At 69.7% G+C, this 54,743-nt stretch carries 54 protein-coding genes and 4 pseudogenes (2 of these 58 only partly in view); 25 read left to right on the top strand and 33 right to left on the bottom strand.

Annotated elements, in window-relative coordinates; all coding sequences use genetic code 11:
- Positions 1–783: the 3' portion of a porphobilinogen synthase gene (gene hemB, locus ACZ48Z_RS05435; RefSeq protein ID WP_468734437.1), read on the top strand. The gene continues 210 nt to the left of window position 1, outside the view; 783 of the gene's 993 nt are visible here — the last part of the coding sequence; its start codon lies beyond the left edge, outside the window; its stop codon occupies positions 781–783.
- 298 nt (positions 784–1,081) lie between these two features.
- Positions 1,082–1,438, top strand: a complete 357-nt coding sequence (locus ACZ48Z_RS05430) for a DUF805 domain-containing protein (RefSeq protein ID WP_468734436.1) — start codon at positions 1,082–1,084, stop codon at positions 1,436–1,438.
- A 30-nt stretch (positions 1,439–1,468) separates the two neighbouring features.
- Here ACZ48Z_RS05430 and ACZ48Z_RS05425 read toward each other — a convergent pair whose 3' ends face one another.
- Positions 1,469–1,642, bottom strand: a complete 174-nt coding sequence (locus tag ACZ48Z_RS05425; RefSeq protein WP_468734435.1) for a hypothetical protein — start codon at positions 1,640–1,642, stop codon at positions 1,469–1,471.
- Between the two features lie 232 nt (positions 1,643–1,874).
- On the opposite strand from ACZ48Z_RS05425, the gene ACZ48Z_RS05420 reads away from it, so the two are divergent.
- Together ACZ48Z_RS05420 and ACZ48Z_RS05415 are read left to right on the top strand one after the other, a co-directional pair.
- Complete coding sequence (locus tag ACZ48Z_RS05420; RefSeq protein ID WP_468734434.1) at positions 1,875–2,777, top strand: SAM-dependent methyltransferase; 903 nt, start codon at positions 1,875–1,877, stop codon at positions 2,775–2,777.
- 106 nt (positions 2,778–2,883) lie between these two features.
- On the top strand, positions 2,884–4,080 hold the full coding sequence (locus ACZ48Z_RS05415; protein ID WP_468734433.1) for an aminotransferase-like domain-containing protein: 1,197 nt from the start codon (positions 2,884–2,886) through the stop codon (positions 4,078–4,080).
- Between the two features lie 69 nt (positions 4,081–4,149).
- Here the strand turns inward: ACZ48Z_RS05415 and ACZ48Z_RS05410 are convergent, their stop codons facing one another.
- From ACZ48Z_RS05410 to ACZ48Z_RS05365, 10 genes are all read right to left on the bottom strand, one after another.
- Complete coding sequence (locus ACZ48Z_RS05410; protein WP_468734432.1) at positions 4,150–5,358, bottom strand: acyl-CoA dehydrogenase family protein; 1,209 nt, start codon at positions 5,356–5,358, stop codon at positions 4,150–4,152.
- Between the two features lies 1 nt (position 5,359).
- Positions 5,360–6,349: a 3-hydroxyacyl-CoA dehydrogenase NAD-binding domain-containing protein gene (locus tag ACZ48Z_RS05405; protein WP_468734431.1), complete on the bottom strand. Its 990-nt coding sequence runs from the start codon at positions 6,347–6,349 to the stop codon at positions 5,360–5,362.
- Complete coding sequence (locus ACZ48Z_RS05400; protein ID WP_468734430.1) at positions 6,346–7,092, bottom strand: acetoacetate decarboxylase; 747 nt, start codon at positions 7,090–7,092, stop codon at positions 6,346–6,348. The genes ACZ48Z_RS05405 and ACZ48Z_RS05400 overlap by 4 nt, the downstream gene beginning before the upstream one ends.
- 1 nt (position 7,093) lies before the next feature.
- The gene (locus ACZ48Z_RS05395; protein ID WP_468734429.1) at positions 7,094–7,885 is read right to left on the bottom strand and encodes a crotonase/enoyl-CoA hydratase family protein; all 792 of its coding nucleotides are present in this window, start codon (positions 7,883–7,885) and stop codon (positions 7,094–7,096) included.
- Positions 7,886–7,905: 20 nt separating this feature from the next.
- Complete coding sequence (locus ACZ48Z_RS05390) at positions 7,906–9,066, bottom strand: CaiB/BaiF CoA transferase family protein (RefSeq protein ID WP_468734428.1); 1,161 nt, start codon at positions 9,064–9,066, stop codon at positions 7,906–7,908.
- 120 nt (positions 9,067–9,186) lie between these two features.
- Complete coding sequence (locus tag ACZ48Z_RS05385; RefSeq protein WP_468734427.1) at positions 9,187–10,101, bottom strand: LysR family transcriptional regulator; 915 nt, start codon at positions 10,099–10,101, stop codon at positions 9,187–9,189.
- Between the two features lie 9 nt (positions 10,102–10,110).
- Positions 10,111–10,608 carry a hypothetical protein gene (locus tag ACZ48Z_RS05380; protein ID WP_468734426.1) on the bottom strand — a complete coding sequence of 166 codons (498 nt, stop codon included), beginning with the start codon at positions 10,606–10,608 and terminating at the stop codon, positions 10,111–10,113.
- 16 nt (positions 10,609–10,624) lie between these two features.
- The gene (locus ACZ48Z_RS05375) at positions 10,625–11,443 is read right to left on the bottom strand and encodes a DUF4253 domain-containing protein (RefSeq protein WP_468734425.1); all 819 of its coding nucleotides are present in this window, start codon (positions 11,441–11,443) and stop codon (positions 10,625–10,627) included.
- Between the two features lie 59 nt (positions 11,444–11,502).
- Positions 11,503–11,688, bottom strand: a complete 186-nt coding sequence (locus ACZ48Z_RS05370; protein ID WP_468734424.1) for a DUF397 domain-containing protein — start codon at positions 11,686–11,688, stop codon at positions 11,503–11,505.
- Positions 11,685–12,512 carry a helix-turn-helix domain-containing protein gene (locus ACZ48Z_RS05365; protein WP_468734473.1) on the bottom strand — a complete coding sequence of 276 codons (828 nt, stop codon included), beginning with the start codon at positions 12,510–12,512 and terminating at the stop codon, positions 11,685–11,687. Before ACZ48Z_RS05365 ends, ACZ48Z_RS05370 begins: the two co-directional genes overlap by 4 nt.
- 113 nt (positions 12,513–12,625) lie before the next feature.
- Here ACZ48Z_RS05365 and ACZ48Z_RS05360 point away from each other — a divergent pair, with 113 nt between their 5' ends.
- Positions 12,626–13,033, top strand: a complete 408-nt coding sequence (locus tag ACZ48Z_RS05360; RefSeq protein ID WP_468734423.1) for an ATP-binding protein — start codon at positions 12,626–12,628, stop codon at positions 13,031–13,033.
- Positions 13,034–13,213: 180 nt separating this feature from the next.
- On the opposite strand, the gene ACZ48Z_RS05355 is transcribed toward ACZ48Z_RS05360, so the two are convergent.
- Complete coding sequence (locus ACZ48Z_RS05355; RefSeq protein ID WP_468734422.1) at positions 13,214–13,594, bottom strand: hypothetical protein; 381 nt, start codon at positions 13,592–13,594, stop codon at positions 13,214–13,216.
- Positions 13,595–14,042: 448 nt separating this feature from the next.
- Here ACZ48Z_RS05355 and ACZ48Z_RS05350 point away from each other — a divergent pair, with 448 nt between their 5' ends.
- Positions 14,043–15,971, top strand: coding sequence for a P-loop ATPase, Sll1717 family (locus ACZ48Z_RS05350; protein ID WP_468734421.1), 1,929 nt, complete (start codon positions 14,043–14,045; stop codon positions 15,969–15,971).
- A gap of 56 nt (positions 15,972–16,027) precedes the next feature.
- Positions 16,028–17,317 carry a serine/threonine-protein kinase gene (locus ACZ48Z_RS05345; protein WP_468734420.1) on the top strand — a complete coding sequence of 430 codons (1,290 nt, stop codon included), beginning with the start codon at positions 16,028–16,030 and terminating at the stop codon, positions 17,315–17,317.
- A 1-nt stretch (position 17,318) separates the two neighbouring features.
- On the opposite strand, the gene argS is transcribed toward ACZ48Z_RS05345, so the two are convergent.
- Positions 17,319–19,076: an arginine--tRNA ligase gene (argS, locus tag ACZ48Z_RS05340; RefSeq protein WP_468734419.1), complete on the bottom strand. Its 1,758-nt coding sequence runs from the start codon at positions 19,074–19,076 to the stop codon at positions 17,319–17,321.
- A gap of 189 nt (positions 19,077–19,265) precedes the next feature.
- Between argS and lysS the strand changes: the two genes are divergently transcribed.
- On the top strand, positions 19,266–21,011 hold the full coding sequence (gene lysS, locus ACZ48Z_RS05335; protein ID WP_468734418.1) for a lysine--tRNA ligase: 1,746 nt from the start codon (positions 19,266–19,268) through the stop codon (positions 21,009–21,011).
- Positions 21,012–21,079: 68 nt separating this feature from the next.
- Here the strand turns inward: lysS and ACZ48Z_RS05330 are convergent, their stop codons facing one another.
- From ACZ48Z_RS05330 to ACZ48Z_RS05320, 3 genes are all read right to left on the bottom strand, one after another.
- Entirely contained in the window at positions 21,080–22,372 is a 1,293-nt protein-coding gene (locus tag ACZ48Z_RS05330) for a DUF2637 domain-containing protein (RefSeq protein ID WP_468734417.1), read from the bottom strand.
- Positions 22,373–22,476: 104 nt separating this feature from the next.
- Positions 22,477–23,391: a DUF3558 domain-containing protein gene (locus ACZ48Z_RS05325; RefSeq protein WP_468734416.1), complete on the bottom strand. Its 915-nt coding sequence runs from the start codon at positions 23,389–23,391 to the stop codon at positions 22,477–22,479.
- Between the two features lie 118 nt (positions 23,392–23,509).
- A complete protein-coding gene (locus ACZ48Z_RS05320) occupies positions 23,510–24,343 on the bottom strand; it encodes a DUF3558 domain-containing protein (protein WP_468734415.1) in 834 nt (277 codons plus the stop codon).
- Positions 24,344–24,547: 204 nt separating this feature from the next.
- Between ACZ48Z_RS05320 and ACZ48Z_RS05315 the strand changes: the two genes are divergently transcribed.
- Entirely contained in the window at positions 24,548–25,741 is a 1,194-nt protein-coding gene (locus ACZ48Z_RS05315; RefSeq protein WP_468734414.1) for an RtcB family protein, read from the top strand.
- 56 nt (positions 25,742–25,797) lie between these two features.
- Here ACZ48Z_RS05315 and ACZ48Z_RS05310 read toward each other — a convergent pair whose 3' ends face one another.
- The 4 genes from ACZ48Z_RS05310 to ACZ48Z_RS05295 all read right to left on the bottom strand — a co-directional run bounded on the left by ACZ48Z_RS05310 (position 25,798) and on the right by ACZ48Z_RS05295 (position 28,044).
- The gene (locus ACZ48Z_RS05310) at positions 25,798–26,511 is read right to left on the bottom strand and encodes an alpha/beta hydrolase family protein (RefSeq protein ID WP_468734413.1); all 714 of its coding nucleotides are present in this window, start codon (positions 26,509–26,511) and stop codon (positions 25,798–25,800) included.
- 189 nt (positions 26,512–26,700) lie between these two features.
- Entirely contained in the window at positions 26,701–26,835 is a 135-nt protein-coding gene (locus ACZ48Z_RS05305) for a hypothetical protein (protein ID WP_468734412.1), read from the bottom strand.
- Positions 26,832–27,608 carry an SDR family NAD(P)-dependent oxidoreductase gene (locus ACZ48Z_RS05300; RefSeq protein ID WP_468734411.1) on the bottom strand — a complete coding sequence of 259 codons (777 nt, stop codon included), beginning with the start codon at positions 27,606–27,608 and terminating at the stop codon, positions 26,832–26,834. Before ACZ48Z_RS05300 ends, ACZ48Z_RS05305 begins: the two co-directional genes overlap by 4 nt.
- 100 nt (positions 27,609–27,708) lie before the next feature.
- On the bottom strand, positions 27,709–28,044 hold the full coding sequence (locus ACZ48Z_RS05295) for a YnfA family protein (RefSeq protein ID WP_468734410.1): 336 nt from the start codon (positions 28,042–28,044) through the stop codon (positions 27,709–27,711).
- A 130-nt stretch (positions 28,045–28,174) separates the two neighbouring features.
- Here ACZ48Z_RS05295 and ACZ48Z_RS05290 point away from each other — a divergent pair, with 130 nt between their 5' ends.
- The 5 genes from ACZ48Z_RS05290 to ACZ48Z_RS05270 all read left to right on the top strand — a co-directional run bounded on the left by ACZ48Z_RS05290 (position 28,175) and on the right by ACZ48Z_RS05270 (position 32,822).
- Positions 28,175–28,645: a hypothetical protein gene (locus ACZ48Z_RS05290; protein WP_468734409.1), complete on the top strand. Its 471-nt coding sequence runs from the start codon at positions 28,175–28,177 to the stop codon at positions 28,643–28,645.
- Positions 28,646–28,842: 197 nt separating this feature from the next.
- Positions 28,843–29,931 (top strand): LLM class flavin-dependent oxidoreductase, encoded by a 1,089-nt coding sequence (locus ACZ48Z_RS05285; protein WP_468734408.1) that lies wholly within the window; start codon positions 28,843–28,845, stop codon positions 29,929–29,931.
- Positions 29,928–30,542 (top strand): FMN reductase, encoded by a 615-nt coding sequence (locus tag ACZ48Z_RS05280; RefSeq protein WP_468734407.1) that lies wholly within the window; start codon positions 29,928–29,930, stop codon positions 30,540–30,542. Before ACZ48Z_RS05285 ends, ACZ48Z_RS05280 begins: the two co-directional genes overlap by 4 nt.
- Before the next feature lie 129 nt (positions 30,543–30,671).
- Complete coding sequence (locus ACZ48Z_RS05275; protein ID WP_468734406.1) at positions 30,672–31,397, top strand: response regulator transcription factor; 726 nt, start codon at positions 30,672–30,674, stop codon at positions 31,395–31,397.
- Positions 31,398–32,822 (top strand): sensor histidine kinase, encoded by a 1,425-nt coding sequence (locus ACZ48Z_RS05270; protein ID WP_468734405.1) that lies wholly within the window; start codon positions 31,398–31,400, stop codon positions 32,820–32,822.
- Between the two features lie 249 nt (positions 32,823–33,071).
- On the opposite strand, the gene ACZ48Z_RS05265 is transcribed toward ACZ48Z_RS05270, so the two are convergent.
- The 4 genes from ACZ48Z_RS05265 to ACZ48Z_RS05250 form a co-directional block, all read right to left on the bottom strand.
- Entirely contained in the window at positions 33,072–34,424 is a 1,353-nt protein-coding gene (locus tag ACZ48Z_RS05265) for a histidine-type phosphatase (RefSeq protein ID WP_468734404.1), read from the bottom strand.
- Positions 34,425–34,490: 66 nt separating this feature from the next.
- Positions 34,491–35,372, bottom strand: a complete 882-nt coding sequence (locus tag ACZ48Z_RS05260) for a PaaX family transcriptional regulator (protein WP_468734403.1) — start codon at positions 35,370–35,372, stop codon at positions 34,491–34,493.
- A 52-nt stretch (positions 35,373–35,424) separates the two neighbouring features.
- Entirely contained in the window at positions 35,425–36,795 is a 1,371-nt protein-coding gene (locus ACZ48Z_RS05255; protein ID WP_468734402.1) for an alpha/beta hydrolase family protein, read from the bottom strand.
- Positions 36,792–38,135: an MFS transporter gene (locus ACZ48Z_RS05250; RefSeq protein WP_468734401.1), complete on the bottom strand. Its 1,344-nt coding sequence runs from the start codon at positions 38,133–38,135 to the stop codon at positions 36,792–36,794. Before ACZ48Z_RS05250 ends, ACZ48Z_RS05255 begins: the two co-directional genes overlap by 4 nt.
- Positions 38,136–38,292: 157 nt before the next feature.
- Here ACZ48Z_RS05250 and ACZ48Z_RS05245 point away from each other — a divergent pair.
- A pseudogene (locus ACZ48Z_RS05245) lies at positions 38,293–38,844 on the top strand (RNA polymerase sigma factor); the annotation flags it as partial.
- A 68-nt stretch (positions 38,845–38,912) separates the two neighbouring features.
- Here ACZ48Z_RS05245 and ACZ48Z_RS05240 read toward each other — a convergent pair.
- Complete coding sequence (locus ACZ48Z_RS05240; RefSeq protein WP_468734400.1) at positions 38,913–39,329, bottom strand: arsenate reductase ArsC; 417 nt, start codon at positions 39,327–39,329, stop codon at positions 38,913–38,915.
- 105 nt (positions 39,330–39,434) lie between these two features.
- On the opposite strand from ACZ48Z_RS05240, the gene ACZ48Z_RS05235 reads away from it, so the two are divergent.
- Both ACZ48Z_RS05235 and ACZ48Z_RS05230 read left to right on the top strand, forming a co-directional pair.
- Positions 39,435–39,749, top strand: coding sequence for an ArsR/SmtB family transcription factor (locus ACZ48Z_RS05235; protein ID WP_468734399.1), 315 nt, complete (start codon positions 39,435–39,437; stop codon positions 39,747–39,749).
- Positions 39,750–39,834: 85 nt separating this feature from the next.
- Positions 39,835–40,590, top strand: coding sequence for an aquaporin (locus tag ACZ48Z_RS05230; protein ID WP_468734472.1), 756 nt, complete (start codon positions 39,835–39,837; stop codon positions 40,588–40,590).
- A 67-nt stretch (positions 40,591–40,657) separates the two neighbouring features.
- Here ACZ48Z_RS05230 and ACZ48Z_RS05225 read toward each other — a convergent pair whose 3' ends face one another.
- The gene (locus tag ACZ48Z_RS05225) at positions 40,658–41,035 is read right to left on the bottom strand and encodes an ArsR/SmtB family transcription factor (protein ID WP_468734398.1); all 378 of its coding nucleotides are present in this window, start codon (positions 41,033–41,035) and stop codon (positions 40,658–40,660) included.
- Between the two features lie 145 nt (positions 41,036–41,180).
- Here ACZ48Z_RS05225 and ACZ48Z_RS05220 point away from each other — a divergent pair, with 145 nt between their 5' ends.
- On the top strand, positions 41,181–42,572 hold the full coding sequence (locus tag ACZ48Z_RS05220) for an NAD(P)-binding domain-containing protein (protein WP_468734397.1): 1,392 nt from the start codon (positions 41,181–41,183) through the stop codon (positions 42,570–42,572).
- A gap of 347 nt (positions 42,573–42,919) precedes the next feature.
- Here ACZ48Z_RS05220 and ACZ48Z_RS05215 read toward each other — a convergent pair whose 3' ends face one another.
- Both ACZ48Z_RS05215 and ACZ48Z_RS05210 read right to left on the bottom strand, forming a co-directional pair.
- On the bottom strand, positions 42,920–43,369 hold the full coding sequence (locus tag ACZ48Z_RS05215; protein WP_468734396.1) for a hypothetical protein: 450 nt from the start codon (positions 43,367–43,369) through the stop codon (positions 42,920–42,922).
- A 601-nt stretch (positions 43,370–43,970) separates the two neighbouring features.
- Complete coding sequence (locus tag ACZ48Z_RS05210) at positions 43,971–44,690, bottom strand: SDR family NAD(P)-dependent oxidoreductase (RefSeq protein WP_468734395.1); 720 nt, start codon at positions 44,688–44,690, stop codon at positions 43,971–43,973.
- 88 nt (positions 44,691–44,778) lie between these two features.
- On the opposite strand from ACZ48Z_RS05210, the gene ACZ48Z_RS05205 reads away from it, so the two are divergent.
- Complete coding sequence (locus ACZ48Z_RS05205) at positions 44,779–45,387, top strand: TetR/AcrR family transcriptional regulator (RefSeq protein ID WP_468734394.1); 609 nt, start codon at positions 44,779–44,781, stop codon at positions 45,385–45,387.
- Positions 45,388–45,872: 485 nt separating this feature from the next.
- On the opposite strand, the pseudogene ACZ48Z_RS05200 reads toward ACZ48Z_RS05205, so the two are convergent.
- Together ACZ48Z_RS05200 and ACZ48Z_RS05195 are read right to left on the bottom strand one after the other, a co-directional pair.
- A pseudogene (locus ACZ48Z_RS05200) lies at positions 45,873–45,986 on the bottom strand (transcriptional regulator); the annotation flags it as partial.
- Between the two features lie 173 nt (positions 45,987–46,159).
- Positions 46,160–46,513: an ArsR/SmtB family transcription factor gene (locus ACZ48Z_RS05195; protein WP_060895109.1), complete on the bottom strand. Its 354-nt coding sequence runs from the start codon at positions 46,511–46,513 to the stop codon at positions 46,160–46,162.
- Positions 46,514–46,681: 168 nt separating this feature from the next.
- Between ACZ48Z_RS05195 and ACZ48Z_RS05190 the strand changes: the two genes are divergently transcribed.
- Both ACZ48Z_RS05190 and ACZ48Z_RS05185 read left to right on the top strand, forming a co-directional pair.
- Positions 46,682–48,028 carry an aldehyde dehydrogenase family protein gene (locus tag ACZ48Z_RS05190; protein WP_468734393.1) on the top strand — a complete coding sequence of 449 codons (1,347 nt, stop codon included), beginning with the start codon at positions 46,682–46,684 and terminating at the stop codon, positions 48,026–48,028.
- A 538-nt stretch (positions 48,029–48,566) separates the two neighbouring features.
- Positions 48,567–49,682, top strand: coding sequence for an alkene reductase (locus ACZ48Z_RS05185; protein ID WP_468734392.1), 1,116 nt, complete (start codon positions 48,567–48,569; stop codon positions 49,680–49,682).
- A gap of 270 nt (positions 49,683–49,952) precedes the next feature.
- On the opposite strand, the gene ACZ48Z_RS05180 is transcribed toward ACZ48Z_RS05185, so the two are convergent.
- Positions 49,953–50,102, bottom strand: coding sequence for a hypothetical protein (locus tag ACZ48Z_RS05180; protein ID WP_468734391.1), 150 nt, complete (start codon positions 50,100–50,102; stop codon positions 49,953–49,955).
- 37 nt (positions 50,103–50,139) lie between these two features.
- On the opposite strand from ACZ48Z_RS05180, the pseudogene ACZ48Z_RS05175 reads away from it, so the two are divergent.
- A pseudogene (locus tag ACZ48Z_RS05175) lies at positions 50,140–50,313 on the top strand (flavoprotein); the annotation flags it as partial.
- Positions 50,314–50,329: 16 nt separating this feature from the next.
- On the opposite strand, the pseudogene ACZ48Z_RS05170 reads toward ACZ48Z_RS05175, so the two are convergent.
- Together ACZ48Z_RS05170 and ACZ48Z_RS05165 are read right to left on the bottom strand one after the other, a co-directional pair.
- Positions 50,330–50,611 (bottom strand): annotated as a pseudogene (locus ACZ48Z_RS05170) (mobilization protein); the annotation flags it as partial.
- Between the two features lie 32 nt (positions 50,612–50,643).
- Positions 50,644–51,081: a hypothetical protein gene (locus tag ACZ48Z_RS05165; RefSeq protein WP_010986216.1), complete on the bottom strand. Its 438-nt coding sequence runs from the start codon at positions 51,079–51,081 to the stop codon at positions 50,644–50,646.
- Positions 51,082–51,614: 533 nt separating this feature from the next.
- Here ACZ48Z_RS05165 and hemL point away from each other — a divergent pair.
- The 3 genes from hemL to ACZ48Z_RS05150 form a co-directional block, all read left to right on the top strand.
- The gene (gene hemL, locus ACZ48Z_RS05160) at positions 51,615–52,934 is read left to right on the top strand and encodes a glutamate-1-semialdehyde 2,1-aminomutase (protein WP_468734390.1); all 1,320 of its coding nucleotides are present in this window, start codon (positions 51,615–51,617) and stop codon (positions 52,932–52,934) included.
- Complete coding sequence (locus ACZ48Z_RS05155) at positions 52,931–53,626, top strand: histidine phosphatase family protein (RefSeq protein ID WP_468734389.1); 696 nt, start codon at positions 52,931–52,933, stop codon at positions 53,624–53,626. Before hemL ends, ACZ48Z_RS05155 begins: the two co-directional genes overlap by 4 nt.
- A 198-nt stretch (positions 53,627–53,824) precedes the next feature.
- Positions 53,825–54,743 carry the 5' portion of a polysaccharide deacetylase family protein gene (locus tag ACZ48Z_RS05150; protein ID WP_468734388.1) on the top strand. The gene runs 359 nt beyond the window's last position, so only the first 919 of its 1,278 coding nucleotides appear in the window; it begins with the start codon at positions 53,825–53,827; its stop codon lies off the right edge, out of view.

The raw sequence follows: 54,743 nt of genomic DNA, 5'->3' as shown, positions 1-54,743 counted from the left end.
GAGGCCGTGGCCGCCGGAGTCTCCGGGATCATGCTGTTCGGGGTGCCGGAGGAGTCGAAGAAGGACGCTCTCGGGACGCCGGGGACCGATCCCGACGGAATTCTGCAGGTCGCCATCCGGGACGTGCGGGCCGAGGTCGGGGACGAGCTGCTCGTGATGTCCGACCTGTGTCTCGACGAGACCATCGACCACGGGCACTGCGGGGTGCTGGACGACCAGGGGCGCGTCGACAACGACGCCACCCTGGAGCGGTACGCCGAGATGGCCCAGGTGCAGGCCGACGCGGGCGCCCATGTCGTGGGGCCCAGCGGGATGATGGACGGGCAGATCGGGGTCGTGCGGGATGCCCTTGATCAGATCGGGCGGGAGGATGTCGCCATCCTCGCCTACACGGCGAAGTACGCGTCCGCCTTCTACGGGCCGTTCCGGGAGGCCGTCGGGTCCTCGCTGAAGGGCGACCGCAAGACCTATCAGCAGGATCCCGCGAACGCACGGGAGTCGCTGCGCGAGCTCGCCCTCGATCTGGAGGAGGGCGCCGACATGGTGATGGTCAAGCCGGCCGGCCCCTATCTCGACATCCTCGCCCGGGTCGCCGACGCCGTCGACGTGCCCGTGGCCGCCTATCAGATCTCCGGTGAGTACTCGATGATCGAGGCAGCCGCCGAGAAGGGCTGGATCGACCGGGACCGGGCGATCCTGGAGACGCTGACCGGGATCAAGCGCGCCGGGGCGCAGAACATCCTCACCTACTGGGCGACCGAAGTGGCTCAGAAGCTCGGCTGACACGGGTTGTCCGGCGGCGTGTTGTGGCAACGGTTCGAGCTCGGTCCGGACACGGCCGGGGCTCGAACCGGCCAACGTCCGGATAACAACGCCCACTTCGCCCGGTGATCTTCTGGTGTTCTGTCCCTAATTCGCATCCGGATGTGGCGGATTTGTCGGGTTGTGCCGAGTCATCGGTTTGATGGACTGCTTACATCCGTCGAATTGACGAGTTCCCGACATCCTCCATATCTTCTGCGCCTGGCCTGATCCATTCGGAATGGTTCCGAACGGCGATCTCTGGGGGGACACCACCACCATGAACCTGTTCATCGAGGCACTCAAGAAGTACGTGGTCTTCAGCGGGCGTGCGCGCCGCAAGGAATACTGGATGTTCGCGCTGTTCGCCACGATCATCTACGTCGTGTTCCTCGTCCTCAGCCTCGTCACCAAGCAGTCCTGGATCGTGGCCCTGCCCATCCTCGCCTTCCTGCTGCCCGGCCTGGCCGTCACCGCGCGCCGTCTGCACGACACGGGCCGCAGCGCCTGGTGGATCCTGTTCCAGATCGTCCCGATCGCCGGTCCCATCACCCTGTTCGTCTTCTCGGTGCTGGACGGCGAGCCCGGCGAGAACAAGTACGGCCCCAACCCGAAGTTCGCCCCCGTGCACGTGTGACGCGGTAGCTCCACTTCGAGGCCGTCCGGCTCAGTGCCGGGCGGTCTTCTGGTTTTCCCCGGGGGTGAGGGCCGCCGCCCTGTTCGTGGCCGGGCCCTCGTCGCGTACGCCCTGGCCGTCGTCGCAAGCCGTCAGTGCGGGGAGCGCGAGGAGGGCGGCGAGGGTGAGGGCGAGGGCGGTTGTCCTGCGGCGGCGGGTGGGCATGGGAACAGGCTGCGCGAGAGGTGGTGGCGTGAGCCAGCCCTGGCGGCGGATTCGGGACGGCTTCCGGGTGTGGACCGACGTGGCCTGCGGGAACGTCCCGTCCCGACCCCCTCTCGCGGGACGCGGGACGGTGCATGTCGGGCACCGGGCACCATCAACTGCCGCCGAGAGTTAGGTTCTTGACCATCATGGTGGTTGTCCGTTGAAGGACCGACTCGTAGGGGAGACGCCCATGTCCGGTGACGCGCTGAGCCAGGACCCGGCCGAACTGGCCAGGAGGATCGACACCACCAAGGCGCATCCGGCCCGCGTCTACGACGTCTTCCTCGGCGGCAAGGACAACTACCCCGCCGACCGCGAGGCGGCCGCCGCCGCGCTCGCCGCCAACCCCCGCGGCTACCTCGACGTGCGCCACAACCGCGACTTCATGCGCCGGGCCGTCGACAGACTGGCCGAGCGGGACGGGATCCGGCAGTTCCTCGACATCGGCACCGGGCTGCCCACCGCCGAGAACGTCCACCAGATCGCCCAGCGCATCCGGCCCGACTCCCGGGTCGTGTACGTCGACAACGACCCCGTGGTGCTGGCACACGCGCGTGCGCTGCTCACCAGCGGGCCCGAGGGACGTACGGACTACATCGACGCCGACTTCAAGAGCCCCGCGCAGATCATCGAACAGGCCGCCAAGACCCTGGACTTCGACCAGCCCATCGCGCTGTGCCTGGTCGCGATCCTGCACTTCGTCGAGGACGAGGAGGCCTTCCCGATCGTGCGGGAGCTGGTGGAGGCACTGCCGGCCGGCAGCCGGCTCGTGCTCAGCCACCTGACCGACGAGATGCACCCCGAGCCCACCCGCGCGGTCCAGCGGACGTACACCGAGCGCGGGTTCACCTTCGTGTTCCGGTCCAGGGCGGAGGTGGAGCGGTTCTTCGCCGAGGTGCCCGGTGTCACGCTGGACGAGCCCGGGGTCGTCCCCGCCCATCTGTGGCACCCCGGCCCGGCGCCCGCGCCGCCCGCCATCGACGCGGAGGACTTCGAGTCCCTCGACGACATCGAGAAGATCCGCTACCGCGACATCAACGACGTCACGGACGACGACATCAACGTCTACGTGGCCACCGGCACGAAGAGCTGAGGAGCGGGCGCCCGGAGTCCGTATCGCGGAAAGGTACTTGTAGGCGGCACTCGGTTCCTTAGGCTGCGCGGCACCAGTCGTCGTCGCAGTCGAAGGAGCCGTGCCCATGACGGTGCCCACGTTCGCCTCCGTGCCGCCGCTCGCCGCCCGGGCCCGGGCGGTCGGCGGGTCGCCCGTACGGGACATCCTCGCCGTCACCTCCCGCCCCGAGGTCATCAACTTCGCGGGCGGGCTGCCCGCGCCCGAACTGTTCGACGCGCAGGGCATCGCGGACGCGTTCCGGGCGGTGCTGGAGGAGACGCCCTCGCGGGCGCTGCAGTACTCGACGACAGAGGGCGAGCCCGTGCTGCGGGCGGCCCTGGCGGCCAGGACTTCCGCTCGCGGGCTGCCCACGGAGGCCGACGACGTCCTCGTCACCACCGGGTCGCAGCAGGCCCTGTCGCTGCTCGCCACCGCGCTGATCGAGCCCGGGGACACGGTCCTCGTCGAGAGCCCCTGCTATCTGGCCGCGCTCCAGGCCTTCGGGTTCGCGGGGGCGCGGGTGGTGGCCGTGCCGGGGGACGAGGAGGGGCCCGACCCCGTGGCACTGGAGGAACTCGTCGTGCGGGAGCGGCCCAAGCTGCTCTACACCGTGCCGACCTTCCAGAACCCGACCGGGCGGACCATGTCGGCGGGGCGCAGGGCCGCCGTCGCCTCCGTGGCCGCGCGGTGCGGGCTGTGGATCGTCGAGGACGACCCGTACGGCGAACTCCGCTTCGAGGGCGAGCGGCTGCCGTGGATCGCCGCCCACGAGGAGGTCCGCGACCGGGCCGTGCTGCTCGGGTCCTTCTCCAAGGTCATGGCTCCCGGACTGCGGCTCGGCTGGCTGCGGGCGCCCGGTGAGCTGCTGCGGGCCTGCGCGGTCGCCAAGCAGGCCGCCGATCTGCACACCCCGACCGTCAACCAGCTCGCCGCGGCACGGTACTTGGCGGACCGGGACCTCGACGCGCATGTGCGGCGGGTCGCGGGGGTCTACGGGGAGCGGCGGGACGCCATGCTGGCGGGGCTGGCCGAGGCCCTGCCCGAGGGGTCGGCCTGGACCCGGCCCGAGGGCGGCATGTTCCTGTGGGCCCGGCTTCCGTCGTCGTACGACACCACCGCGCTGCTCGCGCAGGTCGTGCGCCGGGATGTCGCCTACGTGCCGGGCGCGCCCTTCTACGCCGGTGAGCCCGACCGCTCGACCCTGCGGCTTTGCTTCGTGACGCAGACGCCCGAGGAGATCGGGGAGGGGCTGCGGAGGCTGGGGGAGGGGCTGCGGGACTGAGGGGCGAACGGGACGGGCCGTGCCTCCCGGAGAGGCACGGCCCGTGCGGGGTGACGCAGGGGGAGAGGCTCAGACGAAGGCGCTCTGCCCGGTGATCGACTTGCCGACGATCAGGGTGTTCATCTCGCGGGTGCCCTCGAAGGAGTAGATCGCCTCGGCGTCGGTGAAGAAGCGGGCGATGTCGTAGTCCAGGACGATGCCGTTGCCGCCGAAGATCTCCCGGCTCCAGGCGACGACCTCCCGCATCCGCGAGGTGACGAACGCCTTGGCCAGCGAGGAGTGTTCGTCGCGGAAGACCCCGGCGTCCTGGAGGCGGGCGAGCTGGACCAGCATGCCCCAGGAGGCGGTGATGTTGCCGAGGCTCTTCACCAGCAGGTCCTGCACCAGCTGGAACCGGGCGATCGGACGGCCGAACTGCTTGCGCTCCTTGGCGTAGTCCAGGGCGAGTTCGTAGGCGCCGGTCATCACGCCCAGTGCCTGCCAGGCGACTCCGCCTCGGGTGGCGCGCAGGATCTCGGCGACATCGCGGAAGGAGTCGATGTTCTGGAGGCGGTTCGCCTCCGGGACCCGGACGTCGGTCAGGGTGATCTCGGCGTTCTCGACGATCCGGAAGGCGACCTTGCCCTCGATCTTCGTCGGCACGAAGCCCGGTGTGCCCTTCTCGACGACGAATCCCTTGACGTGGTTGTCGTCGACGTCCCGGGCCCACACGATGACGTGGTCGGCGAAGGTCGCGTTGCCGATCCACTTCTTGGCGCCGTCGAGGATCCAGGTGTCGCCGTCGCGCCGGGCGGTGGTGCGCATGCCGCCGGCGACGTCGGAGCCGCCGAGGGGCTCGGTCATGGCGAACGCGCCGATCTTCTCCATCGCGGCCATCGCGGGAAGCCAGCGGTCGCGCTGCTCCTGGTCGCCGCCGGAGTGGATCGAGTACATCGCCAGCCCGTTGTGCACGCCGAAGAACGTGGCCACCGAGGCGTCGGTACGGCTCATCTCCATCGCGAGCATGCCGCTGAGCAGGTTGCTGACGGCGGGGCGGTGCTCGCCGTACCCCTCGTAGGGCAGCCCGGCCAGGCCGCTCTCGCGGAAGATGCCGATGAGCTCCTTGGGGAAGGTGCCGTTGCCCCAGTTCTCGTTCACCAGCGGCTTGACCTCGTCACGCATGAGGGTGCGGGCCTTGAGGAGGATCTTGCGCTCCTCGTCGGGGAGCAGGGCCTCGTAGTCGTAGAAGTCGGAGATCAGCTGGTCTTCGAGGGGCTGCACAGGGGTCGTGGTGGTCATCTCAGTTCTCCTCCTTGGCGGTGTTGCCGGTGCCGTCCAGGGCGGCCAGGACGGCGAGTTGCCTGCGGTCGCGCGCCTCGGTGAGGTCCGAGTACGTGGAGGAGCCGTAGGCCTTTTCCACGGCTTCGATGAGCCGTTCCCTGTCTTCGGGGGTCTGGGAGGGGGTGCCGAGGGTCGCCCACATCTGTTTCATCGACGTGCCGATGTGCTCGGCCATGTGCCGGTAGCCGCCGGGACCGCCGCCCAGGTGCGAGCCGAGGAACGGGCCGACCGTCGACCAGCGGATGCCGAGGGAGTTCGTCATCACCCTGTCGAGGTCCTCGGGCGTCACCACGCCCTGCTCGACGAGGTGGATGGCCTCGCGGTTGAGGGCGTTCTGCAGGCGGTTGCCGACGAAACCGGGGATTTCCCTGCGCTCGACGACCGGGGTGCGGCCGACCAGGGTGTAGAAGTCGACGGCCGCCCGGACCGCTTCCCCGGTGGTGCGTTCGCCGGGGACGACCTCGACCAGGGGGATCAGGTGGGGCGGGTTGAAGGGGTGGCCGATCAGGATCCGGCCGGCGTCCTCCCCGCCCAGGTCCGCGGTGAACGCGGTCGAGGGGATCGCCGACGACGAGCTCAGCAGTAGGGCGTGGGCTGGGGCCTCGCGGACCAGGGTGGCGAACAGGTCCTTCTTGAACTCGACGCGCTCCGGGCCGTTCTCCTGCACGACGTCCGCGTCCCGGACCGCCTCGGTCACGTCGGCCGCGATGTGGACCCGGTCGGCGAGACCCTCGACGTCCAGGCCCCGGGCCGCGAGGTGCGGGGCGAAGTCGGCCAGGGCCGCGGCGACCGCCTCGGCGAGGTCGGGGCGGGGGTCGGTCACACGGACGGTGAGGCCGTGGGCGGCGAACAGGGCCGTCCAGGAGAGGCCGATGGTGCCGGCGCCGATCACGGCGGCGGTGTGGACGTCGTGGGTACGGGACTCGGGCGTACGGGACTCGGGGGTCATGACGCCTGTCCTTCCAGGTAGTCGTGGACCGGCTTGACCGGGGCCAGGGTCAGGTCGGTGAGGATGTGGCTCGCCGAGACGATCTCCAGGACCGGCAGGTCGGCCAGCGGGGCGAGGACGTGCTGGAAGAGCTGGAGTCTCGCGGGGCCGGTGTAGGCCCACTTGACCTCGACGTCGGTGATCTCGGTGCGGACGAGTTCCTGCACACGGGGCGAACCGTCGTAGCCCGGAACGGTCTTGAGCATGAAGGTGGGCACGGTGATCTGCGCCTCGGCCTCGCGGCGGTCCAGCTCGTGGTGCTTGTAGCCCATCGTCGCGGTGGCGACCCGCAGCGTGCCGTGGTCGAGGGTGCCGACCAGCGTGCCGTGGTCGACGTACAGGCTCGGGGCGCCGATCGTCTTCGGGTACGCGCTGACCTCGCGGCCCGACGCGGTCGCCGGGAAGTTGTCGAGGTACATGGCGTGCAGGTACTCGCCGCGTTCGCCGTCGAGGCTGACCTCGATGGCCTGGCCGGACTCGGTGTAGGGGCCGTATCCGGTGACGTCGCCCATCTTCATGACCTCGAACCGGACCAACGGCTCGTCGATCCGCAGCGGTTCGGGGACCACGGCACGCAGGGCGTCGGCGTCGGTGCGGTAGACGATGTTGAGGTACTCGCGGTCGGTGAACCTCGGGACCACCGGGGCGAACGCCGGGCTGGTCAGCGGGGTCGTCATGTGCCGCCGTACGTCTTCGGTCCTCATGTCACTTCCCCGTCCAGCGCGGGGCGCGGCGCTCGGCGAAGGCGGTCATGCCCTCGCGGACGTCGGCCGTGGCCATCAGGGTCCGCATCTCCTCGCGTTGGGCTGCGAAGGCGTCGGGCTCGGGGGCTCCGTCGGCGGCGCGCACGATCTGCTTGACCGCGGCCAGCGCCAACGGGGCGTTCAGCGCGAGCTGTTCGGCGAGTCGGAGGGCCACGGCCGCGGCCTCGCCCTTGGCGGTGACCCGGTTGGCCAGGCCCAGTTCGCCGGCCCGGCGGCCGTCCACCGGTTCGCCGGTCAGCAGGAACTCCATCGCCAGGTGGTACGGGATGCGCTTCGGCAGCCGGATCACTCCGCCGCCCGCGGCGATCAGGCCGCGCCTGACCTCGGGAAGGCCGAACCTCGCGTCCTCGGCGGCCACGATCAGGTCGCAGCCCAGAGCGAGTTCGAACCCGCCGCCCATGGCCCAGCCCTCCACCGCGGCGATCAGCGGCTTCGTCAGCGCGGTCTCGGTGAGACCGCCGAAGCCCCGGCCCTCGATCTCGGGGGACTCGCCGCGCAGGGCGGCCTTGAGGTCCATGCCTGCGCTGAAGGTGCCCTCCGCACCGGTCAGGACACCCACGCGGAGCGCGGGGTCGGCTTCGAGTTCGTCCAGTGCGGCGGCGAGGCGTGCGGCTACGGCGGCGTTGACGGCGTTGCGGGCCTGCGGGCGGTCGATCGTGATCAGGAGGGTCGAGCCGATGCGTTCGGTGCGTACTTCGGCGCGTACGTCTGTGCTCGCTTCGGTGGTGCTCATGTGGGTTGTTCCGCCTTCCGTCATCGGGTGGCAAGTTCGGCGAGGACGTCCGCGGTGTCCTGGCCCGCGACGGGTGCGAGGCGGCGGATCGAGCCGGGGGTGGCGGAGAAGTGCACCGGGATGCCCACGGTGCGGATCGCGCCCTCGGTCGGGTGCTCGACCGTGTCGAGCAGGTGGCCGTCGCGGACGTACTCGTCCTCGTGCGCGCGGTCCAGCTCCAGCACCGGTGCCATCGGGATGCTGTGCTTGGAGCACACCTCGTTCCACTCGGCGGTGGTCAGCGCGGGGGCGCACTCGTCGACGAGCTCGGACAGGGCCTCGTGGTCGTCGGTGGCGATGGCCTCGCCGTTGACGCGCGGGTCGGCGGCCAGGTCGGCCCGGCCCGCGGCGGCGAAGAAGTCGCGGAAGTTCTGTGGGTTGTAGGGGATCACACAGGCGAGCCCGTCCTTGGTACGGACGGCTCGGTGCCCCTTCGTCATCGACAGCGGGAAGCCCGTGGTGCCCTGTGCCGGCTCGTAGACGTGCCCGGAGAGGTGCTCGACCAGGTTGAAGGCGATCATCGTGTCCGTCATCGGGATCTCGACGCGCTGGCCCTGCCCGGTGCTGTTCCGGTGCAGCAGCGCGGCGAGCACGCTGTACGCGATGGTCAGCGAGGAGACCTTGTCGGCGAGGATGGTCGGCAGGTACACCGGCCGGCCCAGGGCCCGGTCGGCGATGTCGACGAGACCGGAGGAGGCCTGCACGGTCTCGTCGTAGGCGGCGTCGCCGGCCCGGTCGGAGTCGCTGCGGAAGCCCTGGGCGTGTGCGTAGACCAGGCCCGGGTTGCGCCGGGCGACGTCGTCGTAGGTCAGGCCGAGGCGGCCCAGCGCGTTCGGGCGCATGTTGGTGATGAGCACGTCCGCGGTGTCGATCAGTTCGAGCGCCTGGTCGCGCTCGGCGGCGTCCTTGAGGTTGAGCACGACGCTGCGCTTGTTGCGGTTGACGTTGAGGTTGAGCGGGGTCATGCCGGGGGTGGTCCGGTACTGGCCGACGCGCACGGTGTCCGCGGGCGACTCGATCTTGATCACGTCGGCGCCGAGGTCCCCGAGGATCTGGGCGGCGTACGGGCCCATCACGACGGTCGAGAGGTCGATTACGCGCACACCGTCCAGGGGGCCGGTGGGGGTGTTGGTGTCCGTCATCGCTCGTCCTTTCGCACTTGCTTCGTTGCCTGAAATCGAAGCTAGTCGCGAAGGAAGAGAAACGGAATGATCATGATGCGAACAACGGTATGACCACAGCGGTCATGCCGTTGTGGACCGCTAATTGCGCAGAGGTTCGCTGAAGATCTCGCGGGCGGCCTCGACGAGTTCTACCAGGTCACCGCAGTCCTCGTCGGCGCGCTCACGGTTCCAGAGCAGGGCGGTCTCCAGACGGGGGTGGAAATCCGTGAAGGGGAGAACGGCCACGTTGTCCATTCGGTAACCGTGTATCGGGCTTTTCTCGTCCAGCATCGAAATGGAGAATGCGAGACCCGATGAAATCACCTCGGCGGACGCCCCGAACCCCGTGTTGGTGAGCTTTATGCGTTTCTTCACCCCGAGCTCCGACAATTGGCGGTCGAGCTGGTCGAAGTACGCGGGAGTGATCTCCGCGGGCGAGGCCGCGTAGGGGAGGTCGGTCAGCTCGGCCAGCGCGATCGCCTCCCGCCCGGCGAACCGGTCCGCCGGTACGACCGCGCCGAGCCGCTCCGACATCACCGTCAGCCGCTCCAGCTCGGGACCGGCGACCGGGAGCCGGGCCAGCGTCAGCGCGAGGCGGCCGTCGCGCACCGCGGTGACCAGGTCGGCGGTGGCGCCGGGCCAGCGCTTGATCTCGAACCGCTCCCGCACCCGCTCGGTGAGGGCGTTGACCCGTTCACGCAGGTCCGGGTGGACTCCCTCGGGCATCCCCAGGAACGCCGTCCTGCGCTGCGGCCGCGTCGCCTCGCTCAGCCGCCACGGGATGGAGTTGACCTGTTCCAGCACATCCCGGGCGATCGGCAGCAGGGCCGTGCCGGCCGGGGTGAGCCGGACGTGGTGGGTGCTGCGGTCGAAGAGCCGGTGCCCGATCTCGTGCTCCAGGTCCTTGATCCGCCGGCTCAGCGGCGGCGTCGACATGTGGAGTCTGCGCGCCGCGGCGGTGAAGTTCAGTTCCTCGGCGACGGCCACGAAGTAGCGCAGGTGCAGCATTTCCACGGTGGTGACTTACCTGTCCTTGCCTGTCGAGGTCCAGAAGCTCACGGTCGGACCGTAGGAGCCGTCCTCCTCGTCGCTCACCTCGACGATGATCTCGCGATCCGGGTAGCGCGAGGAGAGGACCCCCTGCCAGCACTCTCCGAGCGCCAGGGCGAGCTGGGGCAGCTCCTCCCCGAGCCTGTCGTCGTCCGTCAGGGCGGTGTTGTTGAAGATGCCCCACAACTCGACGTGATTGACGACGACTTCAATACGGTTCCGCTCCTCACTCAGCTTCGTGAACCAGTCGTCGACAGTGGGCTGACGGAAGCGCTCCTTGAGGAACACACAACCGCGGTACTCGACCGTCTCGGGGCAGAACAGCCAGGCCGCGGCGAGCACGAAGCGCAGGCCGCCCTCGAAGTCGAGGTAGTTGTCCGGGGCGAGATCCTCGTCCTTCCAGTCGGTCCGCCACTTCTTGAAGAAGGCCGGCAGCTCACGCTCGGACCACGACGGTTTGATGCTGCTCACGGACTCTCTCCCGGGATCAGTCCCACCAGAAGGACCACACGCGCTGTCCGAGGACCGCGTGCTCGGCGTACTCGCGCAGGGCCTCGTGGTAGCCCTGGGTGATGTTGTCCGGGCAGAACGCGAAGTGTTCCGCGGCGATGGCCTCCGCGTCCTCCTGCGTCGTCGGCGGGGCGGCGACCGACACCACCAGGTGGTCGAAGCTGAGGGCGACGACCCGTATGCCGAAGCGGTCCTCCCACGAGCGGAGCACCGCACACAGGCGCGCCACGTCGTTCTCGTGGTTCAGCGGGCCCGACCAGCCGATCGCCGCCGGGATGTCCGCGCTGCGGCGGGCCGGGACCAGGGCAAGACGCGGGTCCTTGAACCAGGACCCCTCGTCGAGGAGCGCGTCGGCGGTCTCCGCGGCCCGGGTGTCGGGGTCGGCGGGGAGGGAGACCGGGGCCTCGGCCAGACCGGGCCAGGTCTCGCTGAAGGACTCCTCGTCGGCGCCGAGTTCGTCGTCGGCGTACTCCTCCCAGAAGCCCGCCAGCACCTCTTCGGGGTCGTGATCGCCGGGGTACGACATCTCCCCGGGCATCAACTCCCACTCCCCGGGCCCGCCCTGGGTACCGCCGACGTCCAACAGCACCGGCAGCAGCCCGGCTCGGGCCGCCGGTGTGCCCAGCGCGGTCCATGCGCCGGAGGACGCGGCGTACTCCGCATGCCACAGCAGCGGTTCGTGCCACGGGCCGTCGTCGGTCGCGTCGATCAGTCTCCCTAGCGGGAGCCCGAGTCCGAGGGAACGCCCACTTGGATCTGTCGCCAGCGTGGGCAGCGGGTTGGGAAGAGTCGCCATGCCAGTGACTGTAGGGGCCGCCACTGACAACGCGGGTTCAGCGAGTTGGACCAGGTCCGTCACTTCAGGGCGGAGGTGAAAGCGGTCCAGGTGGTGGGGGCGACCGCGAGGGTGGGGGCGGTGGCTTCGGGGGTCTTGGAGTCGCGGATGTGGATGGTGTGGGGGCAGGCGGCGATCTCGACGCACTGCCCGCCTTCGTCGCCGCTGTAGGTCGACTTGAACCAGTGAAGGGCTTCGGCGCTCATTGCTCTCCTAGCAAGCGGTCGAGCAGGTCACTGGCGTCCTGTGTGGCCAGGGCCTGTGTCCGCAGCATCGCATATTTGCGCGCCAGCCTGGACACCTCATCCGGGTCGGAAACCCACTGGCTGCCGCGTTGCGACTCGGTGTATGCGAGATGCTGGTGTTCCGGTGTTTCGAGGAGGGTGAAGGGGCCGTTCAGACCAGCGTTGTACGGACTGTTCAGGCCCAGGAATTGGAGTGAGACGGAGGGCAATTCAGCCACCGTCTGCAGGTGCCGCAGCTGCTCCCTCCAGACCTCCTCCCCGCCGATCCGCATGTGCAGCACCGGCTCCCACACGATGAAGCTCAGCGTCGGCGGGTTCTTGCGACGCAGGATCTCCTGACGTTCCAGGCGGGCCGCCGTACGCGTCTCGATGTCGCTCTCGTCGTATGCGGGAACGCGATTGCGGAGTACGGCGCGGACGTACGAGTCGATCTGGAGAAGGCCGGGGAGGACCGCGTTGTCGTACCAGGAAAGGGAAATGGCCTCCCGCTCATGCTCCATGTACAACTCGGCCCACATCGGGAACTGGTCGATGTCCGGCAGGTTGGCAACCCCCGCCGCCAACATCCCCTTCGTGTCCAGGACTTCGTCCAGCAGCGCGGCCAGGTCCGGCTTCAGGGTCCGGCGGCCCTGCTCGATCGACGCGATGGTCTCCTCGTCGACGCGGACGAGGTCGGCGAGGGCGGTCTGGGTGTGGCCCGCGGTGCGGCGGGCGGTGCCGAGTTGTTTGCCCAGCATCTTCATGGACGTGAGGTTTTTCGGCCGCGGCGGCTTCCTGGCGCTCATGAAGCTTTCAATCCCCCTCGGGATACGTACGTCACCGGGTACGAGCCCGTACAAAAAATCTGTACGGGTTCACGGAGTGATCAACGTTAGTCACTCTGCGCGACGATCGTCCGGTGAACGAGACGATCCAACTCCCCCTCCTGCGCGAGAGGTTCTTCCGGCGCGAGCGTCGATCCGTCCCGGCCGCGAGGGTGTTCGCGGCCGAGACGCTCGCCGGCTGGAGCGTCGCCGGGACCGAACGTGCCGCCGACGTGCTGCTGTGCGTGAGCGAGCTGGTGACCAACGCGGTGGTGCACGGGGTGCCGCCGGGGCGCCAGTTGAGGCTGCTTCTGCGGTTCGACGGGCGGGCGGTGGTCGTGGAGGTGCACGACAGCGGGCCAGGGGTGCCGCGCATCGTCCACGACGGGGACGAGGGAGGGCGGGGCCTGCTGCTGGTCGCCGCGCTGAGTGACAGGTGGGGGGTGCGGGAGCGGGCGCTCGGGAAGGCCGTGTGGTGCGAGTTCGGTCAGCTTTCGCCCTGATCGGCGCACGGTTCGAAATCCCCACACGGAAAGGCCACCAGCGGAGCCCCATTCGGACGCGGGCGCAGCTGGTGGCCTTCGCGGTGCGACGAGTTGCTTGCCTCGGGTGGCGAAGGCGCCTTTTCGGTGCCTGTTGACTCGGCTCCCGAACGGCGCGAGAACTCGTCACTCAGGTGGAGTTCAGCACTGGTTGGGTACGCCGCCCGTCTGGTTCCCCTTCAGCAGGCCGCCCCAGATCCAGCTCGATCCCGAGCCGAGCAGGACCCACTTGTCGTGGGCGACGCCGTTCTGGTTCACGTACTGACCGTGTGCCCAACAGATGGCGCTGAGCTGGTAGTTGGCGGGCACCGTGTAGTTGATGCTGCAGTTGGTCGAGGCACAGCTGCGGATGTTCGCGCTGGTCCACGTGTAGACCCACGTGTTGGCGGCGATGCGGTCGGATGCGGCTGTGCGGGCGTCCCGGTCGGTGGACGTCGCCGCCGCGGCGGTCGGTGCGGACATTCCCGCGGCGGCCAGCAGCCCTGCCGCGATCGTCGTGATGACCTTGGCTCTCATGTGCATGAAAAGAATCCCCCTGCTGAGTTTGGTCTGCTGGGATATCCAGCGCGAAAGAGACGCTAACCGGCACCAGTTGGCCAAGTTAGGCATGTACTCGCCAATGCCTTACTGGGAGATGGCGTTCCGCTACGCATGGTCGGCAACGGCGTTGCGGGCATCTGAACAGGGGAATTTCCCGAGGGCGTGGCAACCGGTATCCGATCGCAGCCGAGGTGGCGGCGGACAACCGATCATTCCTGGGGGCCCGGTGAAGCGAGGGACTTCCTTCCTGGTCACTCTGCGCTTTTGTGGCATGGGCATGCGGAAGGCGGCCCCGGCCGCAGGGGCATGGCGGGATTCCGTCCTCCCGCTCGCCGTGCTGAGCTCCTGATCGTGGTCCCCGACGGTGTTCCAGGCCTCTGTGTCAGTCGCTCCCGCTAACGTGGGTGTTCGCTCGACACAGGGGGACGGCATGGCCGACGAGCCGCTGCTCGCACGCTTGCACTTCGGACGTGAGGACGCCGAACGGGACGTGACCGAGGGGTTGTTGCTGCGCGGGGGGTTTCTGCCCAACGCCGCTTACCGGGGCGCGCTCAGCGGGCGCAAGATGCTGATCATCGGGCGCAAGGGGTCCGGGAAGAGCGCCATCTGCATGCGGTTGATGTCGGATGCGGGGCACGCGGGCGGAAAGGTGCTCGTCACGCCCGACGAGGCCGCCGGGGAGGAGATCCGGCGGTTCGAGTTGCAGGGGCTGCCAGGGGACTCGGCCAAGGCGCTGATCTGGCGGTACGTGTTTGCCGTGCACGCGGCCAGGTATCTCGTCGACCACGCAAAGGGTGCGCACGACGGCGGCCACAAGACCGACTCGGTGAAGGCGCTCGGGCGGTTCCTCAAGCAGAACGGCGAGGCGCCCGGCGGGGGCGGCCGGCTCGTGGAGCGGCTGGCGCAGGGGGCACGCGGATTGCAGACGTCCCTGTCCCTTGAGGCGTTCGGGGTCAAGGCGAGCGTGGATCTCGCCCAGTCGCCGTCCGAAGGGGCGCGCGCGGCACGGCAGTTGGAGATCGTCGAGCTGGGCGTGGCGCAGGCCTTCGCCGACCTGGGGTGCGACGGCGTCGTACACCCGCCGCTCCTCCTCATGGTCGACCAGCTCGAACAGGTGTGGTCCGCCGAGCCGGACAGCAACTCCATGGTGATCGGGCTGCTGCTGGCGGCCAAGCACGCGGCGAGCCTGTACGGCCGCTCGCTGCGGTTCCTGCTGTTCCTGCGCGCCGACATCTACGACTCGCTGTCCTTCGGGGAGGGCGACAAGTTCCATGGGGACGAGCTCAGGATCGCCTGGACGGAACAGGCCCTGCGGGACCTCGCGTTGGCGCGGGCCCGGGCGTCGGTCGGCGAGGAGCTGACCGGGGAACAGCTGTGGAAGGAACTGTTCCCGCAGTCGGTGGGCGGGGAGGAGATCACCGGGCATCTCTTCGGCCGCTGTCTGCCGAGACCCCGTGACGCCATCCAGTTCCTCAACCTGTGCCAGGAGAAGGCCTGGCTGGACCATGAGCGGCACCGGATCACCGAGGCGGACGTGGCACAGGCGGGCCGGCAGTTCTCGGAGTGGAAACTCAAGGACCTGACCTCGGAGTACCTGGTTGCGCACCCCTTCCTGCGCAACCTCTTCCCGCTCTTCCAGAACACCGGGTACGTCGTCACACGTGCCGCGCTCACCCGCCGCTTCGAGGCGGCCGCCGAGACCCTCCACCACGACTTCCCGGCGTACGCCAACGCATTGACGCTCCCCGGGGTCATCGACGTGTTGTTCGGGGCCGGGTTCCTCGGGGTGCGGCGCGGCAACGACGTGGTGTACGCGGGCGACGACGGGCTGCCGGTCCAGCCGCACGAGACGGAGTTCCAGGTCCACCCCTGCTTCCGGGCGGCGCTCGGCGCGACCACCGCCTTCGACCTGCGGCGCTACGAGCCCCAGTACGTGGACGCGCGCGTCTCGGCGGGCAACTTCGGCCCCGGCGGCTCGGGTTCGTCCTCCCTCAACCGCGACGACCGGCTGCTCATGCAGCTCGCCCGCTCCTGCCACTCGATCCTCGCGCAGGTGGGACGGGCGGTCGGGCTGACGCGGGACATCCGCGACGAGATCACCGTCCAGATCAACCGACTCCTGGACGAGGTCAACGGCATCCCGCCGGGCGCCGCGTCATCGGTCGGCGTCGACGTGGACGACTACCTCCTCACCACCGCCCACTACCTCACTGGCCTCGCGGCCCAACTCCGCGCCAGCGGCCTGGAGGAGAGCACAGGCATCGGCGAAGTGGCCGGCCGCGTGGAGGAGGAGGAACGGCGGCTGCGGCGCTCGGCGGGCGGGTCGTACGGCAGCTCGGGCAGCTCGAACGGACCCTGAAGGCGCCATACTCGTAAGGGACTTGTGGGAGTGGCCGCCGACGGGGGAGTAGACCGGTGCTGAACAAGGTGGTGGCCGGACGGTTCCGGATCACCGGGCTGCTGGGCTCCGGTGGCATGGGGCAGGTCTGGGCTGCCGAGGACGTGCGGATGCGGCGGGACGTCGCCGTGAAGGTCGTACATCCGCAGCACGGCATGGGGGAGGCCGAGACACAGGCCCGGTTCCAGCGCGAGGTGCAGCTGGCGGGGAGGCTGTGTCACCAGAACATCGTGACCGTGCACGACTGGGGAGAAGTCCAGGTCGACGGCGGGCGCGAGACCCTCTACCTCGTCATGGAACTCGTGCGGGGCATACCGCTCGGCAAGCGGCTCAAGGACACCGTGCTGCCCTGGGCACTCGCCGTCGCCTGGGCCGCGCAGATCGCCCAGGCGCTGGACGCCGCACACCGCCAAGGGGTCGTCCACCGGGACATCAAGCCCGCGAACGTGCTCCTCACCGACGAGGGGACGGTGAAGGTCCTCGACTTCGGGGTCGCCAAGTTCATGGGCGAGACCATCGGGGCCCGCGATCTCACGGTCACCGGGGCGCCGCTCGGCTCACCGATGTACATGTCCCCCGAACAGGTCCAGGGCCTCCGGGAGATCGACCACCGCAGCGACCTCTACTCCCTGGGATGCCTGCTCTACCACGCCGTGACAGGGGCGCCACCTTTCACCAGCTCCACGCAGTGGGCCGTACTCCGGATGCAGATCGACGACACCCCGGTCCCGCCCCGCGCGCGGCGCCAAGACCTTCCCGCCCCGCTGAACGACCTCATCCTCCAGCTCCTCGCCAAGAATCCCGAGGACCGGCCGGACAGCGCAGCGGCCGTCCACGAGGCTCTGGTCACCATCCTCGTCGAGCACGCCCTGATGCCGCCCGGCGGAGACATCCTGGACATCGCCGAACCAGAGCTGGGGCATGCCCTCGGTGTCTCCGGACGGTTCTTGAGGGCGGCGCGGACGGAGGCCGTGCGGATCGTCACGGAGGCCGAGGCGGCCAAAGCGGAGACGATCCGTGAGTCCAAGCGCATGGTCGCGAAAGTCAGACGCGAGCTGGAGATCCTTGTCCGGCGCACCGAGGACATCGGCGCGGAGATCGAGAAGATCCCCGCGCCGATGTCCGAGGAGGACTACTACCAGGTGTTCAGGATGTCGATAGACGGCAGCTACCCCACGCCGAACCAGTTCAGCGCGAACGTGAAGGAGCTGTTCGACACCGTGCTCCCGCCGGACGACGCGCTTCGCATGATCAAACGCTTCACCAACCGTCACACGGCCGAACTGCAGGAGGACCACATCGCCTAGCTCAGAGGCGCTCGGGCGTCCTGATCCCCAGCAGCGCCATTCCCCGGTGCAGGGTCCGGGCCGTGAGGTCGCACAGGAGCAGACGGTTCTCCGCGACGTCCTTCGGCGGGGCCGGCTTGATCACCGGGCACTTGTCGTAGAACGACGTGTACAGAGAGGCCAGCTGGTAGAGGTACGCGGCCAGCTTGTGCGGTGCGTACTCCGCCGACGCCTCGAATACCGTGTCGCCGAACGCGTCCAGGTGCAGGCCCAACGCCCGCTCCGCCTCGGCAAGTTCGAGCTCCGGGTGGGCGGCCGGCCGTACCTCTCCCGCCTTGCGCAGGATCGACTGGATACGGGCGTACGCGTACTGGAGGTACACGGACGTGTCGCCGTTCAGCGAGACCATCTGGTCCAGGTCGAACTTGTAGTCGCGGCTGGGGGACGTCGACAGGTCGGCGTACTTCACCGCGCCGATGCCCACCTGCGCGGCCCGCTCCTGGATCTCGTCCTCGGTGAGGTCCAGCGCCTTCTCGCGCACGACTTCGGCGGCCCGCTGGACCGCCTCGTCCAGCAGGTCCTCCAGCTTCACCGTCTCGCCCTCACGCGTCTTGAACGGCTTGCCGTCCGCGCCGAGCACCGTGCCGTAGCCCATGTTGTGCGCGGTGACACCGTCGGTCAGCCAGCCGGCCCGGCGGGCCGTCTCGAAGACCATCTTGAAGTGGAGCGACTGGCGTACGTCCACGACGTAGAGGAGCGTCGTCGCGTGCAGGTCGACGACGCGGTTCCTGATCGCCGTCAGGTCGCTCGCCGCGTAGCCGAAGCCGCCGTCGGCCTTCTGCACGATCAGCGGGACCGGCTGGTCGTCCTTGCCGCGGATCTCGTCGAAGAAGACGACCAGCGCGCCCTCGGAGCGGACCGCGACGCCCATCTCCTCCAGGAGGCGGGCGGTCTCGGGCATGCCCTCGTTGTACGCGGACTCGCCGACGATCTCCTCGTCGCGGATCTCCATGTCCAGCTTCTCGAAGACGGAGTAGAAGTAGACCTTCGACTCGTCCACGAACTGCTGCCAGAGTTCGAGCGTCTCCTTGTCGCCGGACTGGAGGGCCACGACCCTCTTCCGGGCCCGCTCCTTGAACTCCTCGTCCGAGTCGAAGACCGTGCGGGACGCCTTGTAGACCCGGTTCAGGTTCGACATGGCCTGCTCGCCGTCGACTTCCTGAGCCGGGGCCAGCTCACCGGGGTTCTCGAACAGGTACTGGATCAGCATGCCGAACTGGGTGCCCCAGTCGCCGATGTGATGCCGGCCGATCGTCTTCTCGCCGGTGAAGTCGAGCATCGCGCGCAGCGCGTCGCCGATCACCGCGGACCGCAGGTGGCCGACGTGCATCTCCTTCGCCACGTTCGGCTGGGCGTAGTCGACGACCGTGGTGCCGGGCCGCTCCGCGAGGGGGACGCCCAACCTGTCCGCGTCGGCGTACCGGGCCGCGAGGTTCTCCGTGATCGCCCTGTCGGTCAGCGTCACGTTCAGGAAGCCGGGGCCGGAGACCTCGATGTCCTTGATCAGGTCACCGGTGGTGATCCGGGAGACGACCTGCGCCGCCAGGTCCCTCGGGTTCGCCTTGGCCTTCTTGGCGAGCGCCAGGATGCCGTTCGCCTGGAAGTCGGCCCGGTCGCTACGTCGCAGCAGGGGGTCCGCGGGTGCCTCCGGCAGGGTGGCGGAGATGGCGGAGGTGAGGTGCTGGTTGACGGCGTCGCTGAGGGGCGTGACCGGGGCCATGGGAGTGGGTGCCGTTCTCCTCGGGGGATCAGATGGACACGGTCAGTATCCCATGGGGGGTGTAGCGGTTTTTTTGGCCGCGGGCCGGTGGGGGCCGGTCGCGCAGTTCCCCGCGCCCCCAGGCAGGCGGCTGCGCCGCCTAGACTGAGGGCGCAGCCCTTTCACGCTGCCCAAGCCAGAAAGAAGGACGTGCCGATCGTGGGTCAGAGCACCGAGACCACCGACTGGGTCTCCCGTTTCGCGGATGAGGTCATCGAGGAGTCGGAGCGTCGGGCCCCCGGCAAACCCGTGGTCGTCGCCTCCGGGCTGTCCCCGTCCGGCCCGATCCACCTGGGCAACCTGCGCGAGGTCATGACGCCCCACCTCGTCGCCGACGAGATCCGGCGCCGGGGACTCCAGGTGCGGCACCTCATCTCCTGGGACGACTACGACCGGTACCGCAAGGTGCCCGCCGGGATCACCGGGATCGACGACTCGTGGGCCGAGCACATCGGCAAGCCGCTGACCTCCGTGCCCGCGCCGAAGGGGTCGTCGTACCCGAACTGGGCCGAGCACTTCAAGGCCGCCATGGTCGACGCGCTCGCCGAACTCGGCGTCGAGTTCGACGGGATCAGCCAGACCGCGCAGTACACCTCCGGCGTCTACCGCGAGCAGATCCTGCACGCCATGGCGCACCGCGGGGACATCGACGCGATCCTCGACCAGTACCGGACCAAGAAGGCCCCGGCCGCCGGGAAGAAGCAGCAGAAGCCCGTCGACGAGGCAGAGGTCGAGGCCGCCGAGGGGTCCGGCGCGGCCGCTGAGGACGACGGGTCCTCCGGCTCCGCCGGGTACTTCCCGTACAAGCCCTACTGCGGCAACTGCGAGAAGGACCTCACCACCGTCACCTCCTACGACGACGGCACGACCGAGCTGTCGTACACCTGCAACGCCTGCGGGTTCGCCGAGACCGTCCGGCTGAACGAGTTCAACCGCGGCAAGCTGGTCTGGAAGGTCGACTGGCCCATGCGGTGGGCCTACGAGGGTGTCGTCTTCGAGCCCTCCGGCGTCGACCACTCCTCTCCCGGGTCCTCCTTCCAGGTCGGCGGACAGATCGTCGGGATCTTCGGCGGCAAGCAGCCCATCGGGCCGATGTACGCGTTCGTCGGGATCTCCGGGATGGCCAAGATGTCGTCCTCCAAGGGCGGGGTCCCCACCCCCGGCGACGCCCTGAAGATCATGGAACCGCAGCTGCTGCGCTGGCTCTACGCCCGCCGCAGGCCCAACCAGTCCTTCAAGATCGCCTTCGACCAGGAGATCCAGCGCCTCTACGACGAGTGGGACAAGCTCGACGCCAAGGTCGCCGAGGGGGCCGCTCTCCCGGCCGACGTCGCCGCGCACTCCCGCGCGGTACGCACCGCGGGCGGCGCGCTGCCGACCACGCCCCGTCCCCTGCCGTACCGGACGCTCGCGTCCGTCGCCGACATCACCGCCGGACACGGCGACCAGGCGCTGCGGATCCTCAGCGAACTGGACCCCTCGCACCCGCTGGGCGCACTGGACGAGGTCCGGCCGCGGTACGACAAGGCCGAGGCGTGGATCAACACCCAGGTGCCCGCCGACCAGCGGACCATCGTGCGCGAGGAGGCCGACGCCGAGCTGCTGAAGTCCCTCGACGAGGCCACCCAGCAGTCGCTCCGGCTGCTGCTGGACGGGCTCGCCGCGAACTGGTCGCTCGACGGGCTCACCCACCTCGTCTACGGCGTGCCCAAGGTGCAGGCCGGGTTCTCCGCCGACGCGACCCCCAAGGAACTGCCGGCCGAGATCAAGACCGCCCAGCGCACGTTCTTCGCCCTGCTGTACCAGCTGCTGGTCTCGCGGGACACCGGACCGCGACTGCCCACACTGCTGCTCGCCGTGGGACAGGAACGGGTCCGGGCGCTGCTCGGACAGTGACAGACGGCATGTGAAAGGGGCCCCCGTCCGCGGACGGGGGCCCCTTTCACATGCCAGCTTCGCCTGCCTCAGGCGATGTGGTCCTCCTGCAGTTCCGCCGTGTGACGGTTGGTGAACCGCTTGACCATGCGCTCGGCCTCACGCTGGGGAAGCGCCGTACCGAACGTCGCCTCCACATCACCCCTGAGCTGGCCGGGAGAGGGATAGCTGCCGTCTATCGACTTCTTGAACACCTGGTAGAAGTCCTCCTCGGTCGGCTCCGGGGGACCACCACCCTCACCCATCTCACGGGTACGGCCACCGGCCACCGGGATGCGGAAGCTGCCCGTCTCCTCCATCGAGGGACTCGGAACCGGGTTCGGGCCGGGCTGCCCGGGCGGCTCCTCGTACTGGATCTGCTGGAGCTCGTACTGCTCCGCCTCCAGCTGCTCCTCGTACCAGCTCTCGTACTGCTCCTGCGGGTCGTAGTTGGGGTTGTAGCCCCCCTGGTACTCGACCTGCCTGGGCGCCTCGAACCAAGGGCTCTGCTCCGGATCGAACGCCTCGGGCGCGTTGTCGGGTCCGGGGCGCTGCTCGTCGTAGGGCACGGCCCTCGGGGGCACGGGCGACGCCTCGACGGCACGGGGACCCGAGGTCCCGGCCGCGTCCACGGCGGTCCGGTGCACCGGAGGCAGCAGCGCCGGCTCGATACCGGCCGCCGCCAGACCCGCCGGGGCCGTCTCCGCCAGCGGGACCCCGTAACGCGCCAGACGGAGCGGCATCAGGCTCTCCACCGGAGCCTTGCGGCGCCAGGCACGGCCGAAACGGGAGTGCAGACGGGCCCGGTACACCAGACGCTCCTGCTCCAGCTTGATGACCTGCTCGTAGGAACGCAGCTCCCACAGCTTCATCCGACGCCACAACAGGAACGTGGGCACCGGAGAGAGCAGCCAGCGGGTGAGCCGTACGCCCTCCATGTGCTTGTCCGCCGTGATGTCCGCCATCCGGCCGATCGCGTGACGGGCCGCCTCCACCGCCACCACGAACAGCACCGGGATCACCGCGTGCATGCCCGTGCCCAGCGGATCCGGCCAGGCCGCCGCGCCGTTGAAGGCGATCGTCGCCGCCGTCAGCAGCCAGGCCGTCTGACGCAGCAGCGGGAACGGTATGCGGATCCACGTCAGCAGCAGGTCCAGGGCCAGCAGGACACAGATACCCGCGTCGATACCGATCGGGAAGACATAACTGAAGTTCCCGAAGCCCTTTTTGAGGGCGAGCTCACGGACGGCCGCATAGGACCCCGCGAAGCCGATGCCTGCGATGATCACGGCACCGAACACGACCACGCCGATGAGCATGCGGTGTGTTCGAGTCAGCTGCATGGGCGCGGACACCCGTACTCCCCTCGCCGTACGTGTTGTTGCGCGCAACAGAGTGGCACATATGTGCTGCGCACGGGTGGCCGGTACAGGCCGTCAGCTCTGCTTCAGCTCTTCTTCGCGGCCGACTTGGACGGAGACGCGGACTTCGACGCCGGTGCCGACTTCGACGGGGACGCGGAAGGGGACGCGGACTTCGACGCGGACTTGGAAGGCGACGTCGACGGCGCCGGACTCACCGCACCCTTGCCGTTCGCCGCCGACACCGAGGCCACCACCTCGCTCGCGGCCTTCTCCGCCAGCTTCGCGAGAGCATCCGCACCCGGCGCCTTCTCACCCGCCAGACCCGCGCCGTTGTAGTCGACCGTGACCACGACGTTCTCCACGCGCGTGACGACCGTCTGCTGCTTGAAGGAGCCTTCCTTCTTCTTCAGGTCGTACCGCACCAGCGTCGCCGCGTCACCCGCGCCCGACACCGCCTGCGACTTGGTGTTCTTCGCACCGGCCACCGACTGGGCATCCTGGATCTGCTGCTCGTAGTACTTCTGCGCCTGCGTCTCACCCGTACCGCGCGAAGTGTCCGACTCGAAGCGGAGCAACGACACGTTCAGCCAGCGGAACTGGGAACCCTTCACACCGTTGTTGTCGAGGCTGCTCCAGGAACAACTCCCGCGCGTCCCCGCCTCCGACGTGCCCTTCTTGCCCGACTTCGGAGCCTCCGGGACCAGCGACTTCAACGTCTTCGCCGACAACACCCCGCACGACTCGGGAAGTGACTTGTACGCCGCCGCCTGCACCGTGGGCGCGGCACTCACGGAAGCCGACGCCGAAGCGCCACCGTCCGCGACCTTGCCGTCGGCGGAGCTGCCGCTGCCGCTGTCGCTGCCGGAGTCGGAGGAGCAGCCGGCTGCGATCAGCATCACGGGGACTGCGGCCACGCCAACAAGGACGCGGTGAAAACGCTTCGCTCGCTGGGCACCCTGGTCACGCTCTGCTCGTCGCTGCATGGTTCCTTCACTCATGACGCTTGTGGTTCCTGCCGTCGGATCGGGTCCGAGGGGCCACCGTACGCGGTGAGGAACCTGTGAGGTCCAGCTTCGAATCCTTGGTGCGCACAGGTGAAAGGAGTGTGGAGAGCCCTCAACCGGACAGCGACCCGGCCAGCTGAGAAGCCAGTTTCCGGGCGTTGTCCTGCATTTCCTTGCTGTCCGGCGTGACGCCGACCGACGTCGGCTGCTCCTCGTACTCGATCGTCACGATCACGTTGGACGTGCGGAACGCCACAGTCACCTTGCGCTGCTGAGCCGTCGAACCGGACCCGCTCAACACGTCGTCCAGGAACGCCTCGTCGCCGAGATCGTCCAGCAGACGGGGCTGCAGATCGGACGGAGTCCCGGAGGACGAACCACTCGGCGAAGAGGAGGCCGACCCACCGGCCGTGGGCGACGAGGACGCCGTCGGACTCGCCGACGCACTGCTCGTGCCGCTCTCCTCCACATCCGAAACGGCACTCGACGTCGCCGTCACCGGCAGATCCGCCTTGTCCTCGATCTGCGCGAAGATCTGCTGCGCCTGACTGTCGTCGCTGACCGCGTTGTCGTACGACACCACACGCTCGAAGTCGACCGACAGGTACTCGGTGGCGTCCGCGGCCTCGACCTTCCAACGGCAGCCCACCTTGCGGTCCGTGTCGTAGGTCAGCGTCGCGTCGCCCTCGTAGGCCAGGGTGCGCTGGTTCGCGTCGGTGATCTCCTTGATACCGGGCAGCAGCACGTCCAGGCTGCTCTGACCGACCGCACCGCAGGGCTCCGGGAGCGTGCCGTACTTGCCGGGCTGGGCGACAGAGGTGGCGGTGCCCGCGTCGCCGGGGTTCGCGTCGTCCGTCGTGCCGTCGTTGCCCGAGCTGCCGGTGCAGCCGGCCAACAGCGCCGCGAGGAGGGCGGCGACGCCGGGTACGTAGGCCTTCCGCTGCACGGTGGGGCTCCTCTCGGAATGTCTCCGACTCGTGGGGATCACAGTGTCCCCGCAGGTTAATCACTTGCCGCACGGGGGCGTCCCCTGAGGACAATGTGTATCGCACGCACTGCCGTGAACGCCGGTCCGTCGTCCCATACGTCGATCTTGGCGCCGGTTTTGCGCTATGAGACTTCTGTTTGTTTCCGGGGGATAGAGGACGAAATGTCGTACGTGGAGATGTCGGGCGCCAAGGTCCCGATCAGAATGTGGACCGACCCGGCGAGCGTCGAGGACGGCGCCCTGCAGCAGCTGCGCAACGTCGCGACCCTGCCGTGGATCAAGGGCCTCGCCGTCATGCCGGACGTCCACTACGGCAAGGGCGCGACGGTCGGCTCCGTCATCGCGATGCAGGGTGCGGTGTGCCCTGCGGCGGTGGGTGTGGACATCGGCTGCGGGATGTCGGCGGTGAAGACGTCGCTCACGGCGAACGATCTGCCGGGGGACCTGTCCCGGCTCAGGTCGAAGATCGAGCAGGCGATCCCGGTGGGGCGGGGCATGCACGACAGCCCCGTCGAGCCGGGACGACTGCACGGGTTCGCGACCGGGGGGTGGGACGACTTCTGGGGGCGGTTCGACGGGGTGGCGGAGGCGGTCAAATTCCGTCATGATCGTGCAGAAAAGCAGATGGGAACGCTCGGATCCGGAAATCACTTCGCAGAAGTGTGCATTAGTGATGACGGATCGATCTGGCTCATGCTGCACTCCGGTTCCCGGAACATCGGCAAGGAACTGGCCGAACACCACATCGGCATCGCCCAGAAGCTGTCGCACAACCAGGGGCTGATCGACCGGGACCTCGCGGTCTTCATCGCGGACACCCCGCAGATGGCGGCCTACCAGAACGACCTCTACTGGGCCCAGGAGTACGCCAAGTACAACCGGTCGATCATGATGGCCCTCTTCAAGGACGTGCTCCGCAAGGAGTTCAAGAAGGCGAAGGTGGCCTTCGAGCCCGAGGTGAGCTGCCATCACAACTACGTGAGCCGCGAGCGGTACGAGGGCATGGACCTGCTCGTCACCCGCAAGGGAGCGATCAGCGCCCGCGCCGGGGAGTACGGCATCATCCCCGGCTCGATGGGTACCGGCTCGTACATCGTGAAGGGCCTCGGCAACGAGAAGGCCTTCAACTCGGCCTCCCACGGGGCGGGTCGGCGAATGAGCCGCAGCGCGGCCAAGCGGCGGTTCTCGACACGGGACCTGGAGGAGCAGACGCGGGGCGTGGAGTGCCGTAAGGACTCCGGCGTCGTGGACGAGATCCCGGGTGCCTACAAGTCGATCGACCAGGTCATCGACCAGCAGCGGGACCTGGTGGAGGTCGTGGCGAAGCTGAAGCAGGTCGTGTGTGTGAAGGGCTGAGCTGTGACGGGTGAGGCCCCCGGCGGAAACCGGGGGCCTCACTTGTCACTGCCGGGTCAGGCGGTCAGATGGCGGACGAAGAAGTGGACCGCGCTGTTTGCCTCGAAGCGGGGGAGTTCCTTGTGGGTGCCTGCGTTGGCGTGGAGGGTTTTCTCCTTTGAGGCGAACGCGTCGAACAGGGCCAGGGCGGATTCGCGGGGGATGTGCTCGTCGTGCCACTGCATGGCGAACTCGACCGGGACGGTGATCCGTCGCGCGTGTTCGGTGAGGGCGTCGGGCCAGTGCTGGCCGAAGACCGCTGCCCTGATGCGGGGTTCGGCCGCGACGAAGGGGACTCCGATGGCCGTGCCCATGTTGATGCCGTAGTAGCCGACCGGGGCGTCCGGGCCGATCTCCGGGAGTTTCTGGAGGGTGTCCAGGGTCGACTGCCATTCCGGTACGGCGAGTTCCGCCAGGTGCGCGTTGTAGCGGACGACGATCGGGCCCTCCGGTTCGCCTGCCTCGCGGGCCCGGTAGAGCTCAGCGATCTCCTTTTCGTCGTGTGCGCTGCGCGGACGGTCGCCGTGGCCGGGGGCGTCGATGACGGCGACGTGGAAGCCGGCGGTCACCAGGAGTTCGGCGCGGCCTGTCATGGCCGGGGACTTCTTGTGGTTGCCGCCGCCGTGGCCCATCAGGATCAGGGGAGCGCCCTCGGGGGCGGATGCGGGGGACCAGAGAACGCCGGGGACCTCACCTACGGTGAAGTCGCGTTCGCGGATGTCGTTGTTCATTGGTGTGGCCTTTCGGGAGTGCCTTTGTCGAGGCGCTCCCGGCGACACCTGATGTCAGTCGCCGGACCGTGAAGCCGGGGGGAGCACCCACAGGGATACAGCGTTCATGGGTCTCACCTCCTCGCGGTGTCGTCACGGTCTCGCTCGTAAGTTAGCAGTGAGGGCGTCGCAACGCCCTTTGTTTTCCGCTCACTTCGGGGCGTGCATGACCGCGTAGATCATGACGAAGGCGACGATGTGGATGCCGAAGAGGAAGTAGGCGAGCCACCACCACATGTGGCGTTCGTCGTGGGGGTCCTTCCTGTCCTTCTCGGGTCCGCTCACAGGTCTCGGTGGACCTTGGTGTTGGAGGCCTGGGCGCGGGGGCGCAGGACCAGGAGGTCGACGTTGACGTGGCTGGGGCGGGTGACCGCCCAGGTGATGGTGTCGGCCACGTCGTCGGCCGTGAGGGGTTCGGCCACCCCCTGGTAGACCTTCGCGGCCTTCTCCTGGTCGCCGCCGAAGCGGGTCAGGGCGAACTCGTCGGTCCTGACCATGCCGGGTGCGATCTCGATGACGCGGACCGGGCGGCCGACGATCTCCAGGCGGAGGGTCTCGGCGAGGACGTGGGTGCCGTGCTTGGCGGCGACATAGCCGCCGCCGCCCTCGTAGGTGCCGTGGCCCGCCGTGGAGGAGACGACGACGATCGTGCCGTCGCCGCTCGCGTCGAGCTTGGGGAGCAGGGCCTGGGTGAGGTTCAGGGTGCCGATGACGTTCGTCTCGTACATCGTGCGCCAGTCGGCCGGGTCACCGGTCGCGACCGGGTCGGCGCCGAGGGCTCCGCCGGCGTTGTTGACGAGGACGCCGATCGTCTTGAAGGCGGAGGCGAACTCGTCGACCGCGGCCCGGTCCGTCACGTCCAGCGGGTAGGCCGTCGCCTGGTGGCCCGCCGTGTTGATCTCCTCGGCGAGCGCCTCGATACGGTCCTTGCGGCGGGCGGTCAGGACGACGCGGTAGCCGGCCGCGGCGAGCTGCCGGGCGGTCGCCGCGCCGATTCCGCTGCTCGCACCGGTGACGACGGCGATGCGGGAGGCGGCGGACGGTGCGGCGGGGGCCATGGGCTGCTCCTCGGACGTTCGGGTGACGGGCTTCCCGTCAGGATAGGCATCTTCGTGGCCGCGCCCGGAGCCGGTCCGTGGCACGGGCCCGCCGGGCCTGTCAGTCGCCGCGCGGGGCGTACATGATCACGGCCATGCCCGCGAGGCAGATCAGCGCGCCCGCGATGTCCCAGCGGTCGGGGCGGTAGCCGTCCGCTGCCATGCCCCAGAGGATCGAGCCGGCCACGAAGATGCCGCCGTACGCGGCGAGGATGCGGCCGAAGTGGGCGTCGGGCTGGAAGGTGGCGACGAACCCGTAGGCGCCGAGGGCGAGGACTCCGCCCGCGGTCCACATCCAGCCGCGGTGCTCCCGTACGCCCTGCCAGACCAGCCAGGCGCCGCCGATCTCGAAGAGGGCGGCCACGACGAAGAGGGCGGCGGAGCGGGCTACGAACATGCCGGTCAGCTTCGCATGCCGGGTCGCCGGGGCCCGAGTCACCTGATGGAGGGCGCCTGTCGTGCGCCGTACGTGGGATACATCCATGCGACCACGGCGGTTCGGGCGGCTGGAGCGAGGAGTGGGTGGCATGCGGGTGTCTGCGGTGCGGGGTGCGGTGGCTGCGGTTGCGGTTGTCGCGGTGGTGGGTGGGGGTACGGCGGTCGCCGTCGGGGGGCCCGAGGCGGATCTGGCGTATCACGGGGCCGCGTCCATGTCCGGTGGGCGGGTGGACGTACGGTTCACGCCGCGCAACCACGGGCCCGCCGCCGTACCGGACGCGACGGTGCGGTTGAGGTGGTCCGAGCCGCTGGTGGACCGGCAGACGCTGCCGGACGGGTGTGCGCGGGCGGAGGAGCGGGTGGTGCTGTGCCGGGTGGGGGCGCTGGCCGCGGACGAGGTGGGGGAGCGGGTGCAGATGCGGGTGCGGTTGCTGGGGGTGCCGTCGGAGGTGCTGCTGGAGATCGACACGGTGTGGAACGGCGGCACGGTGGACCGGAACCGGGAGAACGACCGGCAGCGGGTGCTCGTCCTGGACAGCGGGGACGAGTACTACTTCTGAGGCGGGCCGCAGGGGCGCACGGCGGGCGGTGGCGGGGGTCGACCGTGCGCGTGCCGGCCGCACGGTGATCACAGGTGCTTTCGTCGCGGGGCGTCCGGCATGCGCCGGACGCCGTTGCGGAATAGGCGAGGACGGGTCTTCGTTCTCCGGGCATGCGGTTATAGTTTAACCGTCAACAACCTGGAGGGTGAGCGACCATGCAGTTCGGGATCTTCAGCGTCGGTGATGTCACGCCGGACCCGACGACGGGCCGTACGCCGACCGAGCGCGAGCGCATCAAGGCCATGGTCGCCATCGCGCTGAAGGCCGAGGAGGTCGGGCTCGACGTCTTCGCGACCGGTGAGCACCACAACCCGCCCTTCGTGCCGTCGTCGCCGACGACCATGCTCGGGTACATCGCGGCGCGGACCGAGAAGCTGGTCCTCTCCACCTCCACCACGCTGATCACCACCAACGACCCGGTGAAGATCGCCGAGGACTTCGCGATGCTCCAGCACCTGGCCGACGGCCGGGTGGACCTCATGATGGGCCGCGGCAACACCGGGCCGGTGTATCCGTGGTTCGGGCAGGACATCCGCCAGGGCATCAACCTGGCGATCGAGAACTACGCGCTGCTGCGGAGGCTGTGGCGCGAGGACGTCGTCGACTGGGAGGGGAAGTTCCGGACCCCGCTCCAGGGCTTCACGTCCACGCCCCGGCCGCTGGACGGGGTCGCACCCTTCGTCTGGCACGGCTCGATCCGCTCGCCCGAGATAGCCGAGCAGGCCGCCTACTACGGCGACGGGTTCTTCCACAACAACATCTTCTGGCCGGCCGACCACACCAAGCAGATGGTCGAGCTGTACCGCGCCCGGTACGCCCACTACGGGCACGGAACGGCCGAGCAGGCGATCGTCGGGCTCGGCGGTCAGGTGTTCATGCGGAAGAACTCCCAGGACGCGGTGCGCGAGTTCCGCCCCTACTTCGACGTCGCCCCCGTGTACGGGCACGGGCCCTCCCTGGAGGACTTCACCGACCAGACCCCGCTGACCGTGGGCTCCCCCGAGCAGGTCATCGAGAAGACGCTGAAGTTCCGCGAGTACGCCGGGGACTACCAGCGCCAGCTGTTCCTCGTGGACCACGCCGGACTGCCCCTGAAGACCGTCCTGGAGCAGCTCGACATGCTCGGCGAGGAGGTCGTGCCCGTGCTGCGCAAGGAGTTCGCGGTGGGCCGGCCGGCCGGGGTGCCGGACGCTCCCACCCACGCTTCCCTGCTCACCGCCGCCCGCAAGGAGGCCGCCGTATGAAGCTCGTCGTCGTCTCCGCGGGGCTGAGCGTGCCCTCGTCCACACGGCTGCTGGGGGACCGGCTGGCCGCGGCCGTGGGACGGGCGGCCGAGGGTGCGGTGGAGGTGCACGTCGTTGAGCTGCGGGAACTCGCCGTCGACATCGCGCACAACTTCACCAACGGGTTCGCGGGCCGTGCGCTGGCCGCCGCTCAGGAGGCGGTGACCGGGGCCGATGGGCTGATCGTCGTCACGCCCGTGTTCTCGGCGTCGTACAGCGGGCTGTTCAAGTCGTTCTTCGATGTGCTGGAGCCGGACGCGCTGGCCGGGAAGCCGGTGCTGATCGCGGCGACCGGCGGGACGGCCCGGCACTCCCTCGTGCTGGACCACGCGCTGCGGCCGCTCTTCGCCCATCTGAAGGCCGTCGTCGTGCCGACCGGCGTGTACGCGGCCTCGGAGGACTGGGGCGCCGAGGGGCTGGACGGGCGGATCGAGCGGGCCGCCGGGGAACTGGCGCGGCTGATGACCGGGCTGTCGGCGGGGCGGCCGCCGGCCGCGCGCACTCCGGGCGCGGGCGGCGGGTTCGCCGAGGTGGTGCCGTTCGAGGAGCGGCTGGCGGCGCTGCGGGTCTGAGCCCGACGGCCCGGTACTGAGGGGAAACACCCCCCGGTACTGGGCCGTCACGGTGAGAGGCCAGTAAGAAGGGTGGCTGCGGGACTGCTCACCTCGGCCAACCGCCACAGGCCTTGGCAGACTGGGTCCGTGCCCCCAAATGTGCTGCTCGCCGAAGACGACCGCGCCATCCGCCATGCCCTGGAACGCGCCCTGACCCTGGAGGGCTACCAGGTCACCGCGGTCGCCGACGGCGTCGAGGCACTGGCGCAGGCCCACAAGACGCCCCCGGACGTGCTCGTCCTCGACGTGATGATGCCCGGCATCGACGGACTCCAGGTCTGCCGGGTGCTGCGTGCCGAGGGCGACCGGACGCCGATCCTGATGTTGACGGCGCTCGTGGAGACCCACGACCGGATCGCCGGTCTGGACGCGGGCGCCGACGACTACGTGGTCAAGCCGTTCGACGTCGAGGAGGTCTTCGCCCGGCTGCGCGCCCTGCTGCGGCGCACCAGCCCGGAGGGCATGGCCCCGGCGGGCGTCGCGCCGAGGACAGCCGTGCCCGATCTGCCCCAGGGACGGATCGAGGCGGCAGGCCTGCGCATGGACATCCAGGCCAGGCGCGCCTGGCGCGGGACGCGCGAGCTGGAGCTCACCCGTACCGAGTTCGAGCTGCTGGAGCTGCTCGTGCGCAACGCGGGCATCGTGCTGGACCACTCGACCATCTACGACCGGATCTGGGGCTACGACTTCGGGCCCGGCTCCAAGAACCTCGCCGTGTACGTCGGCTACCTGCGCCGCAAGCTCGACGACCCCGGCATGCCGCAGCTGATCCACACGGTGCGTGGCGTGGGTTACGTGCTCCGGGAGGACTGAGTGGGGCGGCTGGCCCGGCTGTGGGCCCGGCCCCGGCCCCGGCTGCTGTCCCTGCGGACCACGTTCGCCGTGTCCTTCGCCGTGGTGACGGCCGCGGTGACCGTCCTGGTCGGTGTGCTGTCCTACAACGCCGCCGCCCGGCTGGTGCGGGTGGACCAGGAGTCCGTGTTCGACCAGGTCGTGCAGGATCTGCGGGACGAGGTGAGCCAGCACCGGATGACGCCGGAGGACTTCTCGTCCTCGGCGCCGGGCCACGACCTCGTACGGCCCGCCCGGACGGACGTGCAGGTGCTGGGGCCCTCCGGGGCCGTCGCCGACCCGGGGCGTCCCGCGCTGCCGGTGATCTCCGGTGACCGGCGGATCGCGGTCGCCGAAACGGCGGGGCGGATGGTGCTGCACAAAGAGGTCTCGGTCGGCAGCGACGTCTACCGGATCGCCACCGTCTCGCTCGGCGGTGGGCGGGGTGCCGTGCAGGTCGCCCAGGAGTTCAGTGACACCGAGGACCTGCTGCGGGCGCTGCAGCAGCGGACGTTTCTGCTCATGGTCGCGGTGGTGGTGGGGGCCGGGCTGTTCGGATGGTGGCTGGCCCGGCGGATCACCCGGCGGCTGGTGATCCTCACGTCCGCCGCGGAGGATGTCGCGCGGACCCGGAGGCTCGGCATCGAGGTGCCGGTCACCGGCTACGACGAGGTGGGGCGGCTCGGGCGGGCCTTCGACCGGATGCTGGGGCGGCTCGCGCAGTCCGAGGAGGACCAGCGGCGGCTCGTGCAGGACGCGGGACACGAGCTGCGGACGCCGTTGACGTCGTTGCGCACCAACATCTCGCTGCTGCGCCGCATCGACGAGCTGCCGCCCGCCACCCGTGACGAACTGGTCGCCGACCTCACGCAGGAGGCCCGGGAGCTGACCGATCTGGTCAACGAGCTGGTCGACCTCGCGGCGGGGCAGGCGGACAACGAGCCGCCCCAGCGGGTGGACCTCGCCGACGTCGCCGAGGAGGTGGCCGGACTCGCCCGGCGGCGCACGGGCCGGGAGGTCGTCGTGCACGCGGGCGATTTCACGACCACCGACGGGCGGCCGGGCATGCTGCAGCGGGCGATCTCGAACCTCGTGGAGAACGCGGCCAAGTTCGACAGGGACGGCACCGAGCCGATCGAGATCTCCGTCTCCGGGATCACCGCGGCCGGGCCGGTGCGGGTGGAGGTGCTGGACCGGGGGCCGGGGATCACCGATGCCGACCTGGTGCGGGTCTTCGACCGGTTCTACCGGGCGGCGGACGCCCGGTCGTTGCCGGGGTCGGGGCTCGGGCTGTCGATCGTGCGGGAGGTGGCGCTGTCCCACGGAGGAGCGCCGTTCGCGTTCCCCCGCGACGGGGGCGGCACGGTCATCGGGTTCACGGTCGGCGGGGACGCCCCCGGCCGTTGAACCCCGGGCCGGACATCCGGCGTGGCCCGGCCACCGGCCACCGGCCGCCTGCGGCCCTGCCGTCCGCCGACCTGGCCCCCGTCGTCTCACCGCCCGGCCGTCCGCCGTCCACCGTCCACGGCCCTTGCACCCGCCGTCGCCGGTACGGCATCCGCGGGTACGGCAACCCCATGCCCCTGGAGTGCGAAATGGCCACGGGCCCAGGGTGCTGCCGTACCGCAGCGGATCTCGACGGCGGAGGCGGGCCGGTCAGTTCGCCGTTCTGCCGAAGCAGCGCTCCAGTTCGTTCAGGTCGTAGAACTTGCTGCCCTTCGAGACAGGCCTGCAGGCCCGCTTGAAGGCCGTCTCCTTCTCGTTGTAGAGCATGCGGACCAGGTAGACGTTGCCCCTGCGGTACAGGTCCCACTGGATGTTCGCGCCGAGCGGGGCCACGGCGGCACCGCGCCAGGCGTTGGTGGCGTACGTGTACGGCTTCGCGGCCGTGACGCCCCGGGTGCTGCCCGGCAGGCCCATCAGCGCGGCCAGCGGGATGATCTCCTCGGCGTGTGTGAAGCGGAGTTCGGCGCCCAGGTCGCCGGTGCCGGATCGCTTGGCCTCCACCTGCTTGAACAGGTCGTCGAGCAGGACGCCCGCCATCTTGTACGTGATGTCGCTGTCGGCGAAGCCGGGGCCCTTCTCGTAGAAGTCCTCGGCGTCGCCGAGGTAGCCGAACCAGTCGGCGTCCCGCTTCGAGAGGAACTTCTCCAGGCCCCAGCCCCGGCCGCCGGGGCTCTCCTCGCGCATGGCGGGAGCGATCGCGTACAGGTTGTAGACGGCCTGGGCCGCGGCCACCTGGTCGTCGGCGGAGAGCGTGTCGACGAAGGACGTACGCAGGAGCTTCCTCAGTACGCTGCGGGCCGCGCTGTGGGTCCTCGGCTGGTCGGTGATGCTGTGGAGGGTGTCCGCGAGGCGCTGGTCGTTCGCGATGTAGTCCCGGTACGCCTTGCCGCCGGCCGCCTTGTGGAAGTACAGCAGGTCGACGTCCGTGCGGGTGGCGCTGATGAGCGGCTTGAGCTGCGGGTCCTTCTCCGCGAGGGTCCCGGCGTAGATGTTCGCGCTGTCCACGGCTCGGCCCTGGCCCGAGCTGACGACGTCGATCCTCTCGCCCTTCTTCGCGATCGTGGCGAAGAGAGCGGGCAGCCGCTGTGCCAGGCGGGTGGCCGTGTCCCGGAGTTCCTGCTTGCCGCGGCCGCTGAGGTCGCCGTAGCCGACACCGCTCATGGCGCTCTGGAGCGCCTGTACCTTCGGGCCGAACTCCCGGCCCTTCGCGGTGAGTCCGTTCGCCGCCCGCGCCTTCTCCAGCAGGGCGAGCACCAGGTCGCCGTCCTCGCTGTCGGTCGCGGCGCGGGAGCCGTGCCGGGAGACGTTCTCCGTGAACACGGGGACGAAACCGGCGGGCGCCTTCTGGTAGGTACGGGGGTTCTGCCGGGGCTCGTAGGGAGCCTTCGTCCCGTAGCTGTCGCTGTCGCTCCGGTGCTCGGACACGGCCTGCGCGGGGAACGCGGCGACCGCGAGGAGGGCGGCGAGCCCTGCGGTGGCCAGGGCGGGGGTGACACGTCTCATGCGCGCATCGTTCGCGGGCGACGTGAACGCCGGATGACCGCGGGGCGGCACCGGGGTGTTCATCCCCTACGGGCGTGCGGTGGCTGTGGGAGCCGGGTCCGGGGCGGGCTGCCGGTGCAGGGGTCTCGTCTCCAGTGCCGTGCGTGCCGCCGTCAGGGCCGGGTGGGTCTGTTCCGCGACCCGGTGGAAGGTCTCCTGCGCGGTGCGGGCCGGCCAGGCAGGAGGCAGATGGCGGGCGGGGAGGCGCGGGTCCGTGCGGATGGTCCACAGCCACTCGCTGACCAGGCGCAGCCGGGTGCCGATCGGGTCGGTGTCGGGGCCGTTGCCCAGGTGGGCGCTCCAGCGCTGGTCGAAGGTGACGTAGCGGGCGGCGATGGACTCCAGGTCCCAGGTGTCGCGGATCATCTGCGCGATGTCGGTCACCTCGGCGGCCTGCGCGTGGAAGATCTTCACGTGGGCGGTGAGGCCCAGTTCGGCCACGACCGCGGAGACGTCCACATGTCCCGGGGCGATCCACAGTCCGCTGTACAGCGCGCCGAATCCCGACCAGGCCAGCCGTGAGCGCAGGTCGTGGCGCTGGCGCTTCCAGGAGTCGGGCAGGGAGAAGCCGAGCAGGGTCCAGGAACCGTCCCAGTCGTCGTTGACGGCGCCCTGCTGCCAGATGCGGGTACGGCCGTCGATGAGGACGCGGGTGGCCTGCGGGGTCAGGCCGAAGAACATCTTGCGGCCCTCGCGCTGACGTTGCAGCAGACCCCGGTTGACCATCCGGGTCAGCGTGGAACGCACGGCCTGTTCGCCGACGCCGACGCGGCCCAGTACGTCGATGATGCTGCCCGAGTAGACACCCAGCTCGCCCTCTTCGAGGACGTGGTTGCCGAAGAAGGCGAGCATGAGCGACTGCGGGCGCGGCTGCGGCCCGTCCACGGTGTCCAGGATGTCGTCGTCCACGGGGGCAAGGGTACGACCGCCCGCCGGTCGTGCGGCGGGCGGTCGTCCGAGGTCATCGGCGGTCGGCGGGGTGGGCAAGGTCGTACGGGCGCAGGTAGGGGGTGGGGCGGTACGTGACGTAGCGGGTGGGGGTGGTGGGATCGGCCTCGGTGGCGCGGGCGTTGAGGGACGCCGGGTCGGTGCCCTGCCAGTGGCCGGTGTTCACGCGGTCCTCCAGGGTGTGGAGGGCGGCGAGTTGTTCGGCGGTGCTGAAGGTGCAGTGACCGGCGTTGTCGACGTAGGCCTGGCGGAGCAGGGAGGCGGAGCCGGCGGCGGTGACCGCCCGCTTCAGGGCGCTCTCCGTCTGGACGGGGACCAGGGGGTCGCCGATGGTGTGGATGGAGAGCTGGGGCTTGACCAGCTTGCCGGTGAAGCTGCTGGTGCTGCTCATCCAGGCGACTGCGGCCGGGTCGGCGCTGATGCGTGGGGCCTTGTTCAGCGCGGCGAGGTCCTTGCCGAGGGAGAGGCCGGCCTTCTTGTACAGCTCGGTGACCTCCTTGCGGACCGAGGACTTCCCGAGCAGCCGTGCGTAGTCGATGCCGGTGTTCCAGGACATGTTGCCGCCCGCGCGGACCTCGGCCTCCTGACGCCGGTTGAAGGCGGCGATCTTCAGCAGGCCCTTGACGGCGTCGTACTGGTTGGCCTGCTGTGCGTCCCAGTCGGTGGCGGCGGGGCGGGTCTGGGTCGGGGCGTTCCAGACCGGGATGTTGTGCAGGGCGGCGGCGAGGGCGATACGGGCCCGGCCCTCGGCCGACGACTGGGCGGAGTCGACCGTGGCGGTCAGGGTGTTCGCCGCGTCGGTGGCTGCCTGCTGGGTCGGGAGGTTCACCAGCGGGACGTCGGAGCCGAGGAGCGTCTTGAGGGCGAACACCGGGTCGAGGGTGTTGTTCCAGTTGGCGACGCCGCCGTGGACCAGGCCGCACATGGACAGCGAGCCGTCGATCGCGTCCGGGTGGCGTTCGGCTATCGCCGTGGTGACCAGGCCGCCGTACGACCGTCCCCAGGCGAGGGTGCGGGAGGCCTGGCCGAAGCGGGTGGTGAAGGCCCTCAGGGTGGCCATCTGGTCGGGCACCGCGTCGGTGACCGCCCAGCCGGTGGACGCGTACGAGGAGCCGATGAGGGCGTAACCCTGCTGGAGGAGAAGGGGCTTGGTGGCCGCGTCCGGAGCGTCCTGGGCGGGGTTGGCGGGGCCCGCGTTGTAGCCGTGGCTGAACAGCAGGACGGTGCCGTTCCAGTTGGCGGGGACGTCCATCATGTACGTGGCGCCGGAGGGGAGTTGGCCGTCCACGTGGGTGGTGTCGGCGTCGGCCGCCGCGGCGGCGGGTGCGGCGGTGAGGGTGAGCAGGAAGGCCGCCGTGCAGGCGATGCGGGTGCCGTGCCTCATGCGCTGATCTCCTCGGTGTGGGGGGTGGTGGGGAGTGGGGAGGCGGGGTCCTCGCCGAGCGAGGTACGGCTGGTCTCGCGGACGAACCACACCGTCAGCGCGGTGATCAGCGAGCCGCCGCACAGCAGGAGGGCGACGGGCGTGCCGTTGCCGCTGCTCGCGACGAGGCTGCCGGCGATCATCGGGGAGAACCCGGCGCCGACGAGGGTGGCGCCCTGGTAGCCGAGGGAGGCGCCGGTGTAGCGGACCTTGGTGCCGAACATCTCGCTGAACAGGGCGCCGAGCGGGCCGTACATCATCGACTGGGCGATGCCGTGGCCGATGACGACGGCAAGGATCAGGGCTCCGGGGGACTTGGAGTCGATCAGCGCGAGGACGGGGAACGCGGTGGCGGCGGACAGGATCGCGCCGGTGAGGACGACCGGGCGGCGGCCGATCCGGTCGGAGAGCGCGGAGGCGCAGGGCAGCACCACCAGGGCGACGGCGGCGGAGACGGTGAGCGCGGTGAGCACCTGCGGGCGGGGATAGCCGATGCCGGTGGCGTACGAGATCAGGTAACTGGTCAGCAGGGACTGCGCGGTGAAGGCGCCGATACCGACGCAGCAGGCGAGCACCACGGGCTTCGGGCGGCGCAGGACGTCGAGGACGGGGAGCCTCGACTCGGCGCGGTCCTTCTTCACCTCGGCGAACAGCGGGCTCTCGACCACCTGGAGGCGGACGAACAGGCCGACGCCGAGCAGCAGCACGCTCAGCAGGAACGGCACGCGCCAGCCCCATGCGGCGAACTGGTCCTTGGGGAGGGTGGAGACCAGGGCGACGACGGTGGCGGAGATCAGGGAGCCGAGCGGGGCGCCCATCTGCGTGAAGCTGGACCAGAGGCCGCGGCGTTTCTCACCTGCGTGCTCGACGACCATGAGCGTGGCACCACCCCACTCACCGCCGATGGCGATGCCCTGCACCACCCGCAGGGTGATCAGCAGGACCGGCGCCCAGACGCCGATGGTGTCGTAGGTGGGCAGCAGGCCGATGAGGAAGCTGGCGCCGCCCATCAGGCCCATGGTGAGCAGCAGCATGTTCTTGCGGCCGAGGCGGTCGCCGAAGTGTCCGAAGACGATGCCGCCGATGGGGCGGGCCACGTAACCGGCGGCGAAGGTGCCGAAGGCGGCGATCGTGCCGACGGCGGGGTCGGCGCCGGGGAAGAACAGTTCGCCGAAGACGAGCGCGGCGACGGTGCCGTAGACGAGGAAGTCGTAGAACTCCACGGCGGTGCCGAGCAGGCCGGAGAGGGCTACTCGGCGTAGTTGGCGGGTGCGTTCTGATGCGGTGGGGGACGAGGGCATCGCGCTCTCCCTTGAGCGGGGGAAGGACACCGTGAAATTAGGCTCTCTGGTGACTGCCGTCAAGAAAGTGCACAACATTGACAGGATTGACAGGGCTGTGGCAGGGGTCACCGGAACTCGGTGATCCCGTCGGGCAGTTGTGAACGTGACCACAGATATGCGAACCCGGATACGGGCCGGGGATCCGGACGCCTTCGCGGAGCTCTACGACGCGTGCGCCCGCTCGGTGTACAACCACGCCTTCCGGCTGACCGCCGACTGGTCCGTGGCCGAGGACGTCATGTCGGCGACGTTCATGGAGGCCTGGCGGCGACGGACGTCGATCGAGGCCGACGGGGGTTCGCTGCGGCCCTGGCTCCTCGGCATCGCCACGAACGTCTCCCGCTTCCACGGCCGCGGCAACCGGCGTTATCGGGCGGCGGCGGCGAGCGCCGCGGCCGAGGCGGGCGTCGCGGAGGTCGCCGACCACGCGGAGGAGGTATCCGGGCGGGTGGACGACCGGCGCCGGATCGCCGCCACGCTGACCGCGCTCGGCTCGCTGAAACGCCCCGAACGCGAGGTGCTCGTGCTGTGCCTGTGGGAGGGCCTGGAGTACGCCGACGCCGCCCGCGCCCTCGGCATCCCCGTCGGAACCGTTCGCTCATGGTCGACCCGGTGTGGCCAACGATCCCGGGGCGGCGCTTCGGCCACGAGGGAGCGCGCTCCCCGACCGGTGGTGCAGCCCGCTCCACCGTCCCGGTCGGGCCGGGCTCTACCTTTCCGGGGTGATCTCTTCGATCAGTCCCTCGGCTTCTCCGGGGCGATCTCCGCGAGCAGCCTCTCGACGAGCGTCCTGATCTCGTCCCGGATCGGCCGGACGGCCTCGACGCCCTGGCCCGCCGGGTCGTCGAGCCGCCAGTCCAGGTAGCGCTTGCCGGGGAAGACGGGGCAGGTGTCGCCGCAGCCCATGGTGATGCAGACGTCCGACTCCCGCACCGCGTCCACGGTGAGCGTCTTCGGGACCTCGCCGGAGATGTCGATGCCGACCTCGCGCATGGCCCGGACGGCGGCAGGGTTGAGCCGGTCGCCCGGGGCGGAGCCGGCGGAGCGGACCTCGACACGGTCTCCGGCCAGGTGGGCCAGCCACCCGGCGGCCATCTGGGAACGGCCCGCGTTGTGGACGCAGACGAACAGTACGGAGGGCTTGTCGGACACCAGAGACCTCTCTCGTCCCGCGCTTGTCCCGCGCTTGTCCCGTGACAGGGATGACGTATCAGCGCCTGATGGTGTCAGTCGCCGCTGATGTGAAAGTATCAGCCCATGCTGACGTCAGTCGACACTGATCTGTTGCGGGTTCTGGCCGACCCGCTCCGCCTCCGGATCGTCACCCTCCTCGCCGAGGAGACGCTGTGCACCACGCACCTGATCGAGGAGACGGGGGCCAGGCAGACCAACCTCTCCAACCATCTGAAGGTGCTGCGCGAGGCCGGGATCGTGGAGACGGAGCCGTGCGGCCGGTTCACGTACTACCGCCTCAGGCCCGACGGCATCGCCTCGCTCGCGGACGGGTTCGCCGCCCTCGCGCGGACCGCGCGCGCCACCGCCGAGGACAACGTCAAGCGGTCCTGCCCCTGATCGCCGCCCCTGCGGCGACCCGCACCGAGGAGTCCTGTTGGCCGCCACCGAGGCGAACGAAGCCGCCGAGCAAGCCCGAGGCGGGGTGCCCACCACCCCCGCCCCTCCTGGTGTCGAGCCGCAGCCCGCGCCGGGTGCCACCCCGCCCCAGGCGGCCCCGCTGATCGCCAGGGCCGCGGCCGAACTGGTCGGCACCGCCGCCCTGGTGGCCGTCGTGGTCGGCTCCGGCATCCAGGCCACCGGCCTGACGAAGGACATCGGCCTGCAACTGCTCGCCAACTCCACCGCGACCGTCTTCGGCCTCGGCGTCCTCATCCTGCTGCTCGGTCCGGTCTCCGGTGCGCACTTCAACCCGGCCGTCACCCTGGCCGAGTGGTGGACCGCCGGTCGCGGGGGAGCGGGTGTCACGGCACGCGAGGTGCTGCTCTACGTCCCCGCGCAGACCGTCGGTGCGATCGCGGGCGCGATCCTGGCGGACGCGATGTTCGGTGAACCGTTGGTGAAGTGGTCGACCCACGACCGCTCCGCCGGACACCTGCTCCTCGGTGAGGTCGTCGCCACGGCCGGGCTGATCCTGCTGATCTTCGGCCTGGCCCGCACCGACCGTCTGCGGTTCGCCCCCGTCGCGGTCGCCTCGTACATCGGCGCCGCTTACTGGTTCACGTCGTCCACGTCCTTCGCCAACCCGGCGGTGACGGTCGGCCGCGCCTTCACCGACACGTTCGCGGGCATCGCGCCCGGCTCGGTCGCGGCGTTCGTCGGCATGCAACTGGTCGGTACGGTGGCCGGGTTGGCGCTGGTGGGCCTCATCTTCCCGTCGGTCCGGAAGCCCGCGGGCTGAGACCGACACAGGCACCGGCCCGGTCCCGGCACCGGCCTGCACCGGCACCTGCCCGGTGTCTCGTCTCTCAGGCGGTGGCCGGCGCCGTGGTCAGCAGTTGCCCCATGCCCGCGAGGACGGACGGCTCGACCCGGTAGTACACCCAGGTCCCGCGCCGCTGCGAGGTCAGCAGACCGGCGTCCTTCAGTTTCTTCAGGTGATGCGAGACGGTCGGCTGGGAGACGCCGACGTCGGAGATGTCGCACACGCACGCCTCGCCGCCCTCGTGCGAGGCGACCGCCGAGAACAGCCGCAGCCGTACCGGATCGCCCAGCGCCTTGAACATTCGCGCGGCCGTCTCGGCCTCCTCCGCGGTGAACGGGCGCTCGGTGAGTGGCGGGCAGCACGGCGCCACGGCCTCGCCGGGGGCGGGTTCCAACAGGGGCAGCAGCTGGGTGTTCGACATGCATCTATGTTGACATGCATCGAATCAGCAGGGAAGGGAGGCTCAGGTCATTGATTCGATGAATGCCTATATTGACGCTTGCCGAATCAGATGTCATCCTGGCCCACGCAGGATATCGACGGACGTCGAAACAAAGGGGAACCCAGTGAGCGCGCCCACCACCGACCAACTGCCCGTCGTGGTCATCGGAGCAGGCCCGATCGGCCTCGCCGCGGCCGCCCACCTCATCGAGCGCGACCTGGAACCGCTGGTCCTCGAAGCCGGACCGTCGGCCGCGACCGCCGTACGCGCCTGGGCGCACGTCCGGCTGTTCTCCCCCTGGTCCGAGCTCACCGACCCCGCCGCCGAGAAGCTCCTGACCCCCACCGGCTGGGCACGCCCCGACGGGGCCGCCTACCCGACCGGGGGCGACTGGGCCGAGCGGTACCTCCAGCCGCTGGCCGACGTCCTCGGCGACCGGGTCCGCTACGGCTCCACGGTGACCGGCGTCGCCCGCGCGGGCCGCGACCGGATCGTCGACGCCGGCCGCGACGAGCAGCCCTTCACCGTGCACATCGCCACCGCGGACGGCCGCGAGGAACGGGTCATCGCCCGCGCCGTCGTCGACGCCTCCGGCACCTGGTCCACCCCCGGCCCGGCGGGCGCGAACGGCCTGCCCGCCCTCGGCGAGAGGGCCGCCGCCGAGCACATCGCCTACCGCGTCCCGGATCTCAAGGACCCGTCCGTACGCGCCCGTTACACGGGTAGGCGCACCGCGGTCGTGGGCTCCGGCGCGTCCGCCTTCACGGCCCTCGCATCTCTCGCCGACCTGGCCGCCTTCTCCGAGGCGGAAGCCGAAGGCACTCACGCGGTGTGGGTCCTGCGCCGCGGGATCACCGGCTCGACGTACGGCGGTGGCGAGGCCGACCAGCTCCCCGCCCGGGGCGCCCTGGGCCTGCGTGCCAAGGCTGCCGTCGAGGCGGGCCACGCGAGCGCGGTCACCGGATTCCGTACACAGGCTGTGGAACGTGACGCGGACGGCGACGGGCTCGTGCTCGTCGCGGAGGACGGCCGCCGCCTGGACCCGGTCGACGAGATCATCGTCCTGACCGGCTTCCGCCCCGACCTGTCCTTCCTGGCCGAGCTCCGCCTCGGCCTGGACGAGCGCCTCCAGGCCGCGACCGCCCTCGCCCCGCTGATCGACCCGAACGCGCACTCCTGCGGCACGGTTTACCCGCACGGGGTGAACGAGCTCTCCCACCCGGAGAAGGACGTCTACCTGGTCGGCATGAAGTCCTACGGCCGCGCGCCCACGTTCCTCGCGATGACCGGTTACGAGCAGGTCCGCTCCATCGCCGCCGCGCTCGCCGGCGACCAGGAGGCCGCGCAGCGCGTGGAGTTGACCCTCCCGGAGACCGGAGTCTGCGGCGGCGCAGGCCTGTTCGACACCCCCGACACCGTCCAGGACGACAGCGGGAACGGCGGCTGCTGCGCCGCCCCGGTCCCCCTCCGGATCGGCATCGGCGCCCCGCCCGCCCGACCCGCACCGGGCACATGACGAAGGCGGGGTCCTGAGACCCCGCCTGCTACTCGTGTTGTCCCAGCTCCGGCCTCGTCGTCTCCGCCTCCGGCTACCCCGTCCTCGCCCTCACCGGCGGCATTCTCGCTCTCGCCGTCCTCCCCGCGATCGCCACCAGCGCGAGCGGCCGGTGACCCGGCCTGCCCCGTCGGGGGAACCCGGCCGCCCTCACCGTCGACGGCACCGGGCACCGGGCACCGTCGTCCACGTCTTCGCCAGAACCTCATCCGCCCGATGCCGAACTCGACGGCGACCGCCAAACCGTCCTCGGCGGCCTCCAGCCAATGGAGGCGGTGCGGTGGATCAGCTGCGGTGCCACGGTGCGGTCACTTCCAGTCGCTGGTCGATGGCGCCGTCGCTGTCGGCTCCGTTTCTTGGGCGGCCGCTTGCCTGTGCTCGATGAGGGCCGTGGTACCGGCTACCACCGCAGAAAGAGCCACGGCGGTGGACAGCATGGCCGAGGTACGGCTGACGTCGCGCCGCAGGCCCGCGGCCAGGAAAGCGGCGGCATCGACCGAGTCCATGACGATGTTCACCGCAAGGAACTGCTGCTGCTGGGGCCAGGTGAAACCGTCCATCCGTTGCAGTCCAAGCCCGAGAGCAGCATTGCGGATCGCGAACATCCGCGCATAAGGAATCGCGGGGGTACCGCTGGCCGTGAGCTGGAAAAACCGCGCGGCCAGCCGCGGGGTGAACAAGTGGGTGGCCGCGACGATGAAGCGCCCGGTCGTCAGCGCTCTGCGGGAAGGAACCAGGTGGAGGGGGAATGTGGACATGGAGAATCCTTTCGATCCGGAACGGGCCGGTCAGTTGGTCAGGAGGTGGCGGGTCGGGAATTCGACCTGGTCCGCAACGACGGCGTCGAACGCCGGCAGGCCGCTCATCCTGGGACACTCCAGCGCGAGTCGGGGCGGGCGAGGCCCGAAGCGGCGTCGAGGCTGTCGATGGCAGCCCGGGCCTAGGACACCGCGGCGGCGGCCTGCCGGGCTTGTTCGGGCGTGTGGGACGGCATGACCTGTAGGCGCAGTCCGGCGGAGCCGCTTGGCACCACGGGGTACTCGACGACCATGGCCGCCACTTCCGCGCGGGCGCAGATTACGGTGTGTGAGGCGTGCTACGCGGTCGTCGCCGATGACGGCGGGAACGATCGGACCCGGGCTGCCCAGGCAGGCCAGTCCGTGGTCGGCCAGAGCTTCACGAAGTGCCGACGCGGCGTCGAGTGTCTGCCGGCGCAGCCGTGCTCCTTCCGGGGACATAGCGACCCGCAATGCGGCGTCGGCTGCCGCGGCCTGGGCCGTCGACAGGATGCGCTGCATGCTGTCGACGGAGAAGACGGCGTCGGGGTCGACCGTGTCGCTGAACACTCCGAGGAGCGGTTCAGAGCTCGGCGACGACGCGTCGCAGTGTGCCCGGCGCGATGCGCAGCATGGCGGGCATGACTTTCGTCTGACCGGGGAATGCCATGTTCCGCCCCCGCCGAAGAGCTTTCATCGTGACCGCCGCCACCTGTGCGGGAGTCAGTTTCTTCCCCGTGGCTTCGGCGTTCATGGGCGTGTCCGTGGACGGTGGGAGGACCTCGAGGACATGGGTGCCCTTCGGGGCGAGTTGACGGCGCAGGCCGTCCGCGAAGCCGTGCAGGCCGGCCTTCACCGCGCCGTGGGTGGGCGCGCGAGTGGGCGAGACCAAGGCGAACCCCGAGGTGATGAAGACGATCGCGTCGGGCTCTGGCCATCGCGCGAGCGCTTCACCCGTCAAGTGGATGGGGGCGGTGAGGTTCAACGCCACCTCGGCGTCGAGAGTCGCGTTGGGGTTCTTACCGGCTGCATAGTCTCGTTCCTCGAACGTACCGGCGTTGTTGACCAGCACGTCCAAACGCCCGAAGCGATCAGCGACTGCTTGCAACAGCGCCGCCCGGTCGGCTGCGTTCGTCACGTCAGCCCGCACGGCCAGCGCCTGCGGGTGTGCCTGCGCGAATCGGTCAAGCGCAGCCTGCGAACGTCCGCACACGACGACGGACGCCCCGAGCTCCACGAAGGATTGCGCGAGGCTCAAGCCGATACCTGAGGTTCCGCCCGTGATGAGCACGGTCTGCGACATGGTGCCGCCTCTCTGTATACCGTACTGATTGGTACGAAAGACGGTAGCACACCCGTACCGATCGGTATCGAAGGGGTAGGATGAAGAAATGAGCTCGACGACACCGGTCCGGCCCGGCAGGCCTCGCGCGTTCGATATCGACGAGGCACTCGATCGCGCGGTCCTGGTGTTCTGGTCAAAGGGTTTCGAGGGCGCCAGCCTTGACGACCTCACCGAAGCGATGGGTATCAGCCGCCCCAGCCTGTACAGGGCGTTCGGCAGCAAAGAAGACCTCTTCCACAAGGCGCTGGAGCGCTACACCGAGGGCTTGACCGCCTACTTCGCCCGAGCTCTGGCAGGGACCACAAGTGCAGCAGTGGCTACTGCCGTGCTCCACGGGACGGTCGAGGCGGCAACCACGCCGGGACTCCCCACGGGCTGTCTTGGCGTGCTGGGTGCGTTGGCTACCGGGGATGAGAGCCGTCCGGTCCGAGACGCACTCATCGCATGGCGTGAGGATGGGATTGCCCATTTGACGCGCCGGTTCCAACAGGCGGTGGACGCCGGTGACCTTCCGCCTTCCACGGATCCTCATCTTCTTGCGCTCTACCTGAGAACAGTCGCCAATGGGATCGCCGTCCAGGCCGCGAGTGGTAGTTCCCGCCCTGAGCTGCTGCAAGTCGCGAACCTCGCGTTGGGTAGCTGGCCAAAGCCGTAGTCAGCCAGTCAGCCAGTCAGCCCGGGATCTGCGCACGTACTTCGACTTTCTGTGGTTCGCGCGAGGCCGGCGTGACTGGCGCGACGCGTCCATGGACGACCGGGCGGCGTACGAGTGGTGGCGTCGTCGCGGCGAGCGTGGACCTCGTCTGTAGGACGCGAGCTGGGACCGGGAGGTGTCCACGGTCAACGGGCTCACGGAACCGCCGCGACGGGTGGAGGCGCTGCGGTGCGTCACCTGGAGCGGTACCTGATGTCGACGCGCCAGACGTGCGGGGAGAAGTCGGCCCGCCGGAACCTGTACGTGGGGCCATCCGCCGGCCGGCCCTCGGAAACGACGCCCTGCGCAGCGGCGGCACCGTTTCTTCGACTGCCTACCGCAGCACGCCCGCGCCGTCCTGAATCCGGCACCGCCCCCTGAGGCGTCTGGCGTGCGAAGGGACGCTGGGCGTGGCGCGCAGCCAACTACCGATGATCAACTGTTCATCAAGCCGTGCGTGCCGGCCGTGTCCCGGCTCCCGCCCTTGCCGCGTCGGTGCCCCAGCCGGCCTGCAGTCGTAGTGCCTCCGCCGACGGGGAACCGGGTTCGGCGTAGTACGTCGCCTCCGTGTAAGCGGATACGCCGGGGCCGGTGGCGTATCGCCTTGCTGGGGCACCGGTTACGGCCGCTCGGCGCACGAGGTGTTGTTCGACGTGATCGAAGCCGACCGCAACCAGGGCACCTGGCTGCGGTCGGTCCGGTTCGTCGCGGCCACGGAGGGGCGCCCGGAGGGTCAGGCGCACTCGGCGTTCACGTAAGGCTCCACGCGGCCGACGCTCTCCTTGAGGACGAGGTCGAGCAGTCCGGGGAACCGCTGGTCCAGATCTTCCTTGCGCAGCGTGTTGAAACGGCGGGTGCCGACATCGTGCTGCCGGATGAGACCGGCCTCGCGCAGGACGCGGAAGTGGCGGGTGAGTACGGACGCGGTGACGTCCTGCGTGAAGCCGCTGCAGGCCAGGCCAGGGGAGACAGAGAGGGTGACGACGATGGTGAGCCGGGTCTCGTCGGTCAGCGCGCTCATGATCTTGAAGAGGTCGAGGTCGTCCGTGTCGGGGTGGACGAGGGGGGATGAGGTGCGGCTGGCCATGAGGAAAGGGTACCCCTGCCCTATGTTCGCGTCGACGCGTACATGGGTTACAGTGAAGGCACGGATTGACCCTTCATCCGTCATCCACCGGGTTGCCCATCACCGGTAATACGGCATGCCACGAACGCCTTTGACGGCGCGGCCTGCATCAAGAACGGAGCACACCCCATGACCACAGCACAGGCGACCGAGCCGAGGACGCACCGGACCGAAACGGCAGCGGAGGTGGTCGGCCGCCTTCGTGCGACGTTCAACACCGGCGTCACCCGCGGACTGGACTGGCGCGTCAGCCAACTGCAGCGGCTGCGGGCACTGCTGGTCGAGAACGAGCAGGAGCTGATTGAGGCCCTCTGGGCTGACCTGCGGAAGAACGCCGCCGAAGCCAAGACGCAGGAGATCGACTTCACCGTCGCCGACATCGACGAGGCACTGGCGAACCTCGAGAACTGGCTTCAGCCCCGCCCGGTGAAGGTCCCCGCCCACTTCGGTCCCACGACCACCGCCTACACCACGTACGACCCGCTCGGCGTCGTCCTGGTGATCGCTCCGTGGAACTTCCCGCTGCACCTGCTCATCGACCCCATCATCGGCGCGCTGGCCGCCGGGAACACCGTGGTGGCCAAGCCGAGCGAGATGTCGGTGCACACCTCGGCGGTGGGGTCACGCCTCCTGCGAGAGTACTTCGACGCCGACGTGCTCACCGTCGTCGAAGGGGGCGCCGAGGAGACCACGGCCCTCCTGGCGCAGCGTTTCGACCAGATCTTCTACACCGGCAACGGCACCGTCGGCCGGATCGTCATGGCCGCAGCCGCCAAGAACCTCACCCCCGTCACGCTTGAACTCGGAGGCAAGTCACCGGTCTTCGTGGCGCCCGACGCCGACGTGGACGAGACGGCCAAGCGGCTGGTCGGCGCCAAGTTCGGCAACGCGGGGCAGCAGTGCATAGCCCCGGACTATGTTCTGGCCGATCCCGCCACCGCCGCCGCACTGGTCCCCGCCCTGCGTACGGCTGTCGAAGCCCAGTTCGGCACCACCCCGCAGACCTCGGCCGACTTCGGCCGGATCATCAACGAGCGGCACTTCGACCGGCTCACCGCTCTGCTGGACTCCGGCCGGGTGGCGGTGGGAGGCGAGCACGACCGTGACGACCTGTACATCGCACCGACGGTCCTCACCGATGTGGACGCCGCATCGCCGATCATGCAGGAGGAGGTCTTCGGTCCGATCCTCGCGGTCGTCGAAGTCGAAGACCTCAACGCCGCCATCGCCTTCATCAACGAACGCGACAAGCCCCTAGCGCTCTACGCCTTCACCGAGTCGGAGGGCACCAAGTCCCGCCTGGTGAACGAGACGTCCTCCGGCGGCGTCGCCTGGGGCCAGCCGGCGATGCAACTGCTCATGCCCGGCCTGCCCTTCGGCGGCGTCGGCGAAAGCGGCATGGGCCGCTACCACGGCCGGTACACCCTCGAGACGTTCAGCCACCTCAAGGCCGTCGCGGACGTCCCGCTCAGCTAGCCTCGCGGTTTCCTGAAGCAGGCTGCCCGATCGGCGATCGGCCGGCGGACGTGCCTCAGGCCGGTGAGATTGAGGATCGCTGAGATCGCTGTTCCCGCCACTGCCGGAAGCGCGTTCCAGGTGAAGCCGTGTATCGGTCCGCTTCGCGGGGCGCGTCGAGGGAGTCGGTCGCGGCGCGGCCTGCAGACACCGATCCGTACCGACTCCGGCGGCGGCACCCCCATGACTTCGTCACCCGGCCGGCTGCGGATCGTGCGCAAGGAGCGAACGCCCGTACCCCGGCGGGAAGTTGCGCTTGGCCGGCGTCGACGCCGACGCCGACGCCGACACCGACGCCGACGGCATGCGGCTCTCACCGCGTTCGCCGCGTTCGCCGCCAACACCACCCACACCCCGATCGCGGTCCTCGAACCGCGTCACCGTCATCGGGCCCGCGTCTGCCCGAGGGCCGCATCCGCGCCTCCGCCGGACCATGTGGACGCCCTGCGTCGCAGACCTTCATCCCGTTTCCCTCCGTATTACAGAAAGAAAGAAACCCATGGCTGCCAACACTTCAGAAGTTTCGCCCGCCCCGTCGCTTTTCTCCCCCGTCTCTCTCGGGAAGATCGAGCTCGCCAACCGCATCGTCATGGCACCGCTGACCCGGGTCCGGGCCGGTTCCTCCGGCATTCCCGGGGACCTGATGGTCGAGTACTACCGACAGCGGGCGAGCGTCGGAATGATCATCACCGAGGGCACCTACCCCGACCACGCTTCGCAGGGATACGTCGGTGAGCCGGGCATCGCCACCGACGAGCAGGCGGGCGGCTGGCAGCGGGTGTTCGAGGCGGTGCACGCCGAGGGCGGCCGCATCGTCCTGCAGATCATGCACGCCGGCCGCGGCACCCACCCCGACATCAACGGCGGCCGCCGCATCCTCGCCCCCAGCGCGATCGCCATCGACAACAAGACGTTCACCGAGAAGGGCGAGCAGCCCTACCCCGTACCGGAAGCGATGACCACCGCAGAGATCCGGGCAGCCCTGGAGGACTTCGTCGCCGCGGCCCGTCGGGCCATCGAGGCGGGGGCGGACGGCGTGGAGATCCACGGCGCCAACGGCTACCTGCTCCAGGAGTTCCTCACCCCGGCGGCCAACCAGCGCACCGACGAGTACGGCGGCTCGCCGCAGAACCGCGCCCGCTTCGTCGTCGAGGTCGTCACGGCGGTTGCCCAGGCCGTCGGTGCCGAGCGGGTCGGGCTGCGGATCTCGCCGGAGGTCGACCTCGGGGACGTCTTCGAGACCGACCGGGACGACGTCCTGGCCACCTACGGCACCCTGCTCGACCAACTGCGCCCGCTGGGCCTGGCCTACCTCTCCGTACTGCACGCCGAGCCGGGCGGCGACCTGGTACAGGAGCTGCGGCGGCGCTTCGACGGCAAGCTGATCGTCAACACCGGCCCGCTCGGCGGGGGGCAGACCACTCGCGAGCAGGCGCTCCAGCAGATCGAGGCCGGCCACGCCGACGCCGTGGCCGTGGGCCGGGCCCTCATCGCCAACCCCGACCTGGTCGAGCGCTGGCAGGGCGGCCACCCGGAGAACGAGCCGCGGCCGGAACTGTTCTACGGGCCGGGCGCCGAGGGCTACACCGACTACCCCTTCCTCGAAGCGGCTTGAGCCCCACGGTCACGCCTGTCCGTGCGCCGGCCCGACGCACCCATGGACAGGCGCCCGACCGGCGACGCCATGCCCGCCCCTTCGGGCCCGCGGTCACACCGGCGATCACCGGACCGAGGACCGTCGGGTCCGTCAGGGCGGTCACGGTCCGCAGGTTCCTGGTCAGCAGCCTGCGTTCGGTGACCTCGTCGAGCACATCGCTCTCGTGCGTGGCCACCGCGGCGGCCTTCGGCCACAGCTGACGCCTATGACAGGGCGGCACCCGCGAGTTCACCGGGCACCCCCGGTCGGGGCCAGGACCATGGTGTGCGACAGCCACCAGGACGTGATGAGGAAGTTCTCCAGCGCGGGCAGCGGCGGCCGGCCGATCCCCGCCGCGGCGGGGATCGGCGCCGTGTGCACCGCTGTGGCGTCGATCAAGCCCGTGCCCCACCAGCGTGCTCGCGTCTCCGCCCAGGCCGCCCAGGCCGTCCACCCCGCGTACCGCCAGAGCCTGGAGCGGCTGCGCGAGATGGGCGTCCTGATCGGCTCGTACGAGCCACACCGGCCGAAGGCCGGCGGTGGGGCCGACCGTTACCGCTGGGAGGAAGCGCTGGAACGGCTCGCTCCTCGGCTGTCCACACGGGCGTGATCAGCCGCCGCTGCCCCTTCGAGGACTCCGGAGACGAAGCTGATGGGGTCATGTGGGGCGGAGCAGCAGGGCGTTGCACGGTGTGCCGGGCGTTGGCTGCCTGGGCCCGTGGGCCGGGTGCGTGGCGTTGGCCCAGGTGGCGGACTCGCCAGGTCAGGGCGAGGGCCGGGCTGCGTGCATCGTCCAGGGTTCGTTGGTCGAGGGCTTGGTCCAGGACGGTGGCCGCGTTGTGGCCTGCGGCCTCTGCCTCGGCGAGCACGGCGGCGAGGGCGTTCCAGGCACGGTCGTTGAGGACCCGAAGACCTCGCCCGCCACCAGTGAAACCCCAGGTCAGGGCCAAACCAAGCAATAAGGCTGATGCCCTGCCTCATGGAGTCGGTGGCTGAAGTCCTGCCACTCGTGCAGCAGTTGGTAGACGTTGAACGCGTCCCGGGGGCCGCCCCGGTCCGGGACCGTCGACCAGATGAAGGCCGCCGCGCCGACCGCTTCCTCGCCTATGCCGCGCAGGGGGTCCACGACCGTCATGGGGAGTTTGACCACCGCGTAGTCGGGGTGGAGGACGACCAGTTCCAGCGGAGGGACCTTGCTGAGGGGTACGCCTTCTATGCCGGTGAGGACCATCGCCGCCATGGTCTCCGGCTTGATCTTGGTGAACATGCCGTTCATGCCGAGCTCGTCGCCGCCGAGTTCCTCGGGACGCATCGAGATCGGGACGCGGGCTGCGGTCGCGCCGTCGGGCGCGCCGAAGTACTTGTACGTCACCCCCACCCGACCACCATTCCTGCTTCCCGCCCTCAACCGATCGATCCGACGTTCGATACGTCGCTCGTCGCGTTCCGACTCACCGGCTGTGCTCGGCGCACCGGGTGCGCCATGTCCCTGTCGGGTTTCGTTGGCCTCTTCCGCCTCGCGCCGGTGCTTCCCCCGTTGGGAACGTCGAGGACCCAGGTCATCGGTCCCCTCGCCCAGTCCGCCACCGCGATGCATATCTCCACCCGACTGCTTTTCTAGGACGCGTGGCCCCCGCCGCGCAACCCGATCATCGTGTCAGTGACCTCCCCCACGGCCGCCCGCCGAAACGTGCGCTGAAACACCTGTCCGCAGGATCTTCGCAGCCTCTGAACGAACGGCTCCGTGCCATCGTCTCCGTGAGCTGTGTGTATCTGCATCCAGTTTCGCAGATCGTCGGGCACCGGGGGGTTCCGAGGCCTGGCCTACCCTGAGGTAGTCACAGGCAACGAAGTCAGCGAACGTCGCAGAACGCCAGAGAACGTCGCAGAAGGTCGGAGAAGTCGCAGGACATGAGCGAATTGCCCTATTCATACGACGCGCCTGTCTCGCAGGCCCTGTTCGACCGCGCCTCGGCCGTCACGCCCGGCGGCGTGAACTCCCCGGTGCGCGCCTTCCGTGCCGTGGGCGGCACCCCCCGCTTCATGGTGTCGGGCACGGGACCGTATCTGACGGACGCCGACGGGCGCGAGTACGTCGACCTGGTCTGCTCCTGGGGCCCCATGATCCTCGGGCACTCACACCCCGAGGTGATCGCCGCCGTCCAGGAGGCGGTGTCGAAGGGCACCTCCTTCGGCACCCCCGGTGAGGGCGAGGTCGCGCTCGCCGAGGAGATCGTCCGGCGGGTCGAGCCCGTCGACCAGGTCCGGCTCGTGTCCAGCGGCACCGAGGCCACCATGTCCGCGATCCGGCTGGCCCGCGGCTTCACCCGGCGCACCAAGGTCATCAAGTTCGCCGGGTGTTACCACGGTCACGTCGACTCGCTGCTCGCCGCCGCGGGCAGCGGTGTGGCCACCTTCGCGCTTCCCGACACCCCGGGCGTCACCGGTGCCCAGGCCGCCGACACCATCGTGCTGCCGTACAACGACCTCGAAGCCGTCCATGAGGCCTTCCACCGGCACCCCGGCGAGATCGCCTGTGTGATCACCGAGGCCGCGCCCGGCAACATGGGCGTCGTGCCGCCGCTGCCCGGTTTCAACCAGGGGCTCAAGGACGCCTGCGCGCAGAACGGCGCCCTCTACATCTCCGACGAGGTCATGACCGGCTTCCGGACCAGCAGGAGTGGCTGGTACGGCATCGACGGGGTCAAGCCCGATCTGATGACCTTCGGGAAGGTCATGGGGGGCGGGTTCCCCGCCGCCGCCTTCGGGGGACGCGCCGACGTCATGGCGCACCTCGCGCCCGCCGGGCCCGTCTACCAGGCCGGCACCCTCTCCGGTAACCCCGTCGCCACCGCCGCCGGACTCGCCCAGCTGCGGCTGCTCGACGACGCGGCCTACGACAGGATCGACGCCGTGTCCGAGCAGATCCGGTCGCTGGTCGGCGAGGCGCTCGGCAAGGAGGGCGTCGCGCACACGATCCAGAACGCCTCCAGCATGTTCTCCGTGTTCTTCACCGACCGGCCGGTGCGCACCTACGAGGACGCCAGGACGCAGGAGTCGTTCCGGTTCACCGCGTTCTTCCACTCCCTTCTGGAGAACGGCGTCTACCTGCCGCCGTCCTCCTTCGAGTCGTGGTTCGTGTCCACGGCCCATGACGAGCAGGCGGTTCAGCGGATCGCCGACGCCCTTCCGGCGGCGGCCCGAGCGGCGGCGGAGGCCACGGCAGCATGAGCGGGACGTTCGAGAACAACAGCGACATCACCGTCGTACACCTCATGCGGCACGGTGAGGTCGCCAACCCCGACGGGGTGCTCTACGGCCGTCTCGCGGGCTATCACCTCTCCGAGCTCGGGCGGCAGATGGCCGACCGGGTCGCCGAGCATCTGGCCGGCCGGGACGTCACGGATGTCGTCGCCTCCCCGCTGGAGCGGGCGCAGGAGACCGCCACGCCGATCGCCAAGGCGCACGGCCTCGACATCGCGACCGACGAGCGGCTCATCGAGGCCGAGAACGTCTTCCAGGGCAAGACCTTCGGCGTGGGCGACGGCGCGCTGAAGAACCCGGACAACTGGAAGCACCTCGTCAACCCGTTCAAGCCGTCCTGGGGCGAGCCCTACGTCGACCAGGTCGTCCGGATGAAGGGCGCGCTCGACGCGGCCAGGGACCGGGCGCGCGGGCACGAGGCCGTACTGGTCAGCCATCAGCTGCCGATCTGGATCGTGCGGTCCTGGGTCGAGAAGCGGCGGCTGTGGCACGACCCGCGCAAGCGGCAGTGCACGCTCGCGTCCCTCACGTCCTTCACCTACCGCGGCGACAGGATCGTGTCCGTCGGCTACAGCGAGCCCGCGATCGATCTGGTGCCGGTGCATCTCCGGGCCGGGGCCAAGCCGGTGAAGGGTGGGTCCAAGGGGTTCGGGGCGTAGCCGCTCCGCTGAAGGCCCGTGGGGAACTGCGGGGCCGTCGTGGCTGGTCGCGCCCACGCGGCGGAGCCGCATATCGATACGGCCCCGCGCCCCCTCGGGGTGTCTCTGTTACCGAATCCGGAAATAGCACCGGAACTTTCCCCGCCATCGTCTCCTCTGACTGGGTGACCACCAGCGAACGTCACGAATCGGGGAAGCATGCACTCTCTCACCCGAAGGGGAGCACTCGGACTCGGCGCGGGTGCCGCGGCCGCCGTAGGACTGTCGGGGTGCGGGACCCCCACTCCGTCGGACGGGGCGACGCATGCCGCGGGTTCCACGCCGAGCGCGACGAAGAAGCCCGTCACCGTGCGCCCCATCGGCGACGGCTCGACCTCCTTCACCGGCAAGCAGCCCCGCCAGCCCGCCAAGCCCGTGCCGCTGGAGCCCGGTCAGACCCCGCCGCAGTTCGTCATCTTCTCCTGGGACGGGGCCGGCGAGGTCGGCAACGGCCTCTTCCCGCGCTTCCTCGACCTCGCCAAGAAGCACGACGCGCACATGACCTTCTTCCTCTCCGGGCTGTATCTGCTGCCCGAGTCGAAGAAGCGGCTCTACGACCCCCCGAACAACGCCCGCGGCGCCTCCGACATCGGCTACCTCACCGACGAGCACGTCAAGGCGACCCTGACCAACGTGCGCCGCGCCTGGCTGGAGGGGCACGAGATAGGCACCCACTTCAACGGCCACTTCTGCTCCGGCTACGGCACCGTCGGCAACTGGACGCCCGCGCAGTGGCGCTCGGAGATCACGCAGGCCAAGGCCTTCGTCAAGGAGTGGCGCACCAACACGGGGTGGACCGATCTGCCCGCCCTCCCCTTCGACTACGAGAAGGAACTCGTCGGCGGCCGCACCCCCTGCCTGCTCGGCCAGAACAACCTGCTGCCCACCGCCCGCGAACTCGGCTGGCGCTACGACGCCTCCTCGCCCGGCGGCCGCCAGGTCTGGCCCGAGAAGAAGAACGGCATATGGGACCTGCCCCTGCAGGCGATACCTTTCCCCGGCCGCAGCTTCGAGGTCCTGTCCATGGACTACAACATGCTCGCCAACCAGTCGATCAACTCGACCAACGCGCCCGCCC

It is taken from the genome of Streptomyces sp. NPDC031225, from assembly GCF_055570355.1.
Note: the sequence above shows the minus strand (reverse complement) of the source record. Positions and strands in the feature narration are given on the sequence as shown.

What these genes read in the sequence shown, in the direction of transcription:
- ACZ48Z_RS05350 (WP_468734421.1), top strand. Translation starts at nt 14,043, where the DNA reads ATGGCCGACGAGCCGCTGCTCGCACGCTTGCACTTCGGACGTGAGGAC.
- ACZ48Z_RS05195 (WP_060895109.1), bottom strand. Translation starts at nt 46,513, where the DNA reads ATGGCCAGCCGCACCTCATCCCCCCTCGTCCACCCCGACACGGACGAC.
- ACZ48Z_RS05420 (WP_468734434.1), top strand. Translation starts at nt 1,875, where the DNA reads ATGTCCGGTGACGCGCTGAGCCAGGACCCGGCCGAACTGGCCAGGAGG.
- ACZ48Z_RS05390 (WP_468734428.1), bottom strand. Translation starts at nt 9,066, where the DNA reads ATGACGGACACCAACACCCCCACCGGCCCCCTGGACGGTGTGCGCGTA.
- ACZ48Z_RS05425 (WP_468734435.1), bottom strand. Translation starts at nt 1,642, where the DNA reads ATGCCCACCCGCCGCCGCAGGACAACCGCCCTCGCCCTCACCCTCGCC.
- ACZ48Z_RS05325 (WP_468734416.1), bottom strand. Translation starts at nt 23,391, where the DNA reads ATGAGTGAAGGAACCATGCAGCGACGAGCAGAGCGTGACCAGGGTGCC.
- ACZ48Z_RS05255 (WP_468734402.1), bottom strand. Translation starts at nt 36,795, where the DNA reads ATGAGGCACGGCACCCGCATCGCCTGCACGGCGGCCTTCCTGCTCACC.
- ACZ48Z_RS05405 (WP_468734431.1), bottom strand. Translation starts at nt 6,349, where the DNA reads ATGACCCCCGAGTCCCGTACGCCCGAGTCCCGTACCCACGACGTCCAC.
- ACZ48Z_RS05155 (WP_468734389.1), top strand. Translation starts at nt 52,931, where the DNA reads ATGAGCGGGACGTTCGAGAACAACAGCGACATCACCGTCGTACACCTC.
- ACZ48Z_RS05295 (WP_468734410.1), bottom strand. Translation starts at nt 28,044, where the DNA reads ATGTTCGTAGCCCGCTCCGCCGCCCTCTTCGTCGTGGCCGCCCTCTTC.
- ACZ48Z_RS05400 (WP_468734430.1), bottom strand. Translation starts at nt 7,092, where the DNA reads ATGAGGACCGAAGACGTACGGCGGCACATGACGACCCCGCTGACCAGC.
- ACZ48Z_RS05315 (WP_468734414.1), top strand. Translation starts at nt 24,548, where the DNA reads ATGTCGTACGTGGAGATGTCGGGCGCCAAGGTCCCGATCAGAATGTGG.
- ACZ48Z_RS05310 (WP_468734413.1), bottom strand. Translation starts at nt 26,511, where the DNA reads ATGAACAACGACATCCGCGAACGCGACTTCACCGTAGGTGAGGTCCCC.
- ACZ48Z_RS05370 (WP_468734424.1), bottom strand. Translation starts at nt 11,688, where the DNA reads ATGAGCGCCGAAGCCCTTCACTGGTTCAAGTCGACCTACAGCGGCGAC.
- ACZ48Z_RS05235 (WP_468734399.1), top strand. Translation starts at nt 39,435, where the DNA reads ATGCTGACGTCAGTCGACACTGATCTGTTGCGGGTTCTGGCCGACCCG.
- ACZ48Z_RS05285 (WP_468734408.1), top strand. Translation starts at nt 28,843, where the DNA reads ATGCAGTTCGGGATCTTCAGCGTCGGTGATGTCACGCCGGACCCGACG.
- ACZ48Z_RS05215 (WP_468734396.1), bottom strand. Translation starts at nt 43,369, where the DNA reads ATGTCCACATTCCCCCTCCACCTGGTTCCTTCCCGCAGAGCGCTGACG.
- hemL (WP_468734390.1), top strand. Translation starts at nt 51,615, where the DNA reads ATGAGCGAATTGCCCTATTCATACGACGCGCCTGTCTCGCAGGCCCTG.
- ACZ48Z_RS05210 (WP_468734395.1), bottom strand. Translation starts at nt 44,690, where the DNA reads ATGTCGCAGACCGTGCTCATCACGGGCGGAACCTCAGGTATCGGCTTG.
- ACZ48Z_RS05205 (WP_468734394.1), top strand. Translation starts at nt 44,779, where the DNA reads ATGAGCTCGACGACACCGGTCCGGCCCGGCAGGCCTCGCGCGTTCGAT.
- ACZ48Z_RS05430 (WP_468734436.1), top strand. Translation starts at nt 1,082, where the DNA reads ATGAACCTGTTCATCGAGGCACTCAAGAAGTACGTGGTCTTCAGCGGG.
- ACZ48Z_RS05375 (WP_468734425.1), bottom strand. Translation starts at nt 11,443, where the DNA reads ATGGCGACTCTTCCCAACCCGCTGCCCACGCTGGCGACAGATCCAAGT.
- ACZ48Z_RS05280 (WP_468734407.1), top strand. Translation starts at nt 29,928, where the DNA reads ATGAAGCTCGTCGTCGTCTCCGCGGGGCTGAGCGTGCCCTCGTCCACA.
- ACZ48Z_RS05365 (WP_468734473.1), bottom strand. Translation starts at nt 12,512, where the DNA reads ATGAGCGCCAGGAAGCCGCCGCGGCCGAAAAACCTCACGTCCATGAAG.
- ACZ48Z_RS05190 (WP_468734393.1), top strand. Translation starts at nt 46,682, where the DNA reads ATGACCACAGCACAGGCGACCGAGCCGAGGACGCACCGGACCGAAACG.
- ACZ48Z_RS05290 (WP_468734409.1), top strand. Translation starts at nt 28,175, where the DNA reads ATGCGGGTGTCTGCGGTGCGGGGTGCGGTGGCTGCGGTTGCGGTTGTC.
- ACZ48Z_RS05185 (WP_468734392.1), top strand. Translation starts at nt 48,567, where the DNA reads ATGGCTGCCAACACTTCAGAAGTTTCGCCCGCCCCGTCGCTTTTCTCC.
- ACZ48Z_RS05250 (WP_468734401.1), bottom strand. Translation starts at nt 38,135, where the DNA reads ATGCCCTCGTCCCCCACCGCATCAGAACGCACCCGCCAACTACGCCGA.
- ACZ48Z_RS05395 (WP_468734429.1), bottom strand. Translation starts at nt 7,885, where the DNA reads ATGAGCACCACCGAAGCGAGCACAGACGTACGCGCCGAAGTACGCACC.
- ACZ48Z_RS05265 (WP_468734404.1), bottom strand. Translation starts at nt 34,424, where the DNA reads ATGAGACGTGTCACCCCCGCCCTGGCCACCGCAGGGCTCGCCGCCCTC.
- ACZ48Z_RS05300 (WP_468734411.1), bottom strand. Translation starts at nt 27,608, where the DNA reads ATGGCCCCCGCCGCACCGTCCGCCGCCTCCCGCATCGCCGTCGTCACC.
- ACZ48Z_RS05355 (WP_468734422.1), bottom strand. Translation starts at nt 13,594, where the DNA reads ATGCACATGAGAGCCAAGGTCATCACGACGATCGCGGCAGGGCTGCTG.
- ACZ48Z_RS05415 (WP_468734433.1), top strand. Translation starts at nt 2,884, where the DNA reads ATGACGGTGCCCACGTTCGCCTCCGTGCCGCCGCTCGCCGCCCGGGCC.
- ACZ48Z_RS05330 (WP_468734417.1), bottom strand. Translation starts at nt 22,372, where the DNA reads ATGCAGCTGACTCGAACACACCGCATGCTCATCGGCGTGGTCGTGTTC.
- ACZ48Z_RS05225 (WP_468734398.1), bottom strand. Translation starts at nt 41,035, where the DNA reads ATGTCGAACACCCAGCTGCTGCCCCTGTTGGAACCCGCCCCCGGCGAG.
- ACZ48Z_RS05410 (WP_468734432.1), bottom strand. Translation starts at nt 5,358, where the DNA reads ATGACCACCACGACCCCTGTGCAGCCCCTCGAAGACCAGCTGATCTCC.
- argS (WP_468734419.1), bottom strand. Translation starts at nt 19,076, where the DNA reads ATGGCCCCGGTCACGCCCCTCAGCGACGCCGTCAACCAGCACCTCACC.